The organism is Microcoleus sp. EPA2, from assembly GCA_020882975.1.
GTDB lineage: Bacteria > Cyanobacteriota > Cyanobacteriia > Cyanobacteriales > Microcoleaceae > Microcoleus.
Window position 1 is genome coordinate 1 of record JAHRFD010000026.1, and the last position, 57,671, is coordinate 57,671.

The 57,671-nt window shown below is 44.6% G+C and carries 51 protein-coding genes and 1 tRNA gene (1 of these 52 running past the window's edge); 29 read left to right on the top strand and 23 right to left on the bottom strand.

Annotated elements, in window-relative coordinates; translation table 11 throughout:
• Window positions 1-416: 416 nt before the first annotated feature.
• The 3 genes from AAFP14_RS20195 to AAFP14_RS20205 are packed head-to-tail and all read right to left on the bottom strand — an operon-like array spanning window position 417 to window position 1,301.
• Window positions 417-806: a type II toxin-antitoxin system VapC family toxin gene (locus AAFP14_RS20195; RefSeq protein ID WP_341733998.1), complete on the bottom strand. Its 390-nt coding sequence runs from the start codon at window positions 804-806 to the stop codon at window positions 417-419.
• The gene (locus AAFP14_RS20200; protein ID WP_096831538.1) at window positions 803-1,033 is read right to left on the bottom strand and encodes a prevent-host-death family protein; all 231 of its coding nucleotides are present in this window, start codon (window positions 1,031-1,033) and stop codon (window positions 803-805) included. Before AAFP14_RS20200 ends, AAFP14_RS20195 begins: the two co-directional genes overlap by 4 nt.
• Before the next feature lie 19 nt (window positions 1,034-1,052).
• Window positions 1,053-1,301 carry a hypothetical protein gene (locus AAFP14_RS20205; RefSeq protein WP_341733999.1) on the bottom strand — a complete coding sequence of 83 codons (249 nt, stop codon included), beginning with the start codon at window positions 1,299-1,301 and terminating at the stop codon, window positions 1,053-1,055.
• A 48-nt stretch (window positions 1,302-1,349) separates the two neighbouring features.
• Here AAFP14_RS20205 and vapB point away from each other — a divergent pair, with 48 nt between their 5' ends.
• Genes vapB through AAFP14_RS20220 form a run of 3 tightly spaced genes read left to right on the top strand, consistent with a single transcriptional unit; the run spans window position 1,350 to window position 2,089 of the window.
• Window positions 1,350-1,571: a type II toxin-antitoxin system VapB family antitoxin gene (vapB, locus tag AAFP14_RS20210; RefSeq protein ID WP_341734000.1), complete on the top strand. Its 222-nt coding sequence runs from the start codon at window positions 1,350-1,352 to the stop codon at window positions 1,569-1,571.
• A 1-nt stretch (window position 1,572) separates the two neighbouring features.
• Window positions 1,573-1,953, top strand: coding sequence for a type II toxin-antitoxin system VapC family toxin (locus AAFP14_RS20215; protein WP_341734001.1), 381 nt, complete (start codon window positions 1,573-1,575; stop codon window positions 1,951-1,953).
• The gene (locus AAFP14_RS20220; RefSeq protein ID WP_341734002.1) at window positions 1,925-2,089 is read left to right on the top strand and encodes a hypothetical protein; all 165 of its coding nucleotides are present in this window, start codon (window positions 1,925-1,927) and stop codon (window positions 2,087-2,089) included. Before AAFP14_RS20215 ends, AAFP14_RS20220 begins: the two co-directional genes overlap by 29 nt.
• 2 nt (window positions 2,090-2,091) lie before the next feature.
• Here AAFP14_RS20220 and AAFP14_RS20225 read toward each other — a convergent pair whose 3' ends face one another.
• On the bottom strand, window positions 2,092-2,427 hold the full coding sequence (locus AAFP14_RS20225) for a XisI protein (RefSeq protein WP_333369320.1): 336 nt from the start codon (window positions 2,425-2,427) through the stop codon (window positions 2,092-2,094).
• Between the two features lie 47 nt (window positions 2,428-2,474).
• Complete coding sequence (locus tag AAFP14_RS20230) at window positions 2,475-2,831, bottom strand: XisH family protein (protein ID WP_341734003.1); 357 nt, start codon at window positions 2,829-2,831, stop codon at window positions 2,475-2,477.
• Window positions 2,832-2,967: 136 nt separating this feature from the next.
• On the opposite strand from AAFP14_RS20230, the gene AAFP14_RS20235 reads away from it, so the two are divergent.
• From AAFP14_RS20235 to AAFP14_RS20250, 4 genes are all read left to right on the top strand, one after another.
• On the top strand, window positions 2,968-3,123 hold the full coding sequence (locus AAFP14_RS20235; RefSeq protein WP_341734004.1) for a hypothetical protein: 156 nt from the start codon (window positions 2,968-2,970) through the stop codon (window positions 3,121-3,123).
• Between the two features lie 70 nt (window positions 3,124-3,193).
• Complete coding sequence (locus AAFP14_RS20240; RefSeq protein ID WP_341734005.1) at window positions 3,194-3,454, top strand: hypothetical protein; 261 nt, start codon at window positions 3,194-3,196, stop codon at window positions 3,452-3,454.
• Complete coding sequence (locus AAFP14_RS20245; RefSeq protein WP_341734006.1) at window positions 3,447-3,866, top strand: pepsin/retropepsin-like aspartic protease family protein; 420 nt, start codon at window positions 3,447-3,449, stop codon at window positions 3,864-3,866. Before AAFP14_RS20240 ends, AAFP14_RS20245 begins: the two co-directional genes overlap by 8 nt.
• Window positions 3,863-4,033: a hypothetical protein gene (locus AAFP14_RS20250; RefSeq protein ID WP_341734007.1), complete on the top strand. Its 171-nt coding sequence runs from the start codon at window positions 3,863-3,865 to the stop codon at window positions 4,031-4,033. The genes AAFP14_RS20245 and AAFP14_RS20250 overlap by 4 nt, the downstream gene beginning before the upstream one ends.
• Before the next feature lie 14 nt (window positions 4,034-4,047).
• Here the strand turns inward: AAFP14_RS20250 and AAFP14_RS20255 are convergent, their stop codons facing one another.
• From AAFP14_RS20255 to AAFP14_RS20270, 4 genes are all read right to left on the bottom strand, one after another.
• On the bottom strand, window positions 4,048-4,341 hold the full coding sequence (locus tag AAFP14_RS20255; protein WP_341734008.1) for a TIGR03792 family protein: 294 nt from the start codon (window positions 4,339-4,341) through the stop codon (window positions 4,048-4,050).
• A 26-nt stretch (window positions 4,342-4,367) separates the two neighbouring features.
• Window positions 4,368-6,578 (bottom strand): PAS domain-containing sensor histidine kinase, encoded by a 2,211-nt coding sequence (locus tag AAFP14_RS20260; RefSeq protein WP_341734009.1) that lies wholly within the window; start codon window positions 6,576-6,578, stop codon window positions 4,368-4,370.
• Between the two features lie 404 nt (window positions 6,579-6,982).
• On the bottom strand, window positions 6,983-8,176 hold the full coding sequence (locus tag AAFP14_RS20265; protein ID WP_341734010.1) for an AAA family ATPase: 1,194 nt from the start codon (window positions 8,174-8,176) through the stop codon (window positions 6,983-6,985).
• Between the two features lie 89 nt (window positions 8,177-8,265).
• Window positions 8,266-8,814 carry an RNA 2'-phosphotransferase gene (locus AAFP14_RS20270; protein ID WP_341734011.1) on the bottom strand — a complete coding sequence of 183 codons (549 nt, stop codon included), beginning with the start codon at window positions 8,812-8,814 and terminating at the stop codon, window positions 8,266-8,268.
• A gap of 622 nt (window positions 8,815-9,436) precedes the next feature.
• Here AAFP14_RS20270 and AAFP14_RS20275 point away from each other — a divergent pair.
• Window positions 9,437-12,157 carry a diguanylate cyclase gene (locus AAFP14_RS20275; RefSeq protein WP_341734012.1) on the top strand — a complete coding sequence of 907 codons (2,721 nt, stop codon included), beginning with the start codon at window positions 9,437-9,439 and terminating at the stop codon, window positions 12,155-12,157.
• Between the two features lie 508 nt (window positions 12,158-12,665).
• On the top strand, window positions 12,666-14,147 hold the full coding sequence (locus tag AAFP14_RS20280) for a tetratricopeptide repeat-containing S1 family peptidase (protein WP_341734013.1): 1,482 nt from the start codon (window positions 12,666-12,668) through the stop codon (window positions 14,145-14,147).
• Between the two features lie 120 nt (window positions 14,148-14,267).
• Here the strand turns inward: AAFP14_RS20280 and AAFP14_RS20285 are convergent, their stop codons facing one another.
• The 8 genes from AAFP14_RS20285 to AAFP14_RS20320 form a co-directional block, all read right to left on the bottom strand.
• Window positions 14,268-15,998, bottom strand: coding sequence for a chemotaxis protein CheB (locus AAFP14_RS20285; RefSeq protein WP_341734014.1), 1,731 nt, complete (start codon window positions 15,996-15,998; stop codon window positions 14,268-14,270).
• A 331-nt stretch (window positions 15,999-16,329) separates the two neighbouring features.
• Entirely contained in the window at window positions 16,330-17,550 is a 1,221-nt protein-coding gene (locus AAFP14_RS20290) for an ABC transporter permease (RefSeq protein ID WP_341734015.1), read from the bottom strand.
• A 115-nt stretch (window positions 17,551-17,665) separates the two neighbouring features.
• Window positions 17,666-18,883 (bottom strand): ABC transporter permease, encoded by a 1,218-nt coding sequence (locus tag AAFP14_RS20295; protein WP_341734016.1) that lies wholly within the window; start codon window positions 18,881-18,883, stop codon window positions 17,666-17,668.
• 465 nt (window positions 18,884-19,348) lie between these two features.
• Complete coding sequence (locus tag AAFP14_RS20300) at window positions 19,349-21,202, bottom strand: efflux RND transporter periplasmic adaptor subunit (RefSeq protein ID WP_341734017.1); 1,854 nt, start codon at window positions 21,200-21,202, stop codon at window positions 19,349-19,351.
• Between the two features lie 311 nt (window positions 21,203-21,513).
• Window positions 21,514-22,593, bottom strand: coding sequence for a class II fructose-bisphosphate aldolase (gene fba / locus AAFP14_RS20305; RefSeq protein ID WP_341734018.1), 1,080 nt, complete (start codon window positions 22,591-22,593; stop codon window positions 21,514-21,516).
• Between the two features lie 194 nt (window positions 22,594-22,787).
• Window positions 22,788-22,859 (bottom strand) — tRNA-Lys (locus AAFP14_RS20310).
• Window positions 22,860-22,926: 67 nt separating this feature from the next.
• Window positions 22,927-23,796: an aldose epimerase family protein gene (locus AAFP14_RS20315; RefSeq protein ID WP_472851072.1), complete on the bottom strand. Its 870-nt coding sequence runs from the start codon at window positions 23,794-23,796 to the stop codon at window positions 22,927-22,929.
• A gap of 123 nt (window positions 23,797-23,919) precedes the next feature.
• The gene (locus tag AAFP14_RS20320) at window positions 23,920-25,998 is read right to left on the bottom strand and encodes a CapA family protein (RefSeq protein ID WP_341734020.1); all 2,079 of its coding nucleotides are present in this window, start codon (window positions 25,996-25,998) and stop codon (window positions 23,920-23,922) included.
• 639 nt (window positions 25,999-26,637) lie between these two features.
• Between AAFP14_RS20320 and AAFP14_RS20325 the strand changes: the two genes are divergently transcribed.
• On the top strand, window positions 26,638-26,949 hold the full coding sequence (locus tag AAFP14_RS20325; protein WP_340522346.1) for a DUF6679 family protein: 312 nt from the start codon (window positions 26,638-26,640) through the stop codon (window positions 26,947-26,949).
• Window positions 26,950-27,048: 99 nt separating this feature from the next.
• On the opposite strand, the gene AAFP14_RS20330 is transcribed toward AAFP14_RS20325, so the two are convergent.
• A complete protein-coding gene (locus tag AAFP14_RS20330; protein WP_341734084.1) occupies window positions 27,049-28,689 on the bottom strand; it encodes an MBL fold metallo-hydrolase in 1,641 nt (546 codons plus the stop codon).
• Between the two features lie 306 nt (window positions 28,690-28,995).
• Here AAFP14_RS20330 and AAFP14_RS20335 point away from each other — a divergent pair, with 306 nt between their 5' ends.
• From AAFP14_RS20335 to AAFP14_RS20355, 5 genes are all read left to right on the top strand, one after another.
• The gene (locus AAFP14_RS20335; protein ID WP_341734021.1) at window positions 28,996-30,189 is read left to right on the top strand and encodes a glycosyltransferase family 2 protein; all 1,194 of its coding nucleotides are present in this window, start codon (window positions 28,996-28,998) and stop codon (window positions 30,187-30,189) included.
• 80 nt (window positions 30,190-30,269) lie between these two features.
• A complete protein-coding gene (locus AAFP14_RS20340; RefSeq protein WP_341734022.1) occupies window positions 30,270-31,616 on the top strand; it encodes a glycosyltransferase family 2 protein in 1,347 nt (448 codons plus the stop codon).
• A gap of 280 nt (window positions 31,617-31,896) precedes the next feature.
• Window positions 31,897-32,688, top strand: coding sequence for an ABC transporter permease (locus tag AAFP14_RS20345; protein WP_341734023.1), 792 nt, complete (start codon window positions 31,897-31,899; stop codon window positions 32,686-32,688).
• Window positions 32,689-34,758: an ATP-binding cassette domain-containing protein gene (locus tag AAFP14_RS20350; protein WP_341734024.1), complete on the top strand. Its 2,070-nt coding sequence runs from the start codon at window positions 32,689-32,691 to the stop codon at window positions 34,756-34,758.
• 155 nt (window positions 34,759-34,913) lie between these two features.
• Window positions 34,914-37,325, top strand: a complete 2,412-nt coding sequence (locus AAFP14_RS20355; protein WP_341734025.1) for a sulfotransferase — start codon at window positions 34,914-34,916, stop codon at window positions 37,323-37,325.
• 27 nt (window positions 37,326-37,352) lie between these two features.
• Here the strand turns inward: AAFP14_RS20355 and AAFP14_RS20360 are convergent, their stop codons facing one another.
• Window positions 37,353-38,573, bottom strand: coding sequence for an NAD(P)/FAD-dependent oxidoreductase (locus AAFP14_RS20360; protein WP_341734026.1), 1,221 nt, complete (start codon window positions 38,571-38,573; stop codon window positions 37,353-37,355).
• A 223-nt stretch (window positions 38,574-38,796) separates the two neighbouring features.
• Between AAFP14_RS20360 and AAFP14_RS20365 the strand changes: the two genes are divergently transcribed.
• The gene (locus AAFP14_RS20365; protein ID WP_341734027.1) at window positions 38,797-39,564 is read left to right on the top strand and encodes a calcium-binding protein; all 768 of its coding nucleotides are present in this window, start codon (window positions 38,797-38,799) and stop codon (window positions 39,562-39,564) included.
• Between the two features lie 360 nt (window positions 39,565-39,924).
• On the opposite strand, the gene dxs is transcribed toward AAFP14_RS20365, so the two are convergent.
• The 3 genes from dxs to cynS all read right to left on the bottom strand — a co-directional run bounded on the left by dxs (window position 39,925) and on the right by cynS (window position 44,271).
• Window positions 39,925-41,832: a 1-deoxy-D-xylulose-5-phosphate synthase gene (gene dxs, locus AAFP14_RS20370; protein WP_341734028.1), complete on the bottom strand. Its 1,908-nt coding sequence runs from the start codon at window positions 41,830-41,832 to the stop codon at window positions 39,925-39,927.
• Window positions 41,833-42,176: 344 nt separating this feature from the next.
• Window positions 42,177-43,559 carry an ATP-dependent protease ATP-binding subunit ClpX gene (clpX, locus tag AAFP14_RS20375; RefSeq protein WP_341734029.1) on the bottom strand — a complete coding sequence of 461 codons (1,383 nt, stop codon included), beginning with the start codon at window positions 43,557-43,559 and terminating at the stop codon, window positions 42,177-42,179.
• Window positions 43,560-43,827: 268 nt separating this feature from the next.
• Window positions 43,828-44,271, bottom strand: a complete 444-nt coding sequence (gene cynS / locus AAFP14_RS20380) for a cyanase (protein WP_341734030.1) — start codon at window positions 44,269-44,271, stop codon at window positions 43,828-43,830.
• On the opposite strand from cynS, the gene AAFP14_RS20385 reads away from it, so the two are divergent.
• From AAFP14_RS20385 to AAFP14_RS20420, 8 genes are all read left to right on the top strand, one after another.
• A complete protein-coding gene (locus tag AAFP14_RS20385) occupies window positions 44,265-44,474 on the top strand; it encodes a hypothetical protein (RefSeq protein ID WP_341734031.1) in 210 nt (69 codons plus the stop codon). The genes cynS and AAFP14_RS20385 overlap by 7 nt on opposite strands.
• A gap of 110 nt (window positions 44,475-44,584) precedes the next feature.
• Window positions 44,585-44,929: a slr1659 superfamily regulator gene (locus AAFP14_RS20390; RefSeq protein WP_341734032.1), complete on the top strand. Its 345-nt coding sequence runs from the start codon at window positions 44,585-44,587 to the stop codon at window positions 44,927-44,929.
• Between the two features lie 152 nt (window positions 44,930-45,081).
• A complete protein-coding gene (locus AAFP14_RS20395; RefSeq protein WP_341734033.1) occupies window positions 45,082-47,214 on the top strand; it encodes a PAS domain-containing sensor histidine kinase in 2,133 nt (710 codons plus the stop codon).
• 192 nt (window positions 47,215-47,406) lie between these two features.
• Complete coding sequence (locus tag AAFP14_RS20400) at window positions 47,407-47,685, top strand: hypothetical protein (RefSeq protein WP_341734034.1); 279 nt, start codon at window positions 47,407-47,409, stop codon at window positions 47,683-47,685.
• A 206-nt stretch (window positions 47,686-47,891) separates the two neighbouring features.
• Entirely contained in the window at window positions 47,892-50,465 is a 2,574-nt protein-coding gene (locus AAFP14_RS20405) for a PAS domain S-box protein (protein WP_341734035.1), read from the top strand.
• Window positions 50,466-51,042: 577 nt separating this feature from the next.
• The gene (locus AAFP14_RS20410) at window positions 51,043-51,864 is read left to right on the top strand and encodes a M15 family metallopeptidase (protein ID WP_341734036.1); all 822 of its coding nucleotides are present in this window, start codon (window positions 51,043-51,045) and stop codon (window positions 51,862-51,864) included.
• Between the two features lie 71 nt (window positions 51,865-51,935).
• A complete protein-coding gene (coaD, locus tag AAFP14_RS20415) occupies window positions 51,936-52,514 on the top strand; it encodes a pantetheine-phosphate adenylyltransferase (RefSeq protein ID WP_341734037.1) in 579 nt (192 codons plus the stop codon).
• A complete protein-coding gene (locus AAFP14_RS20420; RefSeq protein WP_341734038.1) occupies window positions 52,397-53,062 on the top strand; it encodes an ATP synthase subunit B family protein in 666 nt (221 codons plus the stop codon). Before coaD ends, AAFP14_RS20420 begins: the two co-directional genes overlap by 118 nt.
• A gap of 82 nt (window positions 53,063-53,144) precedes the next feature.
• Here the strand turns inward: AAFP14_RS20420 and AAFP14_RS20425 are convergent, their stop codons facing one another.
• Window positions 53,145-53,876, bottom strand: a complete 732-nt coding sequence (locus AAFP14_RS20425) for a TIGR04283 family arsenosugar biosynthesis glycosyltransferase (protein ID WP_341734039.1) — start codon at window positions 53,874-53,876, stop codon at window positions 53,145-53,147.
• 76 nt (window positions 53,877-53,952) lie between these two features.
• Here AAFP14_RS20425 and ubiG point away from each other — a divergent pair, with 76 nt between their 5' ends.
• The 5 genes from ubiG to AAFP14_RS20450 all read left to right on the top strand — a co-directional run.
• A complete protein-coding gene (ubiG, locus tag AAFP14_RS20430; RefSeq protein ID WP_341734040.1) occupies window positions 53,953-54,801 on the top strand; it encodes a bifunctional 2-polyprenyl-6-hydroxyphenol methylase/3-demethylubiquinol 3-O-methyltransferase UbiG in 849 nt (282 codons plus the stop codon).
• A gap of 526 nt (window positions 54,802-55,327) precedes the next feature.
• Window positions 55,328-55,660 (top strand): cupin domain-containing protein, encoded by a 333-nt coding sequence (locus AAFP14_RS20435; RefSeq protein WP_341734041.1) that lies wholly within the window; start codon window positions 55,328-55,330, stop codon window positions 55,658-55,660.
• 162 nt (window positions 55,661-55,822) lie between these two features.
• Window positions 55,823-56,335, top strand: a complete 513-nt coding sequence (gene fldA, locus AAFP14_RS20440; RefSeq protein WP_341734042.1) for a flavodoxin FldA — start codon at window positions 55,823-55,825, stop codon at window positions 56,333-56,335.
• A 156-nt stretch (window positions 56,336-56,491) separates the two neighbouring features.
• Entirely contained in the window at window positions 56,492-57,229 is a 738-nt protein-coding gene (locus tag AAFP14_RS20445) for an alpha/beta fold hydrolase (protein ID WP_341734043.1), read from the top strand.
• A gap of 199 nt (window positions 57,230-57,428) precedes the next feature.
• Window positions 57,429-57,671, top strand: the 5' end (the start) of a protein-coding gene (locus AAFP14_RS20450) for a sensor histidine kinase (protein WP_341734044.1). It continues 1,752 nt past the right edge of the window; the window shows 243 of its 1,995 coding nt (coding positions 1-243); its start codon is at window positions 57,429-57,431; the stop codon falls past the right edge of the window.

Consider the following 57,671-nt stretch of genomic DNA (forward strand, 5'->3'; position numbering starts at 1 on the left):
TTGGTATCTTGCTTTCATTTTTACTGGCTGTTTACTTGCTCTATTATACCATGACTGACTGATAGAATAAGGACAATTAAAGCCGTCCTATAAGGACGGGGCTTTAGACCCATTTCTTTGGTAAAGGAAGAACCCATCGGATTCTGTTTGTGGTGGAGTAGGATACCGTCGCGATATTACACATTCGTCACCGCCACCCGTGCTCCTTTAGGTACTGAACCACCAGAGTAATCGCATCAAATAGTCAATAAAGAGCGATCGCCCTTCACACCAAATACCAAACACTGCGATGATTGTACGGAGTGCGATCGCCCTTCACGCATCAAGAGAGAGCGCCTACAACAATATAGAATATCCATCTCGCTGAGGGTCGTTATACCCGAAAGCAAAGTTGTATGGCTTCATTACGCTATTGCCTAACTGAGTGTTTGTAGTGCCGAATTGCCTGTAAGGTTGGCATCAACTGTGGCTAATGTTAAGCCATAGTAAATAGCTGTGGCACTAATGAATCGGTCTGCGGGGTCTTGATGAGGTAGTGCAATTTCGCGACTTAAAATCGCAATTGAATGGTTCATTTGGGCTTCACGAGTTTCCAAAGTTTTTAAAGCTAAGTTAACCCATGTAACCGGATCTGGCTGTAAAGATATCCGTCCTTTTTCTGCAAGGATGAGTGTTTCCCAAATGCTAATTGGACTCAACCAAAGTTCGGTGTTAGGATCGGCGATCGCCGTTTGAAGCGATCGCGATAGGCGCAGGTCGCCGAGTAAATACCACAGCCAAATGTGGGTATCTAGTAAAAGTTTCATTCTAAAACCTCCCACGGTTCGGCGACAGGAGCAATTAAATCTCCTAATATTTCACCGCTCCCTTTCATTGCGCCAAAGCTGGGACGTAGAGTTTGGGTAGTGGCAGGATAAATAATTACTAATGCTTTTCCTTCATGGATGACGGTTAGAGGGGTTTTGGTACGTTCGACCTCTATCAATAGAGTCTGGAGGGTTTGGGGTAATTCAGTCGTGGTAATTTGTGCCATTTATTGACCGCTCACAATCTTATTCTATTTCCACCATTCTAATGCGATGATTGCACGGATTGCGATCGCCCTTCCTTTTTTCTGATAACCGATCGCCTAAAATAAAAGAGCGATCGCCCTTTCTTGTTTCTGATGATCGATCGCCTAAAATGAAAGAGCGATCGCCCACCACACATAAAGAGCGATCACCCCTCGCACCAAATACCAAACAGTGCGATGATTGTACGGGTAGCGATCGCCCTTCATACCAAATACCTTCTGACTGCAATTACAGTATAATGAGTAAGCATGATATCGTAAAAATTGCACAAAAATCATGACTATCGATCTACAGATTTTTCAAACTGTCCTCAAGATGCCAGAATCTCTAAAACAAGAGATCTTGCATTATGCAAAATATCTACTTGAAAAACACGCCAAAACTGAATCATCTCCAGAACAACTTGAACAACCTCATGGTTATGGTAGTTGGGCCGGTCAAATCGTTATATCTGATGATTTCGATGAACCGCTGGAAGATTTAAAGGAATATATGTAACATGGAATCCCTTTTAGATACTTATGCCTTTCTGTGGTACTTGCTTGGCGATTCCAATCTAGGTAGTAAAGCAAAAGAAGCGATCGATACTAAAACAGGTTTATATTTTAGTATTGCCAGCCTTTGGGAAATCTCCATTAAAATTAATGTCGGTAAGCTTCAACTGAATCGCCAATTTGAAGACCTGCCAAAAGAATTGGAATACATTAACGTTCAAATTCTACCAATTACATTTGAAGACACTGAGATTTATACAAGTCTTCCTCTGCATCATCGAGATCCGTTCGATCGCATTTTGGTAGCACAGACGATGAATCACTCGCTGGTTTTGATTAGTCGCGATGAAGCTTTTGATGCTTATCAAATTCAGCGGGTGTGGTGATGAAGGAGGCAAAAAGTTTATACTCGCGATCGCCCTTGACACCAAACACCAAACAGTGCGATCGTTGTACGGAGTGCGATCGCCCATCACGCATCAAGAGCGATCGATATCTAGAACCAAAAGCATCAACTATTAATTCTAGCTCACTGCAAATTCTGTGAACTGACGCATATAAGGTGGATGAAACCCAACCACAATATCCGACTTCGGCACACCTATATTAACCAGCTCTTGTCCTAAATCGATTTCTGTTCCATTCTGCTGAATCCAGATTTTGCCATCCTTAATATCCAGATGTATAGGACAACCGTAAACTCGCTGTTTGTTATCCCAACCGACTCGAACAACTTGATAATGATTGTGTTCTGTGTCAAAAACAACTTGCATCTCCACTTCTCCATAGGAAGGCTTGTATGCAGCATATTTTGTCAGAACTTGTTTGATACAATCCCGATATTTTTCTACTTTTTCCATAAAGCTATTACCTCTTCTTCTACGTCATAGACCAATAATTTAAACTGCTAATCATCCACAACAGCGATTGCCAATTCACGCTTGAAGAAATCGTTATACGCCGTCAAAGGAATTGCCAAAAATAGCTGACGTTGGGGGTCTTTTAATTTTAGTGCTGTACGGTAATTGATAAATTGTCCAACCGCTAAATGAAAATCAGTTATGGCTGAAGTATTCAAAAAGCTCTTGATTTCTACAGCAATTTTCTCGCCCTGGCGTTCGGCTGCGAGCAGACGTTCCGCCCCCAGATCGATTAACATATCAACTCCACCCACACTGATGGAAAGTGGGTCATCTGTAATCTGCCAACCATCCTTTTCCAAGGCAATCTTCACAACATCATGAAATTTATCCTTTGCTGACATAAAGCCTTGGTGACAAACAACTATAATTATACTGCCATTAATTGAGATTTGTGAGTGTAATTCAGGTTGCTGACTCACCAACTCAAGCCTCGTGTCCGATCGCGCTTTCGTAAGACTTGTTCAAAGGAGTGCGCCCTTGGCACCAAATACCAAACACTGCGATCGTTGTACTCAAGAGCGATCGCCCTTTGTTATTTCTGATGACCGATCGCCTAAAATGAAAGAGCGATCACCCTTCACGCCAAATACCAAACACTACGATCGTTGTACGGAGTGCGACCGCTTGAGTTAAAAAAGAGCGATCGCCATTCAAACGCTAGCTTAAAGGCTAAAATAAATGTATATAATCTTAAATAAGCGATATGCCACTCAGCGAGCTTTTACCCACCGTCGATCAATTATCTCATCAAGATAAACTGCGACTAATTCACTTTCTCCTACTTGCAGTTGCCAAGGAAGAAGGATGCAGCCTAGAACCTGCTGAAGATACTAATTCAGAAAATTTACTTCTGAATCAACTAGCATCAACGAGTGCAGTTGTATGGTCTCCACAGGCCGATCGAGAATCAGTTCAAGCATTATCAGAACTTCTACTTGCCGCCCAAGCATCAGCTCATGCTTAATAGTCAGCGATTTCCATTTATAGAGCGAATTGATAGCCTTGGGCGATCGAGTATCATGCCATATTTGCCCATCACTCTCTCCAACGGCAGCAACTCCGTAGAAGTGATGGCATTGTTGGATACAGGTGCAAGTGTCAACGTTTTGCCTTATCAGATTGGTCTACAACTAGGGGCAACATGGGAACAGCAAACTGTTCCTATTCAATTGAGCGGGAATTTGGCTCACAGTGAGGCGCGGGGATTAGTGCTTTCGGGTACAGTTGGTCAGTTTTCGCCACTTTTGCTTGCATTCGCTTGGACTCGTTCGACAGATGCACCTGTAATCCTTGGACACCTTAACTTTTTCTCGGAGTTTAATGTCTGTTTTTTTCGTCACGAGTTAGCTTTTGAGGTTTACCCAAGGGAAAAATGAATTGTTTAAGCAATATGCGATCGCCCATCACACATAAAGCGCGATCGCCCTTTGTTGTTTCTGATGACCGATCGCCTAAAACATTGTTTCCATATCAGACTCCAGAAACTTCGAGCAATTCTAGTTTAATTCAAAGCTGTTCACCTTTGCCAGTATCTCGTGACTGATGACGAATGACTAACTAATGCAAGAACTTGCGGACTTGATATTCGCGACTTTCGGCGATCGGCATTTGCAGATCCCCCATTTTCGCATCCAACTCATCGATTAGACTTGGCGACACCGACTTCCACAACTCTTTACTTTCCCAGCGAATCAACATCACCACCTCATTCTCCACCGGATCTACCCAAGTTTCCTTACCCAAAAAACCGGGTAAACTTCTTAATCCAGCAGTCCAAACTTCTTCATCTCGCTGCATAAATGCTTCCCACTTTTCGTGAGGCACTTTAAATCTCAGCCACTCGATAACCATAAAAATTGCCCTGTGTAAATAGCTAATCAACCATTGCCGATCGCAATTTTAACAATTACCTCAGTTCCCCGTCCCGGCTCAGAAATATATTCCAATTTACCACCATGTTTTTCTACTACCAAATGTCGGGATATTGACAAACCCAAACCGGTGTTAGTCCCTGGGGGTTTAGTGGTAAACAAAGGGTCAAAGATACAACCGAGGACTTCTTCTGTCATACCTGGCCCGTTGTCGCTAATCACGATCGCCACTTCACTTTCCCCTACCATTTCCGTCCGAATCCGAATTTCGGGATTTGGCATTTTACCTGGGGAGTAGTGAGCGGATAAATCAGCATGGTTTTTGATTGTACCAGATTTTTCGGCATTTTTTACTCCCGTTTCCACGGCATCGATCGCATTGGTTAACAAGTGCATGAACACTTGGTTGAGATGCCCTGGATAGCAATGGACGCGCGGTAAATTACCGTATTCTTTAATCAGAGAAATGCCAGTGCGTCCGCCTTTAGCTTGGAGGCGATTTTGCAAAATCAGCAGAGTGCTATCCAAGCCCTCATGGATATCTGCGGACTTCATTTCGGCTTCGTCGGTACGGGAAAATAGGCGGAGCGATCGCACGACATCGCGAATTCTTTCGGAACCTACCTGCATAGAGTTTAGCAGTTTCACCAAATCTTTTTTGAGAAAATCTAAGTCTAATTCTTCGATGTAATTTTGAATTTCTGGCACTACACTGGGATAATATGTTTGGTAAAGTTCCACCAATTGCAACAGTTCTTCAATGTAGCCTCTAGCGTGGCTGACATTGCCGGAAATAAAACTAACTGGATTGTTAATTTCGTGGGCGACTCCAGCCACTAATTGTCCCAGAGATGACATTTTTTCCGTTTGAATCAATTGAGTTTGAGTGCGCTGCAACACCAACAGCATTTGTTCCAATTTTGCTGCTTGCTGTCGCAGACGTTCCTCCGATTCCTGCAAAGCTGAGAGAGCTTGTTTCCTGTCTGTAATGTCCAATCCTACAAACACACCCATGGTATTTTTTTGGTATTTTTGAGCAACAATTAAATAGGTTTTGTTTTCTCCTTTAACGCTGGCTGTTACTTCTTCTGATGTGGTTTTATCATCGCTGGCAAAAAACTTGTATACTAAATCGTTAAACTTGGAACTTGTTTCTAAAAAACCTACTTTTTGACCGACAAATATTTCAGCAGGCATTTGGTAAGCAGCAGCTAAATGGCGGTTAACTCCCAAGTACCGCAAATCGGAACTTACCCAAGAAACTAATCCGGGTACGGCATCCAAGACGGCTTGCAGTTGCTCTTTAGCTTCTAAAAGTGCTAGTTGTGCTACTTTGCGATCGGAGATGTCGCGGGCGATCGCGCAGTAGTATTCTTGACCGTCTGATTCAAAATAATTGACTTTTACTTCTACGGGCAAGCTTTTGCCTTCTTTGCTTTGACACAGGGCTTCAAAAGTCAGACTATTTTGTGCCTTAATTTGACTACAGTGAGTCTGCCAATCTACTAGGGATAAGTGGGGATTTATGTCGGTAACTTTGAGTTGTTGCAGTTCTGACTCAGAGTAGCCGAGATTGCGACAAATAGCTTCGTTGGCGTAGCATATTTGACCTTCTGAGGTAGCGAACAGGACTAGATCGGCGCAGGTATCGATCGCCAGTTTAGTGATGTGTGCTGCTGTTTCTAAGCGATCGGTTTGGAGCTCCGATGGCAAAGGGCGATCGCCATGATGTGAGGAGATGCGATCGGCTAGAGATGAAGTAGATAGAATCAAACCTCCGATCGCCCCGTCGCTATTTTTCCAAGGTTTAAACGCCCATTTGATGGCTGCGCCAGCAGTGCCGGGCCCGGTTTTGTTGGCGATCGATAATGTCGATCGCGCTTCGACAAACTCGGTATATTCTAAAACACCAGCCAACATAGCGCGGATAGTTTGCTGCCAATATTCCGCCAGATGAGGGAACAGTTCCCAATGAGACTTGCCGATGACATCTGGGGCACTTAAGTTACAAGCTGTTTCCCAGGGACGAGAAACAGACAGGTAGCGCATTTCACAGTCTACCATTGCTACGGCGTCAGGGGAATGCTCCACAAACCGCTGAAATTGCTCTTTACTCTCAGACACGGCTGCCTCTGTCAGTTTGTGGGTAACGAAGGTTGGACGATCGGCATACCTTTCCAGTACCTGACTTTTTTGCTTAACTGGCCTAGTTTGCACGGTTGGGGAAGTCCTCCTGATCTGTCTTGTTGGCAAAAAATCAACGCAGAAACCTGGTTTTTCGAGCAAAATACGGCGTTAAGACCTTTAATTTTGTCAAAAAACCCCGGTTTATTTAGTCAGGAGTGGGTAAATCCTGAAAAATTCTTTTTAATACAAAAAATGCTTTTTCCCTGATGAACTCGATCGGGTAATACCCTAGAGGGGTCTTACCCATCAGTGATATCATTTTTGATCGGGAGATGTCTATAGGCCAGCGGAAAATTTCGCTTTAAATTATCAGATTCAAGTCTTAACAGCCTATTTGGGAGATGTCTAAGGGTCAGCATTCTAAGTATTATTGCGGATGACCAGAGGGAAAATTTATGGGCTCGTGCAGATTTATAGAGACTCGGAAATTTAAGTCAGACAAATTTGTAAGTAAATTCACAGGTAAAGTCCACTCTTCCTTTCCGTAATATTGCGGGGTCTAGTCTTTCTGTCGTATTACACGTCATCAAAACTACGAGTTTTTGCTGAAATTGAATACCATGTTCATCTATGACACTTTGATACAAAGTTCCATCCAGCAAACTCAGAATATGTTCAGTTTTATTACTGCGTTGGGCTGAAACAGTCGATCGATCCTGTGCCAAATTATCAGCTTCGTTGATAATAATACAAATCCGCTCTAAATAACTAGGTGGCACAAAATTTTCCACAGCATCGTGGTCTAAGATAAAAATCACATAACCAAGGGGGACTAAAATTTCCTTAGCCACGGCTTGAGTCCAGGCAGTTTTGCCAGTCCCTGGTGCGCCGCTGATCAGAACAGCCAACTGATTTTGGTCAAGAATTGCCTGCTGAACACTATCTGTAAAACTTTGAACATCGGCGGGAAAAGTCCGAATTTGATACTGACTATTCACCTGTCCAACGCGGCTTTTGTATCCACTCAGAATCACTGCTAAATTGTAAGTTGCTTTCCTGACCATCGGCGCAATGTTTTGGCAAATTAGAGTGTAGCGCCGCTTTCCCCTATCGTAGCTGTCTATTTGTAACCAGCAGGATGCGTCTGCCCAATAAGCATAAACACTACCCAAAACTTCCAAGCGTTCCCAGCTCGTAAATCGTTCCGGGGGAAAGGAAAAATTTTTGTCCATAAATACCTGGGTAATGGCATCGGGCTTCCCCAGCAAATCCAGAATTTTGAAAACAGTAATTTCTTGGAATTTGTTGAGAACATATTCGATGGGAATGCTGGCGCGACTGACTAATTGTACCACTGGTGTTTCGGTGGTTAATACATCTTGGAAGCGATAATTTGGGTAAACTTGCTGGGGAGTAATGTAATCCCAAAATTCGTCAATTTCGTAACGAGTATTTTCGGAAAACACATTTAAGATATTGGCCCACCAACTATATTGATGTCGTCCCATTGCATCGGCAATATCGCTGGCTATATCTAAGGTTTTTTGAGTTAATTCCTTGGGGTCTGTCGCGACTAAGTGCAGGAAGTGTTCCCAGTCAAATTGTCGATATAGAGGTTGCCACCCCGCTCCTAGTAGGCCTCGGTTTTGAGGAGTTTTTTGAGTGTAATTGTTGTCAAAATCGTTCATATATATTGAGCTTGTGATTGTTAATGATGTTTTTTGGAGGTTTTCTAATTTAATTTTTTGTCTCCTCAAATCTCGGAATTAACTGCTGCTTAACTGTTGATTACTAGATATTTTTGGGGGACAAACTCAACTAGCCAGACTCCATTGTTTGAACAGTAAAATCTGTAGCTATCTCTGTGCATTGCTGAGGTATCTACAATTAAAACTGCTGGTATGCCGTGTCTTGCACCGACTCGGCGCGCCGTTTCAATTGCCGTTGATAAATGAACGTGATGGCGAGACATTTTTCTAATTCCTTCCTTGAGAATAGACTCAACTGCACTGGTAGTAGTTCCGTGATACAAAGTATCGGGAGGAATGGCTGGTTCTAATTCTAAATCAATCTCTATACTGTGTCCTTGATTGGCACGAATCATCGTCCCTGTGTGGTCAAAGGAAAAGCGTTGTTTGTCGTTTTGCTTTACTACTTCTTGCAGTTGATTAAGCTGAATGGGAAAGTTATGTTTTTGGCAAGCATTGAGGAGTTCGCTCACAGGAACCCAGCCACCGGAACCGAGTTGAATGCCGATGCGTTCGGGTGTGTGTCGCAGGTGTCTGCTGAGATATTTGCTGATTTTAACTAGCCGTGAATTGTTCATTTAGTTGTTTGTATTTTTAGGCTCGGTTTAGGGTTGGAAGGAAACTGGTCGAGTTCAGGTAGAGTGACATGATTAGATCTGTTAGTATTTTGAAGGTCATTGTATATTTTTATTAACTTATCCTGCTGATTGACTTTTTTATTTAGGCTTCGTTTGTGTATCTAAATTCACAGATATTTTTTCTCAATATGTTAATCTTCTAGTTCCTCAATAGTTTGTTACCTAAACCTCAAAAGCGTGTATTATTTTTATAATACAACGAAAATACACATCTGTCAAGATGTAGAAAAAAAATGATGAAAATTGCTACCGATAGGAAGATGCGCCATGGATTAGTCGAGCAGCATAAATTATTTATCAACAATCAATACCTCTGTATTGAGTGCGGTAATTATACAAAAAACACCAAAAATCTAAGCAGGCGCTGAGATTGCACAGGGAATAATAACACTAGGCAGCGATGGAGGAGATAGTTATATAATTGATGTGACTCCAGACTAGGGAGTCCATTTGAAAATCAAAATCTAGCAAGTATTGCACTCCCAGGCGCGGTAAAAAAAACAGGGGTAATGTCTGTGGGTGTGAGTAAATAAGGTGTTAGCTATCAGGGGAAAAAACAGCAATGAATATCAAAAAGCAGATTCAGGCTCAAACAGAATTCACAAAACAGGAGCGAGTCGATCGCGATGGCATTAGTATTGCCAAAGGCATAGACTCATCTATTCAAGAATGTTTAGATTTGAAAGTAGCGATCGACCGCTCGGCATTGGCGGTAAGAACAGATGGGAACGGAATTATCAATTACGTGAGCGATCGAGTTTGCTCGATTTCTCAATATCTGCGAAGCGAACTAATCGGTTGTCACTTTGGTATCCTCCATTCGGAAGATCAATCTTCGGTATTAATGAGAAATTTGCGGTCAACGGTGACAAAAAATGAAGTTTGGCAAGGGGAAATTAAAAATCAAACCAAAGATGGCACTGATTATTGGGTACATGGAGTAATAGTTCCGTTCCTGGATTTTCAAGGAAGACCCTATCAGTATTTAGCGATCGGATTCGACATCACAAACCACAAAACGGAGGAAGCAGCACTAGCCCAACTCAACCGCGCCAAAGATGAATTTTTGGGAATCGCTTCCCACGAACTACGATCGCCCCTCAGCGCCATTTTGGGATGGGTGCAACTAGCGCGATCGCGGAAATTAAACGAAGCCACTACCAGTAGGGCTTTGGAAATCATCGAGCGCAACGCCAAGATACAAAACCAGCAAATAGACAATCTCCTAGATCTGTCGCGGCTGCTGCGAGGTCAAGTACGGCTCAATATTGTTCGAGTCCACCTCCCATCAGCGATCGAATCGGCGATCGACATTCTCCATCCCGCAGCAGATGCCAAAAACATCCAAATAGAAAAATCTTTCGATCCCACTATCGACTATATTTTGGGAGATGCAGAACGCTTGCAGCAAATAATCTGGAACCTGCTTTCCAACGCGATCAAATTTACCCCGAAATCGGCGGCGGGGGTAGTTCAAATCACGATGGAGTCTGTCCCGTCGGGGGTGCTAATTCAAGTCAGGGATAGGGGTTGCGGGATCGATGCCAAATTGTTGCCCCACATTTTTGACTACTTCCGCCCCGGAGATAACTGGAATAGCAAGGAACAAAACCGTCTGGGTTTGGGGCTGTCGATTGTACGCCAGTTGGTGGAACTCCACGGAGGAACTGTGTGGGCTTCGAGTCCTGGTATTGGTGAGGGGGCGACCTTTGGGGTGCAGCTACCCATGGTCAATCACCAGAATGTACCAGACGATCGCCTTGGTGCGATCGGTAGCAGGAAAAATCTAGACTCATCAGTTCCCCAAGCCTTAGCCGGAAAGCAAGTGCTGCTGGTGAAGGATAGCGCCGAGAGCGGGGAATATTTGATTTCTGCCTTGGAAGCATTGGGAGCAAAGGTAACAGCAGTCCGTAGCGTCCCCGAAGTAATGGCAGAGTTAGCAAAATCATGGCCTGACGTGTTGGTGAGCGATTTGGGGATACCGGAAGCAGAGGGCTGGGATTTGATTCGTCGCGTCAGAGCGATGGAAATTTCTGAGCGGAGGGAATTGCTGCCGGCGGTGGCGTTGACTGCTGGTGTGGCGGAAGATGATGCAACATGGGCTCAGAAAGCGGGTTTTCAGAAACATTTGTCCAAGCCCGTGGAGCTAAATCAGTTGGTGGGTGCCATCGTTCAACTGGCGGGACTCAAGGGATTTGGGAACTCCCCCTGGAGTCGGGAAAATGTCACAGCGATCGCCCCGGAATGCGTTCTAGCTGGAACCCACTGTTCCCAGTCGCCAAAAAACGCAGCCGAATATGTCGATGACTGCCGAGAGTTACCGCTGTTACTCTTAGTAGAAGACAACTATTTTTTGCTGGCTTACTTGCAAACTTTACTCACTCCTCATTACCGAGTCGCTGTGGCGCGGGATGGAGTAGAAGGTTTAGAAACTGCCAAAACATTGCGACCCAATTTAATTATCAGCGACCAAATAATGCCCCGACAAGACGGGTTGCATTTACTGAAAGAAATTCGGAATACAGCAGAATTGAGTTCAACTCCGGTCATTTTTTTGACAGCTCGCACGGGGATGGAAGCTCGGATTGAAAGTTTGGATGCTGGTGCGGATGATTATATTTCTAAGCCTTTTGATGAAAGAGAATTACTGGCGAGGGTGAGAAATTTGTTGCGATCGCACGCGGCGGAACAGCAGTTGGTAGCGCTCAACCGTCAGTTGCTGGAGCAAAAACAGCAGTTAGAAACGGTGAATGAAGCCTTGCATTATTTAGCAACCTATGACAGTTTAACTCAGGTAAAAAATCGTCGGTGTTTTAATGAATATCTCGATACTGAATGGCGGCGTTTGGCGAGGGAAGAAGCTACGCTGTCTTTGATTATGTGCGATATCGATTATTTCAAGCTGTACAACGATACCTACGGCCACCAAGCGGGGGATGAATGTTTGCGACGAGTGGCTACTGTGCTTCAGTGTTCGGTAAAACGTTCTGCTGATTTAGTGGCGCGTTACGGTGGCGAAGAATTTGTAGTAGTTTTGCCGAATACGGATATTCAAGGTGCTGCTTGCGTGGCGGAATTTATCCGTGAAGAAGTGCGGAATTTGCAGATAGTTCACGCTAAGTCTGCTGTTAGCGAATATGTGACGCTGAGTTTGGGTGTTGCTTGCTGTATTCCCGCACCGATGTCGCAGTCTGGGACGCTGATTGCGATCGCAGATGAGGCACTTTATCGAGCTAAAAAAGCTGGGCGCGATCGGGTATCAGTTGCCTCTTTTCCAGAATAGTCTCTGGTTTTTTGTTAGTTGGGAAACCTGGGCGTAAAAAAGGTGTTTTTACCTATTGATTTTTGGTGTTTTTTGAGTTATATTTTAGATAATGGGAGTGGTGACAAAAATAATTATTTTTGTCACCACTCCCATTATTAGATGATACCTAATTAACGAGGAATTGTCAACCTTTTAACCTTCAAAAAAAGGGCGATTTTTTTAATTTGTATCAAAAAAATATCTTGAAGTGAGTTAAGTAGAAATAGAAACAAAAGAAGAGGCGATGGATAGTCAAAGCTAGAGTTGTGGCGAAGCAGAGCCAACTTGAGTGAAGGCGCAAATTAGGTGGCAACCACATAATAAATTATCACGAATTTGTCCTCTAATGTACGAAATGTAAGGAATGTACGGAATGTCAGAAAAAGGGCGATCGCCTGAAAAATTTCGAGTAGATTGATTTTTCCGACAAGGGATTTTCATCTATACTATTTGGAGTATAAAAAATCTTAGTCTTCAGCAATCATCTATGAATAGGGGTTATTCGCGGTTTGATTCCCTCGCCAGCATCCTAGCAGGAACAGTAACGGTAGCAGGAATAGTCGTCTTTCCAGCAGCACCAGTTTTCGCAAAAACTCCCCAAGAAATTGCGAAACTAGCTGAATCTGTCACTGTTCAGATTAATGGAACAGATAGTCGTAGCGGGACTGGATTTATTATTGCCAAACAAGGGACGACTTACACGGTTTTGACAGCTAAACACGTTGTTCCAAATAGTCAAGTTACCTATAAAATTCGCACTTATACGGGAAAAGAACATCAAGTAACTCGTGTGATGCCATTACAAAAAACCGATCGGGAACTGGATTTAGCCGTCGTAACATTTAACAGCACAGAAACTTATCGAGTTGTAACTTTAGGCGATTCTGTACAAGCCGAGAGCGGTACACAAATTTTTGTGATTGGCTATCCAAATAATAGATCGAGAAATCAGCAGAATCCTGAGTTTACACAGGGTTTTGTTACCAGTCGTTCTCCGAGTCACAAGCGCGGTTATACCTTGCGTTATACTGCAATAACTCAAAAAGGAATGAGTGGAGGGCCTGTATTTGATGGGGAAGGGCGTGTAGTTGGGATTCATGGAGAAGGGGAACTAGATTTTTCTACAAATGATACAGGAACATCTGTAGATTCAATCTCCAAAACAGGATTTAATTCTGCAATTCCTATTAGCACTTTTCTAGCTAAATTATCGGAAGCAGGTTTAAATCGATCGGCTCTTTTGATAAATACTTCTCCAACTGCTAATGCACCTCTAAAACTGAACAATCCGCAAGATGCTAAGACTTATTACGTTCGCGGTTTAACTCGGTTTGACAAGGGAGATTTGTCAGGTGCTGTTGCCGATTTCAACCAAGCAATTCAAACTCAATCCGATTATTCAGAAGCTTATTTTTATCGGGCACTGGCTTATTTTGATTTGAGACAAATGCCCAAAAGTATCGCTGATTATAGCAAGGCGATCGCCCTTAATGCCAGTTATGTTGACGCTTACTACAATCGGGGGCTGGTGTTGTCGGCGATGGGAGATAAACCAGGGGCGATCGCCGATTATACTCAAGTCATCCGCTTGGATCGAAACTTTGCCGCAGCTTACAACAATCGAGGATTAGCGCTTTCAGAATTAGGCGATCAAAAAGGGGCGATCGACGATTTCAATCAAGCGCTCCAAATTAATCCCGGTCGTGCTAACACCTATTTTAACAGGGGATTGGCGCTATTTCGCATCAATAACGATCGCTCGGCCTTAGCTGATTACACCCAAGCAATTCAACTAAATCCCAACTATGCCAAGGCTTTTGCTAACCGAGGAATTACCTTGTTGAGAATGGGAGACAGACAAGGGGCGATCGCAGATTTGCAGCAAGCGGCTCGTTTATTTAAGGTTCAAGGAATGAATGCAGATGCTCAAAAAGCATTAGAGTTGATTAGTCAAATGCAAAGACAATAAACTGTATGATATCATCGACCATAATATTGCCATTAATCCTGTAGGGGCGGGTTCCACCAACAATAATTGCCCAAAACACACAATATCGCAAACCCGCCCCCACCCCACAAAAAACCTTTCCTAAGCCTTTAAGAAATTTTGAACAACATAGTTGCCAACATTTCTGCCAGAACTTAAACCATCCACGTTAGCAGTCATGAAATGGATGCCTCCGTAAAGGCGACTTATACCCGATTCATCAGCAGCTTGAGCAAAGTTGTCAAAAGTTCGCAAACTGTTAACAGTTTTATCTCCTTTATCCGCAAACCCAAAATCCGAACCAAATACAGAGTTCATAACAGGCTCTGCCGCACCGCTAAAGGTACTGTGACCCGACGTGTACTCAGGGAAGGGCGGAGTTACCAGCAGCGGAGTCCACTGGGGGTCGGCTATGGTGTTAGGATTATTGTCTTTGTCAGCTTCGCGGATGGCCGTGACCGGCCGCCACAGCTTGTACTGGTACTTGGCATCCCACGAACTAATAGCTGCATCAGCTTGGGCAATATTTAGCAGGGCGAACAAGCGGGCGGCATCTTCCAGGGACTTACCCGTCAGGGCAGATGCGTCTTGGGCGATTTGGTTCCAGTGGCCCGGAGGCGTAAAAGTACCTGCACCGTTAGCCCAAAATTTGGCAATCGCTGTTTGGTCTGGGGTCCGCGTGAGACTGTCAATTTTGCCGATTTCTTTGACGTAGTTCAGTTCCTCTCCGTACTTGGCACTGTCGAGGGCGGGAGGGCCGGCAGGACGGAATTGGGAACCGCTAGTCATCGCAAAGGGAGTCACATCTGGCCACTGTGGCAGCAAGGCGGAAGCCAAAGCGGGGGGAGTCGGAACCCAAGTTCCGAGCTCATTGGTGGGTGTGTATGCCACTACTTTGGTGGCACCGTCTGTACTCCGCCAACTAATCATGTCGTCGGCCACCTTTTCTCCCAGGGCGATGCCGTCGTCTTTGGATTTGCCGTCGGCAATTTTGGCTAGAGACGATGCGTAGGCTTCATTGAATTTGACTGCTTGGGCTGGGTAAAGGCTGACTAACACGCGGTGGGCGGCCGTGGCGGTGGCGGCTTCTTCTGATGCACCCTCTGGTGCATCTATTTGCACGCGGTAAGGGCTATATTTTTTACTGATGGAGTTAACAGCGTCGTAAATGGCTCCGTGAACCATTGCCATGTTCCGGGAGGCCAAGGGAGGTGCTGTGCTGGCTGTCCGCACGGCATCGAGGGTGGTGGCATTCCAGTCTGTGACAGCGTTTCCTGAGATGTGAGTTGTGAAGTTGTTGGGGTTGATGCTGCTACTGTTGACTCCTGGCAATACTGCTAAATACTCTCCCGTAAGTTTGTCTTGAATTATGGTGCTGTTGCTGTTAGCATCGGAGCCTTGCTGGATGTTTAAATCTTCAAAGGTGAGGCCGTTTAGCAAGCGAATTTTGTCATTGCCGTTACCGAAATCGCTGATGTAATCTGCTGTGGCTAAGGTTGTGCCTCCACTACCTTTGGCAATGGCAAATATATCATCGCCTTCCCCACCGGTGATGGTATCGCTGTCTACACCACCGTAAATGATATCGTTGCCGGAGTTACCAACAATTAGGTCGCGACCTTTGCCTCCCCAGAGGATATCGTCGTCTGCACCGCCAAAAATGCTATCGTTTCCTTGGTCGCCACAGATTTTGTCTTTGCCTCCATCCCCTTGGAGAAAGTCATCTCCACTATTGGCATAAATTATGTCGTTGCCATCGAGGGCACTAATTGTATCTGATGCGGATGTTCCTTCCAGATAGTCAAATTTGGGATTTCCAGTAAGAGATGCCATATCTATTTATTGGATATTTTGATTCCATCGCCAAGATAGTTATTGTCTTTAGTAGATGCCCAGGTTGGTTTGTTGCTGGTTTCAGCTTACGATATTTTATCGAATATAAGTAGCACAGCAATGAGAACTTTATGGAATCTTTACTATTTAAGGGATTTTTTATGAAGTTTTGAGGCATGACGGAGCGTAGTAATACTGTCTTCAAAAGTTCCTCAATTTCTGCTATTTTTATTCAATTTTTACAATTAAACACTTATTTTAATATTTAGATATAAATATTTTGGGGAAGCATCAAAGTAGTCAATTATATCACTAAGTAATTAAATACTTATTAAGCGCTTCTCAAGGCGGCGATCGCGTCTAGTTTGGCAGCTTGGCGGGCTGGGACAACGCCGAAGAAGAGGCCGACAGCACCGGAGACGCTGACTGCAAGGGCGATCGCCACGGGGGATATTCCAGCTTGTAGGGGTGTGAAATTAGCGATGAGTAAAATGCCGCTGACACCAACCAAAGTGCCGACTAGGCCTCCGGCGGCAGATAAAATTACAGCTTCGATAATAAATTGAAATAAGATATCTTGTTGGGATGCTCCGATCGCCTTTCTGAGTCCAATTTCCTGAGTACGTTCGCTCACCGACACCAGCATAATGTTCATAATCCCAATTCCACCAACTAACAAAGAAATGCTAGCAACGGCAGTTAACATAATTGTCAACGCCCCAGAAATTGCCCCCATTCTTGCCATTAAATCTTTCTGATTTCTGACAGTAAAATCATCTTCTATGGTAGTTTTATGTCGCAATCTCAGCAGGTTTTCTACCTGAAATTGAGCCGCGTCCATTTTCGATTCATCTTTAATAGAAATATATATAGATGTCACAGCTAAACCGTAGGGAGATTTTCGCCCGACAATGCGGTTTGCCATTGTGGCGATCGGTACTACGGCTGAATTGTCATAATTAGTACCAAAAGATGTGCCTTTTGGTGCTAATACTCCAATTATTTTCATACTGACATTTTTAATCCGCACTTGTTGGTCCAGAGGATTAGTATTACCAAAGAGTTTCTCTGCTAATTCTGAACCAAGAACCACAACTTGGTTGTTTTCTTTGACATCAATATCTGTTAAAAACCGCCCCTTTGCCATTTCAAAGTTTCGGACTTGCAAAAATTCGGGAATTGTGCCAAAAATCAAAGACGAAACATTTTTGTTGCTGTAGCGAACGATTTCGGAACTGTTAAGTTCTGCGGAAACGCCTTGAACCGAGGGGACTTGAGAGGCGATCGCATGAGCATCTTCTACTATCAGCGTCTGAGGTGCATTGCTAATTGCATTACGCCTAGCATTGGGTACTCCCGGCCTCACAATTAATACGTTAGTACCGAGGGATTGAACTTGTCCTGCGACATATTTTTGAGCTCCTTCTCCCACTCCAATCATCGCAATTACTGAGGCGTTACCCACAATCATCCCAATCATGGTTAAACTGCTGCGGGTTTTATTCGCTACTAGAGTTTGACCGGCCATCTTGACGCTTTCAATAAAATTCATAATTTGGGAATGGGGAATTGGGCATCGGGTATCGGGAATTGGGAATTGAAACCAACAAATGACTAATAACTAATGACTAATAACTAATGACTAATAACTAATGACTAATGACTTCTTAAGCACTTCTGAGTGCAACAATTGGGTCTAGTTTGGCAGCTTGTTTTGCGGGTACGATGCCGAAAAATAAACCAATGCTACCGGAAACACCGACTGCAAGGGCGATCGCCATTGGAGAAACACTAGCTTGCAAAGGAGTAAAAGCAGATACCAAAAGCACGCCACCAATACCAAATCCAGTGCCGATCGCCCCACCTGCCGCCGATAAAATCACCGATTCAATCATAAACTGAATTAAGATATCTTGCTCCGATGCTCCGATCGCCTTTCTGAGTCCAATTTCCTTAGTCCGCTCAGTCACAGAAACCAGCATAATATTCATAATCCCGATCCCACCGACCAACAGCGAAATGGCCGCCACAAAAGCCAACATCAAAGTTAAAGCCGCTGTAATACTACCCAAAGTATTCATCAAATCTTTCTGATTTCTGACAGTAAAATCATCCTCCTTAGTAATTTTGTGACGCAATCTCAGCAGGTTTTCTATTTGAAATTGCGCCGCTTGCATCATACTTTCATCTTTGATAGAAACCGAAATAAATGTTACTTTTGTACCGTAGGGAGATGAGCGGCCTACGATCCGATTTGCCATTGTTGTCAGCGGCAAATAAACATTCATATCTTGATTATCACCAAAGCTAGAACCCTTAGCCTGCATCACTCCAATCACTTGAAAAGTCGAATTTTTGATGCGAATATATTGACCAATTGGCGGTGTATTACCAAACAATTGTTCGGCGGCTTCTGAACCTAAAGCTACTACATTTTCTTGTCTGGCTAAATCTAGTTTATTTAAAAAACGACCTTGGGCAACATCAAAGCTTCTAACTGTCAGAAACTCTGGAGTAGTTCCTACCACAGAAGACGAAACATTTTTGTTACGATAGGTAACAAGTTGACTATCATTGAGAGTTGGTGCAACTTCTTCGACAGAAGGAACTTGAGAGGCGATCGCCTCTGAATCTTCCAACACCAAAGTCTGAGGTGGAATCACGGGGCGACTTTGTGCTTCGGGACTTCCGGGAATAATAAATAGCAAGTTGGAACCCAGAGAGTTAACTTGTCCCTCGATAAAGGTTTGAGCTCCTTCGCCAATGCCAATCATAGAAATTACGGAAGCATTACCGATGATAATTCCTAACATCGTCAAGCTACTGCGAAGTTTGTTTGCCATCAAAGTTGTGACAGCCATTTTGACGCTTTCAACAATATCCATAGTTTTTAGTCATTAGTCATTAGTTATTAGTCATTAGTCATTAGTTATTGGTCATTAGTCATTAGTTATTAGTTATTGGTCATTAGTCATTAGTTATTGGTCATTAGTCATTAGTTATTGGTTATTAGTCATTAGTCATTAGTCATTAGTCATTAGTTATTGGTTATTAGTCATTAGTTATTGGTCATTAGTCATTAGTTATTGGTCATTAGTTATTGGTCATTAGTCATTAGTTATTGGTCATTAGTCATTAGTTATTGGTCATTAGTCATTAGTTATTGGTCATTAGTCATTAGTTATTGGTCATTAGTCATTAGTTATTGGTTATTAGTCATTAGTTATTGGTTATTAGTTATATCATGTCCGCGTCAATTTAAAGCCGTCCTAGAAGGACGGGGCTTTAGACCCAGTTTTTTGGTAAACCCGCCCTGCCACAGCTAATGACTAATGACTAATGACTAATGACTATTTCTGATTCTTGATAATATCCTCCAACTTCTTACCTTGAGGCAGTTCTGTGAACACCCGATCGCCAGCCTTCGCACCCTCCAAAATCTGAATCTTATTACCGATGGTTGAACCGATGGTAACTGGGTGAAACTTAGGCTGCTGTTTTTCATCTGGAATCAACACACCTGTTTGACCTTTATTCGTCACAATTGCCACCGTCGGCACAACTAAAGCATTGCTCAACTTTTGACCCACAAATCTCAAATCTACATTCATCCCCGACTGCAACAAATCTTTGCCCGTATCTATGGCTACTCGGACTTGAAATAACGTCACATCCCGTTCTTTGACAGCTTCTGGGGCAATTAATTTAACGCCGCCTTTAAACACTTTATCTGGATAAGCATCTGCCACTATTTCCACTACTTGACCCGGTTTAATTTGACTAATATCGGCTTCCGGGACTTTCGCCAAGACTTCCACATCTCTTGCTAAAGCCACAATCGATGTCGAAGTTGCTGAAGTAGCTTCAGATGCCGAAGTTGCCGGAGTCACAAAAGCTCCTTGGATGGCGTACCTTTGGGTAATTATTCCTGGAAAGGGAGCGCGAACTTTGGTATCTTCTAACTGCACTTCTTGATAACGGACTTGAGCTTGAGCTTCTGCTAAGTCAGCTTTAGCTTGTGCTATTTCTTCCGGGCGAGAGCCGTTTACTTGTACTGCTAATTGGCTTTTTGCTTCGGCAACTGCTGCTTGGGCTTTGGCTATTTCTTCTGGACGATTGCCGTTTTCTAACTGTGTTAATTTGCTTTTGGCTTCAGCAACTTCTGCTTCGGCTTTGGCTATGGCTTCCGATCGCGTCCCGTTTTTCAATTGGTTTAATCCTTGCTGCTCGACTTCAACAGCAGCTTGCAGTTGCTGGATTTGGGACAGCCGATTTTCTTGCAGTTGTTGCAGCCGTCTTTGGGATTCTGTTACTTTAGCTTGGGCAGTCCGATTTTCTTTAATTAATTCATCCAATTTATCTTGAGCCAGAGCACCTTCTTTGACTAATGACCTATTGCGTTCGACACGTTGAGCTGTTAGTTCGGCTTGGGCTTTACTGGATTCAATTTGGGTTTGTGCTTGGGCAATTTCTTGTTTTAAACTACCAGTTTGAGCGTCGGCTAAACGAGCTTGAGCTTGGGCTAATCTCGCTCGCCCTTGGCTGACTTCTTCGACTCGATTACCGGCTCGTAGTTGCTGCAAGCCGGCTTGACTTTGTTGCAAGCGGGCTCTGGCTCCTGCGACTTCTTCCACCCGACTGCCGGCTTGGAGTTGAGCGAGACTGGCTTCGGCTTGAGCTAGGCGGGCTTCGGCACTGGCGATGTCTTCCGAGCGATTCCCGGCCTCGATTTTGGCAAGTTTGGCTCGAATGCTAGTTTCCCTGGCTTTGGCTTGTTGGAGTTGGGCTTCGATGTCGCGACTTTCCATGCGGGCAATAATTTGTCCTGCTTCGACGGAATCGCCCTGTTCGACAAATAATTCTGCAATCCGCCCGGAGCCTTTCGGGCTGAGATTCACGCGCTGTACAGGCTGCACCGTGCCACTAGATGTGATCCGCACGGTGAGGTTTTGCGATTCCACAGGCACTGTCAGGGTGGCGATCGCATCTACTTTGGGCTGGGATTTACTCTTTACTATATAGATGGTGGTCGGTACAGCTATCAACCCTGCGGCCAGCAGCCCGATCGCCCACCGTTTCGATTTGGGCGCGGGTTTTTTGGGGGACTGCTTTTGAGCGGTTTTGGTATCTGCAATCTGGGTATCTGCCGTCTTGGTGTCTTCCACTTGGACTTGAGCAGTTTCCTTTTTAGGGCTAACGATCATACCGAGTCACCTAATTTAATCTCAGGATTACCTTTAAGGTAAAGTTTTTGTTAATGTTTGGCATCGTCTTTGAGACTCATCCGATCGGGTGATTTCAAAAAAGTTCCCGAATCAACATCTATTAAGAATTATATAGCCTATTTGACGTTTTTGAACCCAGCGAGGTAAAATTATCTACCCTGAACCCTACCTAGGGGCAAAATAAGTTATTCAAAAAATCAAGACACAAACAAAAACCGGGTAACTCCAAAGCTACCCGGAAATACCAAATTTAGGATTCAGACAAATCTAAAATCTAAACCTTAAAATTCTTAAACAGTTACAGCTTTCTTAGCAGTAGAGCTCAATTCGCCCTTAGCATATTTAGCTGCAAAATCATCCAAAGATACTTGCTTGATGTTTGTACCGTGGCCAGCACAGCCAAAAGATTGATAGCGATCGCTACAAACTTTTTGCATATACTTGATCGATGGCTTCAGGAAGTGACGGGGGTCGAACTCATCGGGCTTGGCAAACAAAGCTTCGCGCACCGCCGCGGTAATCGCCAAACGGTTGTCAGTATCGATATTGATCTTGCGAACGCCGCACTTAATGCCCTTTTGGATTTCTTCGACGGGTACGCCGTAGGTTTCGCGGATTTTGCCACCGTTGTTGTTGATAATTTCCAGCAATTCTTGGGGCACAGAAGAAGAACCGTGCATTACCAAGTGAGTATTTGGTAAGCGGCGGTGAATTTCTTCAATGCGGCTGATTGCCAAAATTTCGCCAGTGGGCTTGCGAGTAAACTTGTAAGCGCCGTGAGAAGTGCCGATCGCCACTGCTAAAGCATCAACGCCGGTTTGCTCAACGAAATCAACTGCTTGTTCAGGATCTGTCAACAATTGATCGTGAGACAGAGCGCCTTCAAAGCCGTGGCCGTCTTCTGCTTCGCCCATCCCGGTTTCCAGAGAGCCCAAGCAACCCAGTTCACCTTCGACGCTAACGCCGATGGAATGAGCAACATTGACAACATCGCGAGTAACTTGAACGTTGTACTCGTAGCTAGCAGGAGTTTTAGCATCTGCTTCCAAAGAACCGTCCATCATCACGCTGGTGAAACCTTGGCGCATGGCAGAATAGCAAGTACCGGGGGCATTGCCGTGGTCTTGGTGCATGGAAATGGGGATGTGAGGATAGGTTTCAACTGCGGCCAAAATCAAGTGGCGCAGGAAGTTTTCCCCAGCGTAGGAGCGAGCGCCGCGAGAAGCTTGCAGGATCACGGGGCTGTTGGTTTCGTCAGCAGCACGCATGATGGCTTGGATTTGCTCCATGTTATTGACGTTGTAAGCCGGTAGGCCGTAACCATTTTCAGCCGCGTGGTCGAGCAGCAGTCGCATAGGTACTAGCGCCATAGATATTCCTCCTAATTATTTGTGGTTTCTGGCCAGTGAATTTGGGACAAGTTCAATTCTTAGGACAATCTTAAGACAATTTGCTACCGATCGCGCAGGATGTTTCCAGATTCCATTGAAAATTCTACCTACTAAAACATTGAGTTCTGAGTGTTATACTCAGAACTCAATATTTCTTGTTTGATGTTGACTTATGGGTCGCCCGGGATTTGAACCCGAGACCAATCGGTTAAAAGCCGAATGCTCTACCGCTGAGCTAGCGACCCGCGTAACCATTGTTACCGCGCACATTTACTAATAGTAGCACCCATCATTTTAAATAGCAAGTCTTTTTTACAAAAAAGTTGCCGTCATCCGCACCAACATCTCGCAAGTCGCGCCGGGGGGCAAATACATCAAGTGTTCGCCTGTGTTTAGGGCATTCCGAGGAGCAGTCCAAGGTTCCAAACAGTAAAAATCCTTGCCTTTGAGCATCCAGAACACCAACTTGCCATAGCTAGAGCTGTAACTAAGGGTGAGGCGCAAATCGCGAGCCGAGTCAGTGACAGTAGCAGCTAGGCCAGTGAGTTCATCAAAGGAAACATCTATTTCATCCAGGTTGGGGTCAAAAACTCCGGTGAAATAACCCTTGGAGTGAGTGTTCTGATCTCTGTACTGCATCCCCGGAATTTCAAAGCGGAGCTGGGATTTGTCCTCTGCTAAAAAGTAAGGGTGTAAGCCGCTAGAAAAGGGCATCGGTTCCTCTGACAGATTGGTGTATCGCTGAAAAATTTCCAAAGCATTGCCTTTAATCTGATAAGTAAAGGCTAGTTGGAAATCAAAGGGATAAACAGCCAGAGTCTTGTCGCTACTTTCGAGCATCAGGGTAACAGCGGCGCAACCCTCCGTCACCATTTCCTCTACCGTCCAAGGTAAATCGCGAGCAAAGCCGTGCTGTTTGAGTTGCCACTGCACTCCCTTGTGTGTGTAGGTATTGTCTGGGAGATTGCCACAGATGGGAAACAGAATCGGCACTCCGCCTCGGACAGTCAAATCGGGATTAGTGAAGCGTTCGGTGTCTAAGTATAAGATTTCTTTGCCTTCAACCAGCCAGCTAGTGGCAATACCGCCTCGTTCCGGCACAACTTCGAGAGTGGAGTTAGCGGTTTCGTCAGAGAGGACGTAGGTTTTGTACTGCTTTTGCTTGAGCGCGATCGCAAACACATTTGTCATCGGTAGTAGGTCATGGATCATTGGTTGTCAGTCAATTTGTGGTTAGTAGTTAGTCGCCCATTTGTTGCTACCCCTTGGACTCTGATTTCTTCCCCTGGTAGTCCTCCCTGCTGGTTAACCGATCTTTGGAGATAGGGGAGGCAAGGCGATCGGCTTGTAGTCGCTGGAGGTTTTTTTAGCTGGGAGCAGGGCTGTGGGAGTCGGTGGTTTGACCGCGAGTTTGAAGGATACAGACTGAGTTGGCGGAAGATAACTTTGGGGACTGCTTCCGGTTGGCGAACTTGGAGATGGCGGGGAAATGAACGGTTCTTTGATGAATGGCTCTTTGGTAAATGGATCTGATTCCCCACTAGGTTTTTGACGTTCACCTCGGTAGATGCGGGGTGGCAAATCTTTACTCGGAGGCGGACTTGACTCCACAGCCGGAAAATTTCCGTTGTCAAAAAATGACGAATTTTCCTGCTGTTTGGGTGCCACGGGCAAAGTGGGCAAACTACGATTTGGTTTGATTTGTCCTGGCTGGGGTTGGCTACTTTCACCTCCTAGGGAAGGGGCATCTGGCTGGGATTTTTGTGTACGGTTCTTAATCACTCCTGGTAATTGAGAATTCGGATTTTTTTGGTCTGGTACTCCCGAAAATGGGGCTTCTAGAACTACTTGCGATCGCATCGGTCGATCGAAAATACTCGAAATCTGCTCGACGTGCTTGAGGATGCGATCGCCCGCTGCTCCTGTAACCACCTTCGGCTGAAACTTTTTTACCTCCACAGGCAGAAACTCTACTTTCATGTTTCTGTCTTTGAGCGATACTTTCAGCACTGCTGTGTCGTAATCGCTACGAGCATTGCCCCCAAAGATAAAATTTCCCAGGGAGTAAACTATCGGTCTGCCTTTGTAAACTTCCGCACCTTGCAGAACATGGGGGTGGTGTCCTACCACCAAATCAGCTCCTTGGTCGATGGTGAACCGAGCCAAATCTATCTGCCAATCCCCTGGATAATCTGCCAATTCTACTCCCCAGTGATAATTCACAATAATCCAGTCTACCTGACCCCTGAGAGCTCGAATATCCTCCGCCACACGGTTATTGCGGCGTGGGTTAGTTCCGGCTTTCCCCAAGTCGGCAGCATGGAGGTCAGAATCGTAGTAACCAAGGTAAGCTATCCGCTGACCCTTAACTTCAATAATATCTGGACGCCTTGCTTCTTTAATATTTTTGCCTGCTCCCAGATGCTGAATTCCCGCATTATTTAGAGTATTTATAGTTTCCACCAGTCCAGGTTCTTGGTAGTCCATAGCGTGGTTATTTGCTAGATTGACGATATCCACTCCGCCTGCTGTTAATACTTTGACCAGTTCTGGATCGGCTTGAAAATTTAATTGTTTTTTATTTTTACCCAAGCTAGAGCGAGTCAGGGGATTTTCTAGGTTCACCATCGCCACATCTGCTTTGCGATATTCTTCCATATTTGCGAAGGCCCAATCGTAGCCTCGGTCTGCCACTTTGGAAAAGGCATCTAATAGATTTACATTCCCGCCGAACATCAGGGTAACAGTAGGGTCATAAGGATTGGCAACTCGATCGAGCTTTACTACTGGTAATGTTTCTAAGGCTCCTTGCACGGTGTTCCCGCGCTTGGGAGGAGGACCGGACATTACAGCCATTTTTTGGTATGCAGAGGTGGGCGGGTCTAACCGCATCACCAGAGCTTCTTGGTATGTCACCCAACAACCTAATATAAATGAAGCCAGTGATGAACCGACTAGCAGTAGAGAACGATAGCTTTTAAATTTAACCCAATCGACTACCAATAGGGAACGGAAACGTCGCCGTCGCCGATTTGCTGGAGTGACTATGCGTACTGATTGTTTCCAGAGAATTTCTGGTTCTCCTGCTAAACGCGCGTGAATTCTCACGCCTTCTACTGCTGGCGAGTTAAGTCTCCACAGTTGGTGACAAATGAATTTGACTAAACCTTCTCGCAAAGTGCTCCCCAGTAGTGTGGCATCTGAAGCAAAGTCGCGCTGAAATTCTACCAAGATTTGCACGCATCCGGCCTGAGCCTCTTCGACGCGGGCATAAATCCCTTCAGGTCGCAGCAAACTGTCTATCCAATAATTAAGCGCTTGAAAGTTTCCCGATCGCGCTAGCTCCAGAATAGACGGCTGCGACCAATTTTCTGCATATACCATCAATTAGCCTCCTTAACACGCTTCACTCGCGCTGACTTCAATTTTGTTTTAACGGAACCGCAATTTTCTTAGCTTAACCGCCACAGGTTCCGCTGCCCGCTTTGAAGCTAGTTATTGGCCGCCACCATTTTCTACATTTAGTTACCCACTGCTGTCAGTGACTTCCATCACAATTGGCTAATTTTAATCATCACCAAAGGTCATGAGTGGTACAATTTGCGGAAAAATGGATAGGCGATCGAAATTTTTTTTGCAGAGTCTGTTTTTATTATCCTTGTTTGAGTGCCGTTTTGGCCCTCAATCTGGACATACTTAGACCCAACAGTCAGTTGGCCAGTGCCAGCAAACCGGGCTACTCCAACGGGGTTTGCTGGCAAGGGCGAGAGGATGTTTGGCAGTAACAGGGTGGTTCGATCGCTCGCCCTCATACAGCCACAGCATAAACTGCGACAATATAAATGGCGTAGTAGGTAGATTTAGTGGTATGATTTAATTTGGTAATTCCCATCGGTTTCAAAGTTTTGGAAAACGTGAAACTGGCTAGTCTATCGGGCTGTGCCTTCCGATGTAAAGCTCAAAGTACGTTAATGTAAACAGGCAATCTTTTAAGCAAGTTACACTGCGCAGGAGAACTGACAAATGCTACAGCGCAAAATCTATCAACTCTGTTGTGATGGTCGTGAGGTTTCTATTTTTCTTCGAGATCAGCAACGTTGGATAGAGCGCGCTCGTATCCTAGATATTGAAGGGGATCTAGTCACGCTGCGCTACGAAACCGACGAAGAAGACGAACTCAGCTCTTGGGAAGAAATGGTGCGTCTAGAGAGTATTGGCTCGGTGTCCCAAAAATTGGCTTCGGTGTCGAGAATTAACTGCGAGCCCCTAGTTTCTGACGATTGTCCAGAAGCAGAACAAATTCGCAATCACTACCCAGACTCTAGTTTGGAATAGTTTTCAGATTCTGTCTAGGGAGCAAATCACACTGGGGAGATTAGAAAATAACTTTTCTCCCTTTTTTGCGCTGTGTTTCGGTTGTACTTGAATATCAAACTAGGGGCTGTCGGTTTCCTCCGAGGGGGAGAGTTCAGACTCTGGTATCGATTTAAACACGGGACAGTAGCCATCGGGAGTGACTTTGAATCCAAACAAAGGAGATAATTGACTCCAACAGCGCTGGCCGCGGTAGTGCTGGCAGTTGGCACAGCATTCGATGTTGATGATGCGAGTTCGATCGGTCCCTTGAAACAACAGTTCCCGTTGAGAAATCCCTCGCAGCACAAGTTCCTCCCCTTGCCATCGGGCTTCTACCAAACCGGTATCGGCAAAATTGACCCAGCGGGGATCGTCTGCAATCTGGTGTGGCAAATTAATCGCTACTTCCGTCCCCAAGTCACTGAGTTCTCCCTCATAATTAGTTTCCGGGATGGCCGGTTGCAAAAACATTTCGCCCAGGGGCAGATCTACAATAGTTCCCGTGGCTGGAGTGTGCAACTGGTAGCGGTTTCGCAACTCGTCCAAATTAGCCAAATCCGCCAAATAGGCGGGGGAACCGTGGATCAAAATTACGTGCTGCGGGCGTAAGTTGTGAATTAGCTGGGTAGTTCCGGGTCCGTCACAGTGTTCGGCTAACAAGTAAGTTTCGATCAGTCTGACTCCTGATTCCTGTCTGTCACCAACAGATTCTCTGATAGGATATCCGGGTTTTTGAGGTAGAAGTACAATCCAAGGATGGGTGCGATCGGCAACGTACAAATTCCAATCAGCAGTTTCATCAGTAATCACAATACAGGGGCCTTGGCCCAAAAATGGCTGCTGTTTGGGATCTCGTCGGCGCACGCGGGGTTTGACCCTTTCATCCCAAAATAAAGGTTGATGCAGAGCAAAATTTTGGACTGCTGTGGGAAATTGAGGTAGTAATTCCAAATAAGCGTCGCAGCCGTCAGCCACAGCGCCATCTACCCAGATATCTAAGTCGCGACCGGTAAAATAGTGGTGGCTGCGGAGTAGCATGAGTAGTTCTTGGCCCAAACCCAGTGCTGGGGTGGGCAACAGTACGGAATAGCCGTCGGCGATCGCGCGATGAATCCGTTCTGCTAACTGATTTTCTAGTTGTCGGCGGTGAGGGTGACGGGCAGTACCATAACTGCCTTCCAAAATTAGCACATCGGGTTTGAGTCCCCGGAGTTCTCCCAGGGGCAACCCTTCCACCAAACGAGAATTGGACAGAAAAAAATCACCGGTGTAAACGAGGGTGTAGGTGCGGTGGGGGGCAGCATAGGTGAGGATGGCAGTGGCCGCTCCGGGCAAATGGCCCGATGGGAATAACTGGACGGTGAGTCCCCGGCGCAGTTCCACGGGGGACTGCCAAGGCAGTGGCTGACAGAACTGCAAATCTGATGACTGGGCCTGTTGTAACCAGTTCAGGGGTAGCAGTTGGGTTGTGACTTCGCTGGCATAGATGGGTAACTGGGGGAAAGATTGGTGAAGTGCTAGTAAACCTCTGGCGTGGTCGGCATGGGCATGGGTACATATCACTAAATCGGCGGGATCTGGCCGATCGAGTTCTGCTGACAGCAGTGGGATATTTTCGACACCACAGTCGAGTAAAATCCGGTGCGGTCCCATTCGCACTAACAGACAGACGCCTTCATTAGCATGACCTGCGCCGTAAGGTAAACAATCGAGTTCCATCATTGCGGTGAGCTCCCTGCTTTGCGCGCAATTTGCCGTATCACCACATTTAAACTCTTGTTACGACTCCATTGAGCGATCGAGTGGAAATGTTTGCGATACAAATTCTGCCCTTAAGATTTGATGCTATCAAGGAAAGGGATCTTGCGAGTGATACATAATTGGTAGTTAATCAGGATTTATCAGAAAACTGGGTTGAAAACCCAGTCACTTCGGCGAAGCTGAACTCTTAACCGCAGTTTTGCATCTGGCTCGAATACACTGATGTTCGTTAGCATTTCTTAGCAAAAATCTATCGGATAACTCATGGCAACAGCTATTCTCGACCTTGAAATTTCTCAACTGCCGCCAGAAATAGTGTTTGAGAAACCCTACAGCCAAGCGCTGGTGTTAATTCGATCGCACGGAAATCCGATCGGCCAAGCAACTTTGCCAGTAGTCGGAGGTCGCATTGGCGGCGATGAATTACGGGAAACACTGACGCAGGCTGTGGGGAAAAACCTTGGAAAAAACTGGCTTTGGGATGCCTTAGCATGGGACGAACGGGGGCCTGTGCAGCCTGTGCCGATCGCCACCGTAGCGGTTTGCACGCGCGATCGCCCGGAAGATTTGCAGCGCACTCTTGAAGCATTGATGGGACTGCCCGATGATGGTCAGGAATACTTGGTAATTGACAACTGTCCCGCCACGGATAGTACCAGGGAACTGGTCAAAAATTACCCAAAAGTCCGCTATGTGCGGGAGGATGTACCGGGTTCCAGCGCGGCCCGCAATCGAGCTTTACGGGAAGCTAAACACGAATTCGTGGCGTTTACAGATGACGATGCGACTCCCGATCGGCACTGGTTGCGATCGCTCTTGCAAAATTTCAGTGACCCCAGAGTGATGTGCGTCACGGGCCTAGTGATGCCACTGGAACTGGAAACAGAAGCCCAAGAATGGTTTGAGCGCTACAGCCCCCACGGGCGGGGATTTGAGCGCCTAGTGTTTGATGGGGCCCACAGCAATCCTCTGGTTGTGCATCTGGTGGGGGTTTCAGCGAGTATGGCTGTGCGTTCAAGTTCGATGGAGTTTATCGGGCTGTTTGACGAAGCTTTGGGGGCCGGAACGCCGGCGGCTAGCGGGGAAGACTGCGAATTTTTTACCCGCATTTTGCGATCGGGCTACTGCATTGTCTACGAGCCCAGGGCCTTGAGTTGGCATCGCCATCGGCGCACTTGGGAAGAACTGCGGAATACTCTTGAAGGCTATGGAGTGGGAGTCTATGCTTTTTGGACGCAGATGATTTTGGTGCATCGAGAATTCGGCGTGATGCTGTTAGGCTTGTCATGGTTGTGCTACAAACAAATTCCTGAACTAATTGCTTCATTGCGAAAGCAACCGGATGCTGTTCCTAGTGATTTGCTGTTGGCTCAATTACGGGGCTGCATGAGGGGGCCGATGGCTTATTTTGCTTCTAGGAAGTGGTTGCAAAAAATCAAGGAAGAAATTATTAGTTAGTTATTTGTTAGTTGTTAGTTGTTGATTATAATAACCGATGCCCGATTCCCAATTCCCAATTCCCAATTCCCAATGTAAATATGGAAAACATAACATTTAGTATAGTTCTAATAACTCACAACCGCAGTTATTCGCTGCGCCGGGCTTTGGATGCTTTGCAATTACAGACTTATCCCTTAGAACTCATCGAAGTTAGGGTGGTTGCAGATAGCTGCATTGACGATACTTTAGCAATGTTAGAAGAGTACAAAGCTCCTTTTAAACTGCAAATAATTGAGGCAAATTGCCGCAGTGTGGGTATGTCTCGTAATGTGGGAGCAGCGGAGGCTACTGGACAAATGTTGCTGTTTCTCGATGATGATATAGAACCAACTCCCTGTTTAGTAGAAAACCATTTGCGAGTTCATCAAGAACATCCGGGCTGCGCTGCGATCGGTCCTTATCCACCAAAGTTACGCTCCAGGACTAAGTTTTTTGAGATAGAAGTGCGGACTTGGTGGGAGGAAAAATTTTACCAGATGAGCAAGCCCGATCACCGCTATAGTTATCAAGATTTGCTCTGTGGCAATCTTTCTATTGAGACTAAACTGTTTGCTAGCACCGCAGGTTTTGATTCTGCTTTCGGTCCTGGTACTGCTTATGAAGATTATGAATTCGCCTTGCGTCTGCTCAAGGCAAAAGTGCCTTTTGTGGCGGCACCGGATGCTGTTGGCTATCATTATGAACATGAAACTAATAATCTCGATCGCTCTTTTGGTCGTGCTCGTGCGGAAGGGCGATCGGATGTTTTGATCGGTGAGCGACACCCAGAAATCAAACCCTTTCTACACATCAAGGACTATGACACTCCTGATGCGTTGGTAGATAAAATTTTGGTGGCGATGGTGTTTCTATGGCCAGCCGGCTTAGATTTGTTGACTATCGGACTCAGAAAATCCCTTGACTGGCTGGAATACCTGGGGATGCGGGGTAGTTGGCGGTGGCTGCGGACGAGACTATTGGCTTACTCCTATTTGCGGGGGGTGATGGATAGTTTGCCAACGCGATCGGCTGTGGCGAGTTTTATGCAATCTGGAACGGCTAGCGCGGCTGTCAGGGCACAGGAAATTGAAATTGACTTGCAGGAAGGTTGGTTGGAGGCAGAGCGAATCATTGACGAAAAACGACCGGATGGGGTTCACCTGCGTTACGGTGAAATTCCGGTGGGTCACATCGCCCCGAAAGTTGGTATGGAACCACTACGAGGGGTTCACTTGCGTCCAATTTTGGCAAATACGATGGGGGAGGAATTGCTAGGGGCGATCGCCCTTAAGGGTATGCCGAAAAGTGCTACCCAGAATGAGTCTAGTTTAGTTGACAACCGCCTACTTCAACATCTACAGTTATCTATAGTATTGGACCCAAAAATCAGCGATCGTCCTTCCTAGAAAGCAGCTACAGGGAGAAACCTGGTTTGTGACGACAATATTATATTTAAATCTTTAATAATGGCAAAAACCAGATTGATTGCTTCCTCCTGCTTAATTCTTATGATTTTAACCAAGATGAATGGGTCGTTAAATAATTAGGAATCAACCATGGTAATTAGGGCACTAAAACTGATGGGAGTCGATTTTTTACAATCAAGGGCTGAGCCAGGAACTCAGGTGCAGCTTGAATGGGTGGAGACTACACAACCAGAACTTGAAATAATGGATGGGGTATGCTGTGAAAAATAGGGTAAATGTGGGGTACATTCGCAAAATCATTCATTTCTTTGATTTGCTGCGGGTGTTGGTCGATCGAGATATGAAATTACTTTACAAGCGATCGTCTTTAGGTATTGCTTGGACTTTAATCAGTCCGCTGTTACAGTTAGCTGTATTTTCCTTTGTGTTTCGCTCCGTAATACCGATTAATGTTTCTAAGTTCTCTTCGTTTGCGTTCAGCGGTTTGTTAATATGGACTTGGAGTCAGACAGCGCTATTCAAATCGACGGCACTCATTACCAACAACCGCGCTTTAATTAGACAGCCAAATTTTCCCACAGAAATTTTACCATTGGTGACAACAACCACGGGGTTAATTCACTTTTTGCTGGCGCTACCAGTGCTAATTATTTTTCTGGCTGTGGATGGCGTGCGGCCTAGTTATGTACTGCTGATTTTACCGCTATTGATGTTGATTCAGTTTATTTTGACCGTGAGTTTTGCTTATCCACTAGCTGCGTTGAATGTCACTTTTCGTGATACTCAACACACTTTGGGTGTGCTGTTACAGATGTTTTTTTACCTGACTCCGATTTTTTACGACCTCAGCAGCGTCCCGGAATCCTATCGGGGATTGTATCAGTTAAATCCCATGGTACCTCTGATGCAAGCTTACCGCGATGTACTGTTGAGAGGTATTCAGCCGGATTGGCTAGCACTGTTTATTGTCAGCGCTGTTGTGGCTGCTCTTTTTCCGATCGGGTTGGGGATTTTTCGACGCCAAAGCAATCGTTTTGTGGAGGAATTGTAAATGCGTCCAGCTATTGTTGTTAAGGGTTTGGGGAAACGTTTTAACCGCTACAGTGCCGATCGACCTTTTACTATTATGGAGGCCGCTTTGTGGGGATGGTGGCGGATGAAACCCCAGGCTCATTTTTGGGCGCTGCGTGATGTGAGTTTTACGGTTTCTCCTGGGGAAATGCTGGGAATTATTGGCAAAAATGGGGCCGGAAAATCGACCCTATTACAACTTGTGGGCGGTATTGGCTGCGCTGAGGAAGGGACTATTGAGGTTAATGGCAGAATTGGTGGTTTGTTGGATTTGGGTGCGGGTTTTCATTTGGATTTAACTGGTAGAGAAAATGTGTTTGTGGGGGCGGTGGTGGCTGGTTTGACTCACAGAGAAGCGGGGCGTCGGTTTGATGATATTGTTGAATTTGCGGAGTTGGAAAAGTTTATTGATAGCCCCATGCGGACTTACAGTACGGGGATGCAAATGCGGCTGGCTTTTTCGGTGGCGGTTCACACCGATCCAGAAGTGCTTTTAGTAGATGAACATTTGTCGGTTGGGGATGTGGCTTTTCAAACTAAATGTTTGAATAAGATTAATGATTTTAAGAGTCAAGGTTGTGCAATTGTTTTGATTTCTCACATGGCTGAGCAAATTCAGAAAATGTGCGATCGCGCTTTGTGGTTGCGATCGGGTACAATCATGGCTTACGGGCAGACTGAAGCCGTAATCAGTCAGTATTTGGGGGAAATGGGTTCGGAAACTGAAATACTTAATCCTCTGATTGTTCCTCAAGTAACAACGGTTGGTACACAGCAAGTTAGTCAAAATCGCTTTGGTTATTTAGGTATCAAAATTACTGAGGTAAAAGTGTTACCGGATGGCGAAATTGAGAGTGGAAATCCTGTAACTATTGAGATTGATTATGCGGTGGAAAAGTCAATTTCTGGTGTGATATTTGGGGTGACAATTAGCCGGAAAGACGGTCAAGTTTGTTTCGATATTAAGACAAATAAAATCGGTCAATTGCTACCGCTGGCTCCTGGTAGTGGTAAAATTAGGCTGTATTTAGATAGATTAGATTTGGGGAATGGTCAATATTATGTAAATGTTGGGGTTTATGAAAAAACCTTGGCTTATATTTATGATTATCGCCATCATGTTACTCCGTTGTATGTGCGATCGCCTTTACGTCAAAACACGATTCTTTGTCCTCCTTACCGCTGGGAGTTGGATGGTCAAATCGAGAGTGCCCAATTACCAAATCAAGTTGACAAAACTCACCCGATTAATAAAAACAATCCCAATTATGCGACAATTTTGACTCAGGTGAAACAGCAGAGTAGGCCTAATTTTTTACTGGTGGGTTCTCAACAATGCGGTATTGAGGGTTTGTATCGATATCTGGAAAATTCCTTGCAAATTATTCAAGCAGGTGCTAGAAAAGTTCACTTTTTTGACTTAAATTACGATCGCGGTGTCGAGTGGTATAGCCAGCAGTTGACTCTGGGTGTGGCGGGAGATACAGTGCTGCGCTGGGAGATGACTCCTGAGTATATGGATCATCCTTTGGTAGCCCAACGGGTTTATAAGTGTTTCCCCGATGTGAAATTAATTATGATGCTCAGAAATCCAGTGCAAAGAGCATGGATGCACTATAATTTGGAAGTGGCGATGGGTTGTGAAGAGTTCGATGTTACCAAGGCGATCGCTTCTGAGTGCGATCGGCTAGCAGGTGAAATTGAAAAAATGCGCTCTACTCCAAATTACCACAGTTTTAATCACCAGCACTACTCCTATTTGTCGCGGGGTATTTATGTGGAACAAATCAAGAATTGGCTCGACTATTTCCCACGGGAACAATTGTTGATTTTGAAAACCGAAGATTTTCAAGCAAATTCCGATCGCGTGTTGTCTGAAGTGGGTAATTTCTTGGATTTTAGCGCTAGTGCTGGGGAGGAATTTGAGATTAATAGTGTTGAGAATGATAGTAAAATGCCAGAAGCGATCGAGCAAAAGTTAATCGCTTATTTTGAACCTTATAATCGGCAACTTTCTGATTTATTGAAGGAGGATTTTAGTTGGAGTTAGGGAAAGATTTTTTTACCACAGAGAGCGCAGAGAGCGCAGAGAGTGCTGAAAAAAATATGAATTATACCTCTTTCTTTTCTTCCTCTGTGCCCTCTGCGCTCTAGTAAGGTGAATTCAAAAAAATCTTATTCAGCAACAATTTATCAAGTATCAACATGAAACGGATATTTTTAGTGGGTGCTCCCCGAAGCGGTACGACACTGCTTCAGAGTTTGTTAGCTGCTCATCCTGAAATTATTTCTTTTCCCGAATCTAAGTTTTTTCAGTATTTACTGTATAATAAGTTTGTTAAAAAGTTTCCCGCTAGACTCTCAGCTTTTTTTAAGGATGAAATTAATCGTCCTGAGTTTTTACAGGATTTTGATAACAGCCAATCTACGGATGTTAAAGTGAGTTGGTTTGTCGGTGTTTTAGATGGTTTGGCTGCGGAAAAGCAGAAAAGTATTTGGTTGGAAAAAACACCGGAACATCTATATTTTATTAAAGATATAGAACGCTTTTTACCTGATGCTAAGTTTATCTATATCTGGCGCAATCCTATGGATACCATAGCTTCTCTTTATGAAGTTACTAGGATTTCCCCGGAATTGTGGGGCGATGGCTGGGATTTAGACCATTGTATTAAACGTTGGCAAGAGGGGGTGTTAACTAGCTACAGTCATGTTCACAAGTCTAATCATAAACTGGTGAAATATGAGAATTTGTTAGAGGATAAAACTAAATTTTTAGCGGAGATATGTGATTTTCTTGAAATTGATTATGATAGTAAAATGCTGGTAAATTATAAAGCCAAAGCTGCTAATTTAAGTTTGAATTTACCTTGGCATACGGGACTTGCAAGAGATATTGAAAGCAGTAAAGTTTATAAATATCATAGTTGTTTTAAAAGCCGGGAAATTCAATATATTTTAGATAAAATCAAGGGTGTAAATTCGGAAATTGCCGCGCGGGTTAAGGTGGAGGTGACTGAACCTATTTCAGATATTGAGATTCCGCACATATTCGATCGCCTTTACTGCACTGTCCAACTAGAAGGTGTTAAACTTGGAGTTGTTGAATTGCCAGTATGTGACGGGATGGTGGCTGGCGCGGTTTTGGCAGATGCGATCGCAGCTAAGTTTGCTTGGCCAATTCTGCAACGCTTTTTTCAATATAGAACCTGGGAAAGTATACGTCATTTATCGGAAAGTTCTCTGAGTAAATTGCATCGAAAAATTGAAGGGAAGGATTTTTTACAGGAAATATGGGATGGTTGTGATGATGATTCTAATCCTCAGTTAAGGAGAAATGAATTATCAATTATTAGTCATAGTCAAGACTTGATTGTGGTGGAAATTAGCGAAGAATTGCCCAATATTCAAGTTGATTTTTCGGAAATTGATGTGTTGGTGAAAGTCGGCGGTGTTCCGATTGGGATTGTCACAGTTGCGGTTGAAGATAATTTGGTTTCTGCGGAAAAAGTGCGATCGGCAATTATTCAAAATACCAATTTTGAATTGTGTGTGGCTGCGGTGCGGGAGGCTTTGTTGGGAAGACCGCTAGACGGTAAGATGTCGCTACGATCGCATTTAGCCTTGTCTGCTCAAAAAATGGCGAATGCCTCCAACAGCTTGAATGCAGGGGTTTCTGGCGGTATTTACCCACGGGATGCGGTGATATTTGGCAGGCATCAGGGGGCGATCGGAACCAGTGTTAGTCGTCGGGCTACACTACCAGTGGCGGCGCTGCGGGAATTAGCAGAAGTGGCGGAAATTTCCGGGGAAAAGATAATTCCCATATTTCTAGCAAACGACTTTCCCAAACAAATAATTTACGCACCGGAAATCCTCGATCAAAATCCCGGCGATGGAGAAGTTTCTAAATCAGTTAAATCTCAATTTTTTAACAATAAGACTGTTACTCAACAACTGCCAATTTTTGCATACCGCCAGATTTCTCCCGACGGTTTCAATGCAGTGACTCCCCAGGGTTTTGCACAACAGTTGCAGAGGCTTAAAAAGCAAGGCTATTATAGTGTGAGTTGGGAAAATTGGCAAAGTGCAAAACTCACTAAAACTGCTTTACCTGGTAAACCTATGTTGCTGACTTTTGACGGTGGTTATCTCGACTTTTTGGAATATGCTTTCCCTCTGCTACAACAGTTTGACTTTACTGCAACGGTGTTTGTAGTAGCAGAGTCCATCGGTAAGACAAATAGTTGGGAAAAAGCAGATTCGCCAGCAGTCCAATTAATGGGATGGCCGGAAATTAGACAACTGCGGGATGCTGGGATAGAGATTGGTTCCATGTCTGCTACTTATCAACCTCTGACTGGTTTGTCGCCCACAGAAATTGTGCGGGAAGCGGCAAAATCTCGTGCTATTTTGGAAGGCGGATTGGGGAAATATGTTAAATGTTTTGCTTATCCCTACGGGAGTGTGGATCAAATTGTAGAGCATTTAATAGGAGCTATAGGCTATACTTTTGGTGTAGGTTACGGCTCAAGATTTAGTAGTTTTGCCGATTCTTTATTGTCGCTTCCTCGGATGCAAGTTACCGCCGCTAATTGGGGAAAATTAGGTGGCTAACACAAATTCCTAATCTTAATCGGGGTTTCAACCGCCGAGACGCTGAATAAAACCCTTTATTTTCCTTTTTAAATAACCAGCCAGTCCTCTAGAAATTATCTCAAATTTATAATCAAAGATAATGTTCATCACTTCTTCAGTTTTCATGTACTTCAAATAAGAAATTATTTTGTCAGTTAGTACATCATTCACATCATCGATATACTTTCTGACAGCCAATCTTTCCGAAATATGCCATTTTTTATCAAACTTGCGGTGCATTTCTCTTTCATAATCCCGAAAACTTGAAATTTGGCCGTCCAAATATTTTGCCATATATTTAGCTGCTATTTCTGCACCATCCATCCCGTGTCTAATTCCTTCGCCGCCGAGAAAGTTAACCGTAGAAACAGCATCGCCGATCGCAATTATATTATCCTGATAATAAATATCCTTCAAACCCTGACTGTATTTCAGTGTGGAACCATGTTTGTCAATAATTTGATAATTTTTCGACTTCAGATACTCATCAATCAGTAAATCTATATATTTTTTCAGCGGTGACAAATGCTTAACTGTTTTGGGATCTAAAAAAATCCTAGCAGTACCAACTTTCAGCCGATTTGGTTCCATGGGAAAAATCCAAGCATAACCTTTGGGCATCCATTTATCGCCCAAAAAAAAGATTAAATTCCCATCGTATTTATTGTAAATTTCTGGTTCTACTTCAATTAGATATTCGATGCCGGTTCCAGATAAAAAATCGGGTTTATTATTCTCTTTTTCATACATAATCGCCCTAGCAAAACCCGTCGCATCAACCAAGACTTTAGTGCTAACTTGGATGAGTTTACCATCGGATAGCTGTTTAAATTCGACGATGGTTTCGCCGTTGGCTTGTGAGTGTTTGATGTAGCGATAACCAAGCCAAACTTCACTTCCATGTTGCTGAACTTCGGTGGCGAGAAACTCTCTAAATTTAGCAAAGTTTAACACTACTCCCAAGCTTTTAGGAGATTCCCAAGTTTGACTGACTTTGCTAGTTTGAATCGTAATTTTTTGCCAAAAACTGCCGATTACCGATTCGGGTAAATCAAATTTTGAGAGGGTTTCTAGAGGCGTAGCGGCGCTAGAAAAGTCATTTTTATTAAAATTCTCGTTTTGCTCTACAAGTAAGACTGGGCGACCGGATTTGGCGAGAATTCTAGCACAGTGGCCGCCTGCGGGGCCTGCTCCTACTATTACGATGTCAAAGCTTTTTAAATTCATCTTGCTTTCAATTAGCTTCCAATGTCAAAACACCAACCCACACGATCGCTAAATTATCCTTGAATCATGTTGAGTTGAGATAAGTCATTCCGTGGTTGTGAAATCTTTTGTCAATCCAATCATACCACAAAGTGTGGCTGGCACGTTCTCAGGCAACTCTTGACGCTGCTTCGTGTCATATGTTAGCGTATCTTTCGTAAATTGCATTTTTTCGATATCGATCGTGGCAAACACTTTTAACTTAACTAACAATGCTGATAATTTTACAATCGCTCCTGGTTTGATGGCTCAGTTTCCTGGAGGTGTTTTAGGATTAGGAAGCAATGATACCATTGTGGGTTCGATTGAGAATGATATCGCCAATGGCAATGATGGTGGAGATATTTTATTCGGGAAAGATGGGAATGACAACTTGCAAGGCGGTAAAGGCGATGATGATTTATACGGTGAAGGTGGCAGAGACATTTTGACTGGTGGTTCTGATGATGATTATATCGTAGGTGGTGACGGAGATGATGTCTTGAATGGCGGCCGAGGTGATGATTTATTAGAGGGAGGTGCGGGTAACGATACTCTCAGTGGCGATCGGGGTTACACTTATTACAGAGGCGGAACGGGTAGCGATGTGTTTGTGCTGAGAACGGATGTTGTGGCAGAAGATCCAAGGCGTAACTCTAACCGTAGTTTTAGTGGTTCGGCATGGGATGCTATTCTAGACTTTGAAAGGTCGGTCGATCGCATTGGTTTGACTGGCGGTTTAACTGAGGCAAATATTACACTTATTCCCTTTTCTTTCGCGCTATCGAGTGTTATTTTCGTTTCAGGGAGGTTTCCTCGAGAAGGCAAAATTTCAGCCGCCGATACAGATGTAGATAAAAATGGCCGTTATGACGGTACTACGATTCAAATTGCTGCCACAGGTCAAATTTTAGGTAGAGTGCTGAATGTGATACCATCTGACTTGCGGGGTCGTTTTATTACACTCTCGTAACCTGAAAGCGATAGTCTTTCTTGTTTGTATCAAAGTCTAGATCCCCCCCTAGCCCCCAGGGCTGTTTCATTCTCTTGTAGGGGCAGCCCCCCGTGGCTGCCCCAATCTCTGAAATGACGGAAAATGGTTGGTGGGGGGGGTAGGCACGCACCATCCACTACCCCTACAAACCCCTCGTTTTTTGGAGAATGAAACAGCCCTGCCCTAGCCCCCCTTCTTAAGGGGGGGACAAGATTCTTCTCAAAGTCCCCCTTATTAAGGGGGATGCGCGGGGGATCTAGACTAGACTAAAAGCGAGATTTATTATGCGCTTCAGTCTTAAGTTGTCGCTAATGGGCAGAGCCTGGTAACGAGTAAGAATTAGACGCTAACAGGTGACTGTTTGCGGCTGTATGTTGCCAAGATACGATCGCACATTTGCGATGGAGTTAAACCCAAAGTTGCAAAGGATTGTTCCGGCGTTGCGTGATCTACCAATGTATCAGGTACGCCCAAGCGCATTACTGGCACAACCACGTTATTATCTAGCAAAGCTTCGGCCACTGCTGAACCGAAACCGCCCATCAAACAGCCTTCTTCCATGGTGACAACTTTGCCAATTCGCTGGGCTAAAGGCAAGATTAATTCGGTGTCTAAAGGCTTGACAAAACGCGCATTAATCACAGTTGCTTCGATGCCGTGTTCGCTCAACATCTCGGCGGTTTGCATTGCTGGATACACCATGGAACCGTAACCTAATATCAGCACGTCGTCCCCGTTGCGCAGGATTTCCGCTTTGCCGATCGGCAATTCTTCCCAACCTTCTTCCATCAATGGTACGCCGTAACCGTTGCCGCGCGGGTAACGCATGGCGATCGGACCGCTGGTATGGTTGACTCCCGTGACTACCATCCGCTGCAATTCTGCCTCGTCTTTTGGCGCCATAATTGTCATATTCGGCAGACACCGCAAGAAGGAAATGTCGTACATTCCTTGGTGAGTCGGGCCGTCTGCACCGACGATTCCGGCTCGATCTAAGCAGAAGAAAACAGGCAAATTTTGGATGCAAACATCGTGAACGATTTGGTCGTATCCACGCTGTAAAAATGTCGAATAAATTGCCACTACCGGGCGCATTTTTTCGCACGCTAAACCAGCCGCTAAAGTGACGGCGTGCTGTTCGGCAATGCCGACATCAATGTACTGTTTAGGCAGTTTTTCCTGAAGTTTATCTAAGCCAGTTCCCGTTGCCATGGCGGCGGTAATGCCAACAACTTTGGGATTATTTTCTGCTAGTTTAACTAGACAGTGGGCAAAAACTTTTGAGTAAGCTGGAGGCTTGGGTTTGGTGGAAGGAATGCCTTTACCTGTGGCTAAGTTAAAGGGATTTTGGGCGTGATATCCTACTTGGTCTTTTTCGGCGATCGCATATCCTTTGCCCTTCACCGTTACAACATGAACTAACACCGGCCCTTGGATGGTATGACCTTGTTTGAAAGTGGCAATTAACTCTTCCAAATTGTGTCCGTCTACTGGCCCCATGTAGGTAAAGCCTAATTCTTCAATGACGGCTCCAACTTTAGACACGGCTAACCGTTTCATCCCTTCTTTGAGGCGTTCCATTTCAGGAGTAAATGTTTCGCCCACAAACGGAATTTGTTTGAATTGTTCCTCTAAGTTATCTTTGAGAAATTGCACCGGCTGGGAGAGTCGCATCTTGTTCAAATAGCGAGTAATGGCGCCGACATTGGGGGAGATTGACATCTCGTTGTCGTTGAGCACTACCATCACATTAGTTTTCGGCATATGACCTGCGTGGTTAATCGCTTCGAGTGCCATACCCCCTGTCAGGGCTCCGTCGCCGATGACTGCTACTGTTTTAAAGTTTTCACCTTTGAGATCCCGCGCCATTGCCATTCCCAGAGCTGCGGAAATGCTTGTAGAAGCGTGGCCGGCACCAAAATGGTCAAATTTGCTCTCGCAACGCTTGAGATAGCCTGCAACGCCGTCTTTTTGGCGCAGGGTATGGAATTGGTTGTAGCGGCCGGTGATTAGTTTGTGTGGGTAAGCTTGGTGGCCGACATCCCAGGTTACTTTGTCGCGATCGAGGTCTAGTGTCTGGTAGAGTGCTAAAGTCAGTTCGACTACGCCCAATCCGGGGCCGAGGTGCCCGCCACTGGCTGCTACAGTTTCTAAATGCTTTTCTCGAATTTGTCTGGCAATTTGTTCGAGTTGATGAATGGACAAGCCATGTAATTGGTTTGGGTGAGTCAGTTCGCTCAGATGCATATTTTAAAATCTTGCTCCTGTGAATCAGGACGAATCCTTAACAGCTATAGGTTGAGCCTGCGACGCTTGGGACGTGCAGGTTAGAATAGTTTAACGGTTATTTGCAAAAAACAGTGAAGTGTAACAATTTTATTGTTTCTTAATTGGGAATTGTAGTAAATAAATATTAAATAATTGACAATATAGCCTTTTTCCGAAACATGAGGTAGGAGTGAGAATTGGTAATTGGTAATAGGTAATTGGTAATTGGTAATAGGTAATTAGTAATGGGTAATTGGTAATTGGTAAAGCGATTTCAATCCCCCACTATTAAAAAACAAGGTGGGCATTGCCCACCTCATAAATTAAGCAGTTTCGTGCTGTTGGTGCCAAGCAGGATGCCACAGCAACTCCGCAGTCGATCGCTTCTCGACCATTTCCTTAGTAATCGTACAGTTAGCTACATCCTTGCGAGAAGGCAACTCATACATCACATCGAGCATTAATTCCTCTAAAATGCTGCGCAGGGCTCTAGCACCAGTTTTGCGGCGACAGGCTTCCTGGGCGATCGCCCGCAGCGCCTCTGGTTCAAATTCCAACTGCACACTATCCATATTTAACAACTTTTGATACTGCTTGACTAGGGCATTGCGAGGTTCAGTCAATATCTGTATCAAAGCTGCTTCATCCAGGGGTGAAATTACTGTCACCACCGGTATCCGCCCGACAAATTCAGGAATTAAACCAAACTTCACTAAATCATCAGCTTGTACCTGTTGTAAAATATCGGCAGCCCGCTTATCTTTTGGTAGCAAAGTCGAGTTGCTCTCACTTTCGACTGGCTGAATAAACCCTAAAGATTTTTTACCCAAACGCTGTTCAACTATTTTTTCCAAACCGACAAAAGCACCGCCACAAATAAATAAAATTTTGCTCGTGTCAATTTGAATAAAATCTTGGTAAGGATGTTTGCGGCCGCCTTGGGGTGGCACGTTAACCACCGTTCCTTCCAACATTTTCAGTAGCGCTTGCTGCACTCCTTCTCCTGATACATCTCGCGTGATTGAAGTGTTTTCACTTTTGCGAGCAATCTTGTCAATTTCATCAATATAAATAATGCCGCGCTGGGCCGCTTCGACATCAAAATCTGCCATTTGCAACAGTCGCAACAAGATATTTTCTACATCATCACCAACATAGCCTGCTTCCGTCAGCGTTGTGGCATCGGCTACTGCAAAGGGGACTTCTAGCATTTGTGCCAAACTTTGGGCTAGGAGAGTTTTGCCACAACCTGTTGGCCCGACTAGCATGATGTTAGACTTTTGTAGTTCCACATCGCTGTCTTGGGCAGGTTTGCTACTATCTTTGGCTTGGTCAACGCTTAACCTTTTGTAGTGGTTATAAACTGCTACTGACAGAACTTTTTTGGCTGAGTGTTGGCCGATGACGTGGCCGTCTAAATGTTGCTTAATGTCTGTTGGTTTGGGAATTTTAGCTAAAGTAATTTTCGATTTGTTCGATCGACCCTGGCGTCGTGTTTTTTGTCCTTGAGGCTCTTGAATTTCTGACTGGGCTGCTTGTTGAGCCACTAATTTGCCAGAGTCAAAGAATTCCTCTTCTAGAATTTCATTGCATAGCTCCACACATTCATCGCAAATGTAGACGCCGGGCCCAGCTATTAACTTGCGGACGTACTCCTGGGACTTGCCACAAAAGGAGCATCTGAGATGGGAGTCATATTTTGACATTATTTTCCTCTTAATTTACAGTTGCGTTTGGCTGTGGGGATTTAGGGAGTTTTTTCCCGATCGAACATGGTGCTGTTCTCAGCAAGGGAAGGGCGATCGCATACCCAAGCCACTCCAGCTTCGCGCTCTCTGTCTCTAAGTTAACACTTTTGAGGCCTCAGTCATTAGTCATTATTCATCAGTCACACATCAAAATACAAATTTCTGATACAGACATTCATGAAAATATACGCTCACAAAATTTTACCTGCTACCTTCAAAAACTGACTTACCATTTTTTGTATTCCAGAAATTTTCCTGACATGATTATTTTCACCCGATCGCCTTTGGGGTCTGCTTCTTTCTCCACATCCAAAGTAAAGTCGATCGCGCTCATAATTCCATCACCGAATTTTTCGTGAATCACTGCTTTAAGAGGCATTCCATAGACCTGCATAATTTCATAAAACCGATAAATCAGCGGGTCTACCGGAACTGTGGCATCTAAGGAACCTTTGAGAGTCGGTTCTGATAAAAACTGAGCCATCTCGCCATCGAGTCCCAAAGCAGACACAATTTTTTGTGCTTCCTCTGCCGATGCACTTGCTTGACGGTAAATCACCGCAGCAATCCAAACTTCATCGCGACCCAGCAATTTTTCTAAATCTGCAAAACTAATTCCCTGAGCTTTTTTGGCCGCCAAAAGTTTTTCGGTAATATTTGAAATTGGCATTAAATTTTCTCCTGTTCGCTGCGGTGGAAGATGTGAAATGTATCTCATATTTTTCATCTCTTGTCAATGGCAAATCCCGGAAATATGATAAATTGATAACTCGTCGCGACAGCAATAGCCAATCTCGTCATCCTCGACAACTGGCGATTGAGAGATCGGCGATCGCTTCCCTACAAAAATGGTACAGTTACCAGTACGTGTAATCAAAATTACATAGTCTCTGCTGCGCGATCGCCAGTACCCAGGGTGGGTCTGGTACCCGGTCGCACCGGCAAAACCCCTTTACCGCTAACAAGTGACCACTGAAAAAAATATGGAGATTAACACCCAAGATTACAGCATCCTGTACGATAGCGCTACTGATACAGTGACCTGCTGTGGCTCTTTCCGGCTCAGCCAAATGGAAGAATACGCCCCGATCGTACAGTTGCTCAATGATGTGGCTGACGGCGAGCAGAAGACCATTACTCTCGATTTGCGAAAACTAGAATTTTTAAATAGTTCAGGGATTAATATTATATCAAAATTTGTGATCAAAGTCCGACAGCAAAAAAGTATTCAGATCGCAGTCAAAGGCTCCAAGGAAATACCGTGGCAGGGAAAGTCCCTCAAAAACTTGCAGCGACTGATGCCTTCCTTGCGATTGGAATTGGAATAGTTAATCCTTTAAGGTAAACTTGAGCTCAAAGCTAAGTCGGGGAAGCATAACTAGGGATTTGTAATACAGGAAAATAAGTCATAGTTAAGTTAGCAGCCAACGCTCAAACACTGCGGAACTGACTACCTACAAGTTACCAATTTTCAATTGCTATGCAGGAAGAACCATCGAAAGAACAGCTAATTTTGGAAGTTCAGGCTCTGCGTGCAGAACTGGAAAACTTGAAACGCGAAAAAGCCGATCTAGAAATTTTGCTGGAGACGACAACGGAACACTCCGATACCATAGAAGCTGACTTGCTATCAAAAGCTGAGTTGGCCGTGCGCTCCAGCGAAGAGCAGTTTCGGGCGATCGCCTCAGCAACTCCCGTTCCTGTACTGGTTTCTCGCCTCTGTGACGGTTTAATTCTGTATGCAAACGCTCAAATGGCTGCTCTCCTGGATACACCCTTAGCAGAATTGATCGGATGCTATACCCCAGACTTTTACTTCGATCCCGCAGAACGCTCAAAGGTACTCGAAATCCTGGCCAAAGATGGACACATCAAAAATTACGAACTGCACTGCAAAAAGGCAGATGGTAGCAGTTTCTGGGCCATCATTTCCGTTCAGTCCCTGTTGTTCAATGGTCAGCCCACAGCGTTGTGTGCGTTGTACGACCTTACCCAGCGCAAGGAAGCAGAACAAGCACTCCAAGAGAGCGAACAACGACTGCGCCGCCAAAGTCTAGCCCTGTTGCAGCTAGGTAGGCAGAGGACGATCAACAACGGGGCGCTGAATTTGGGAGTTCGAGAAATTACCGAGGCGGCAGCGCGCACTTTGGATGTGGAAAAAGTGAGCGTTTGGCTCTACAATCATGTCAGATTTGGAACTCGCTACGCCACAGATACTCAGGCAAATTTGGCTGCTAGAGCGATCGCCCACAACCAAAGTCTGGTCATCAATCGAGAGGCGATCGAGCTTCCAGCAGAGCATCAGGTCTATCATTCTAAGTTGACAACCCAAAACCTCAAATTAGTTTGTCTCGATTTGTACGATCGGACCAGTAAAAGCCATTTGAATCGTACAAAAAACCATATAAAAGTTTTAAAATTAGATGGAGAAGGCGATGTGGGCAGCGAAAACAGTCCATCCTCCCCTCCTTTAAACTCGCCATTGACAACTCAAAATCCTGTAACAACAGATCTATACAAGTTATCTTTAGAAACAGAACATACCCCACTCCTTGGCCAGGAAAGCGCTCCAAATTCATCCATCTTAAATGTAGCCATTAGGCTCGGCGGCCAGATCGTCGGCATCCTGTCTCTCGAACATCTCGGAGCACCCCGCCAATGGGCCTTGGAAGAACGAACCTTCGCCGATTCTTTGGCAAATTTAGTCGCACTGGCGATCGAAGGATTTGAACGCCAGCGAGCCCAAGAAGCACTCTCCAAAGCCAAGTCGGAACTAGAAATCACTGTCGAGCAACGCACTGCTCAACTCACCGCCTCCAATAAACTCCTCCGCATCGAAATTGCCGAGCGCAAAAGAGCCGAAATAGCTTTACAAGAAGCATTACACAAAGCCGAAGCAGCTTCCAGAGCTAAAAGCACTTTTTTAGCTAACATGAGCCACGAACTGCGGACACCCCTCAACGCCATTATCGGTTACAGCGAAATCCTAGAAGAAGAAGCACTAGAAGCAGGGTTCGAGGACTTAATTCCCGACACTCAAAAAATTCAGACCGCAGGCAAACATTTACTCACTTTAATTAATGATATTCTTGACCTTTCTAAGATAGAAGCTGGCAGAATGGAGCTTTATTTAGAAGATTTTCATCTAGGTAATTTAGTAGAAGAAGTCGTAGCAACTTTGTACCCTTTGGTTGAAAAGAATCGCAATCAATTACAAGTTTGTTGCTCTCCTGATTTCGGAGTAATGTATGCTGACTTGACTAAAGTGCGGCAAATTTTGTTAAATTTACTCTCCAATGCCCTCAAGTTTACCCAAGAGGGAACCGTAGTCATCAGTGCAACTCGCGAATTAACAGACGGGACTGAATGGATTTATTTGCGGGTAGCAGATACCGGCATTGGAATGTCTCCTCAACAACAGGAGGGTTTATTTGAACCTTTTATTCAAGGAGATGCTTCTACCACTCGTAAGTATGGAGGAACTGGTTTAGGATTGGCAATTAGCCGTCTGTTTTGCCAGATGATGGGAGGTGATATCACCATTGAAAGTGAGTTAGGTGTAGGCTCAACTTTTACTGTGCAATTGAAAGCAAAGGTTGAGGCTAGTTGTTAGTTATTGGTTATTGGTTATTGGTTGTTGGTTATTGGTTATTTGTGATTCAGATCGCAATTAACCATGTCATAGATCACAAAGTAGTGTGTTTCACCAGCCTAGAATGCTTTTATTATCAGGCAATTACGGTACGTTAATATCAATCAAGCTTCAAGCTGCGTGAAAATCGTGATTATTTAGGAGTGCATCAAGATGATTACACCTTCCAATCAACCTCTAAAAACTAACCCTTTTAACACTTATCGCGATCCAGTTACAGGTAAGTGGACTGTAGTGCAAACTGTTGAAAATCACACCCAAACAGACTCAAATTTTCCACCAAAAGTGGTGGGTAAAAATGAAATCAAACTAGAAAGGATTCCCAGTGCTTCCCCATCGGCATTGCTGACCCCAAAAAACTTTTCTTTCCCCTTGTCTGTCGTCCAACACCAACGCAAAAGATCTGCTCATCTTAAATCATTATCCCATTGAATAATCAATAAAAATCCAAGTTTATCGGCATAAGTACCTGTTTTCTTAACCAAAAAACCGTTGACTTATTGCCGATAGAAACGGATTTTATATACCTAGCTCAAAAGCATTTGCTTCAGAGCAAAAATCAAAAAATAGCAGAAGTTGTCAAAAAGTGATATAATTCAACACATATTCTTTAGCCCCCGCTGTCTTGATAACTATTCATGAAGGATTCGTTAAATCGCTTCTTACAAGTTGTATGGAAAGGCCGACCCATTCGCCAGCGGGGAACAGTCATCGTAGCTATCCCCGTAATTTGTCTGTTTGCTTCGCTGATAGTCATAGCAGGACTGCGAAACAGAGCGATACAAACAAGAAAGGAACTAGATAGCAATAAGGAAATGCTTCAGCAAACAAACCGTTTGTTAAAAACAGTGGTGGATGCGGAAACTGGTCTTCGAGGTTATGGGCTAACCAAGCGGCGGGTCTTTTTAGCACCATATTTTGAAGCAAAGAAAAATTTGTCAGAACAACTTTCTCAACTCAAGACTCTTACTAAAAAAAATCAGATTCAAAGTCGGCAAGTTGCCGAAATTAAAAAAATTACGGAAGAGCAAATAATCTTTTTGGAACAGACTCTAAAAAAGATTGACAATTCAGACATAAAAATCCAGTCACCCCAAATCACTCAGGCATTCACTGAAGGCAAATTCAAGATGGATAGGCTGCGGGACAAAATTGATGCCTTTACAGACGCAGGTGAAGCCTACAAGAACGTTCTAGAGCCACAAATGCAGCAGTGGGTGAGTCTAACTAATTACGTCCAATTTACGGCTTTAGTGGTGGGCTGTTTGGGTGCCGCAGCTTCTTGGTATTTATTTGATAGTTTAGAGAAAGAATTGAACCAGCGGGAAGTGAGTTTGCAAGAGAGTAAAACTCGCATTCAAGCTGTAGTCGATCATGCAGCGGACGGCATTATTACTTTGGACGAATTCGGCACTATTGAGTCTTTTAATGCTGCTGCTGAACGGATTTTTGGCTGGAGTGCCGATCGCATAATTGGCTCAAATCTCCGAAAACTGCTTGCCAAACCTCTACCAAACAAAAGCGTTGGCGATTATTCCATTGAATATTTTTTGCTAAATCCTGGTACTAAACTAAATGTTTATCAGCAAGAAACAACCGGAATTCGCCTGGATGGAAAAATTTTTCCAATGGAAGTGGCAATCAGCGAAATGCCTTTGAAAAATCAACGTTTGTTTATTGCAATTTGTCGCGATTTTGGACAACGAAAACAAGCTGAAGAAACTCTACGCAAGCAAGCACAAATGCTTGATTTAGCCAACGATACGATCGCCTTATTGGACTTGAACGGCAAAATCTCTTATTGGAACTATGGGGCGAAGCGACTCTACGGGTGGCCCAATTCCGAAGCAACGGGAAAAAATATTCATGAACTTTTGCAAACAGAATGGACTCAGCCCTTTGAGGCAATTCAAGAGGAGTTTTTATCTACAGGAGATTGGCAAGGTGAACTGGTGCGTAGTAAGCGAGATGGCACAAAAATCACCGTAGCAAGTCGCTGGACTTTGCAACGGGACGAAGAAGGCGAACCCCAGGCTATTTTAGAAATTAGCAACGATATTAGCGATCGCAAATTGTCCGAAATTGCCGCTTCCGAAAGTGCCGAACGGTTTCGCGCCACCTTCGAGCAAGCCGCCGTTGGGATGGCCCAAGCAAATCTCGAAGGCAAATTGCTGTTAGTCAATCAAAAACTCTGCGAAATTTTGGGTTACAGTCGAGCCGAACTGATCGAGAAAAAATTTCAAGAAATTACTTTCCCCGAAGATTTGGAACCAGAACTGCATCATTTGCAACGGTTATTAGCAGGAGAAATTGAAACTTACTCTATGGAAAAGCGCTATATCCGCAAAAATGGAGATTTGATCTGGGCAAACTTGAGTGTTTCCCTGCTGCAAGAACAAAATGGCAATAAATATTTAATGGGTGCTGTAGAAAATATTATGGCACGCAAACAAGCTGAGGAATTTTCGCGCTTACAAAAACAAGAATTGAGGTGGATGGCCGACAGCCTAGCTAAACTCAGCCATAATTTAAGAAAGCAGAATGAAGAACTAGAGCAGTTTGCCTATGTAGTTTCTCACGATTTGAAAGCGCCACTGCGGGCGATCGCCAATCTCAGCAGTTGGATAGAAGAAGACCTCAGCGAGTCCATGACAGAGGATACTCTACACCAAATGAACCTACTGCGCGGCAGAGTCCACAGAATGGAAGGTTTGATTGAAGGACTGCTGCAATATTCCCGCGTCGGACGGATGCAAGTGGCTTCCGAAACAGTAAAAGTAGATAAGTTATTAGCAGAAATAATTGATTCCCTAGCACCCCCACCGCAATTTGTGGTGGAAGTCCAACCAGGAATGCCAACTTTTGTAGCAGAAAGACTGCTCTTACAACAAGTTTTTTCTAATTTAATTAGCAACGCCATCAAACATCACAGAAGTCCCACCGGTCACATCACCATCTCTGTGGAAGACATCGGTGATTTTTATAAATTTGCTGTAGCAGATGACGGGCCGGGAATTGCTGCTCAGTATCACGAGAAAGTTTTTGTAATTTTTCAAACTTTGGAAGCTCGCGATCGAGTAGAAAATACTGGTATTGGTCTGTCCCTGGTTAAGAAAATTGTGGAAAATCAAGGTGGAATTATTTTTTTAGAATCCGCAGAAGGTGAAGGGGCAACCTTTCGCTTTACTTGGCCAAAGCAGCCTATTAAGTAGAAGAAAGAAGTCATATCAAATCCGTTCCTATCATCCTATATTTATAGCTCTCATCCCAAATCCTAGTTGAAAACTCTCATCTCAAGAGAGGGGGAGAGGCAGGGCTGTTTCATTCTCACCAAAAAAAGGGTTTTGTAGGGGTAGCGCCCCCGTGCCTACCCCCCCACCGACCATTTTCCGTCATTTCAGAGATTGGGGCAGCCACGGGGGGCAGCCCCTACAAGAGAATGAAACCGCCCTGGGGAGAGTGGGGGTTGTCTAGTATTTGTATAGCAGATAGTTTCTTTAATTCATAACGGGTGTACAGCGTCCGTGGGATGCTCTCAAGAGGACTAATGAGTTGAAAAGTGTTTTTCTCAGTCCTCAGAGCGAGGACTTTCGCTTGGAGACAGGGAATTCATTCCCTGTCGGACTATTGGTTTGACGTTAAGTTGACACCAATGTGCTTGCCCATGCCCCATGCCCCATGCCCAATCCCCAATTCTCAATTCCCCATCCCCAATTCCCATGACTTTGGGCAATATCAGTCTACAATTTGTAACGTTGAGCCTTATTGAAGTGCAGGAGCGAAGCTGGCTTGGATAACGCGAGTCTATCGAGAAAAACCCCGCAAGCATCAGAGCTTGGGATTGACGAAATTCCAGAAGCAGTACGAGACCATCCATATATTGAAGTCAAGCCTAGTCAGTCCAGAAAAAAAGGGCTGATTTGGAAACTGCTAGGGTTGGGCGTAGTCGCCTTTGGGGTCAGCATTTGGCTGCACCTCAACTTTAATTTTTTCCCAGACACCAGTAGGGTAGAACAAAGTCAAAAAATCCCAGTATCGGCAAGTTCCCCCTCACCCACAAGTCCCGTTGCTAACTCAAAAAGCAGTACGGCCACACCGGACAAACTACTGGGACATTTACCTTATCAAGAAGCACCAGCCTCTGACTTGGTAGCCGTCACCGGAGACGGTGGGATCAAACTCCGCAAAGCCGCAGCCGCCAAATATCAAGAAATGGCAAACGCGGCGGCGGCCCAAGGCATATATTTTGCTCCGATATCCGGTTTTCGTTCCCTGGAAGACCAACAACACGTATTTTTTGACGTAAAAGCTGAACGCAAGCAAGATGTTAGCAAGCGGGCGGAAGTTAGCGCTCCTCCAGGATATAGCGAACATCATACCGGTTACGCGATCGACCTAGGAGACGGCAGTGTCCCCTCAGCAAACCTCAGTACCAGCTTTGAAGATACCCCAGCATTCAAGTGGCTAGAAGCTAACGCTACTTCCTTCAGCTTTGAAATGTCCTTCCCCAAAAACAATCGCCAAAAAGTCAGTTACGAACCTTGGCACTGGCGGTTTGTCGGGGACAAGCAAAGCCTCGAAACTTTCTACAAGGCTCATTCGCTTCCTTGACAACTCCAGAGTTTTCCGAGAAACTGGTATTTTTCCTTTAGTCATGTTAATTACCGCATCGGGCCCAATTTGTGATTGCAATTTATCCAGGCAGCTTTGACCCGATTACTTTGGGTCACGTAGATATCATCGAGCGAGGCTGTAAACTGTTCGATCGAGTAATCGTGACCATAGTCCGAAATCCCAGCAAAGTCCCTCTATTCACCGTAGAAGAACGGATAGAACAGATTCGGCGCTCTACCCAACACTTGCCAAACGTAGAAGTAGATAGTTTTGAGGGTTTGACAGTAAACTATGCTAAAATCCGACAAGCCAAAGTGCTGCTACGGGGGCTGCGAGTATTAACAGACTTTGAAATGGAACTCCAGATGGCCCACACCAATAAAACCCTGTTGGGTGAAATTGAAACAGTCTTTTTGGCCACTTCTAATGCCTACAGCTTTTTAAGTAGTAGTGTAGTGAAAGAAATAGCCAAGTTTGGTGGCTCCGTAGATCATCTTGTTCCGAAACACGTCGCCCTAGATATTTACCAATGTTACGCCAGCAGGAACCAACTCGTATCGAACCCAACAGCACCGGACGCACCACTGAGAACGAACCACCTCAGCACCCAGCCGCCTTCGGAGACGACAGCAGAACCGCAGGAGTAGACATCCAGCGGGAATTGAATCGGCTTGAGGAAATTGTTCTCGACAGTCCGCGTATCCCCATGACCAGACGTACTCTGGTGGATGAAGAACAGTTACTTGACCAGCTAGATTTGGTGAGGCTCAATTTGCCCATCGCCTTTCAGGAAGCCGAGTTGATTATCCGCCACAAGGATGACTTGCTGCAAGAGGCTGAACTCTATGCTCAAGAAGTTATAGAAGCGGCAGAACAGCGAGCGGCAGAGCTTTTAAACGATATGGGCCTGATCCAGCAGGCGAAGGTGGAAGCGGATCAGTTGCGACAACAGGTATTGCTTGACTGTGAAGCAATTCAGCAAGCAACCCTGGCGGAAGTTGAACAAATTCGCTATCAAGCTCAAGAAGAATTGGCAGAAATGAGAGCGAGGGTGATGGCAGAATGCGAGGAAATTCAAAACGGAGCCGACGACTACGCGGATCAAGTTCTCGATGATATTGAGCGTAAGCTCAGCGATGCGCTGCGTGTGGTTCGCAATGGCCGCCAGCAGTTGGATAATGTTTCTGGCTCTTGAATTTATAATCCCAAGGAATGTAATTCTTGGTGGAACAGGCTTTCCTGCCTGTTCTTGATGATAAGTAAGGGCAGTTTGTTGGTTAGCGAACCTCTTCATAAAATTGTTTTAAATACTTCCCAGAAACTCCAAAACCCCACAAAAAACCAATCGCAAGATAGATAAAAATTGCTTTAAATTCCCCCCAAGATTCAACTCGGCGATCGCTACTTTCGACTATCCTATTTACTAACTTAATTTTACCTAGTCTGACTAATTTTAAACACAAATCTGCTTCCTCCATAATTGGTAGTTCTGCATCAAAACCATCGCATTCTAAAAAATCTGTACGACGGCAAAAAATAACTTGATCCCCAAAGATTAACCGCAATCCTTTGATAAATAAATGAGGGCGAAATAATAACGGGGCATAGTAAGTTTTCAGGTAATTATGTAGCGAAAAACCCCATCTTGTTTGTTGGGAACCCGACATCAGAGAGATAAATCCGCCACCGACTATTTGACTGTCAAACAGGGTTTTCTGGATGACGGCTACCATGTCATCGGGTACTAAAGTATCAGCGTGGAGAAAGCACAGAATGTCACCAGTGGCGGTTTGTGCACCTAGGTTCATTTGGACGGAACGTCGGGGTATATTGCTAGAAATAACCTGGGTTTGGCAGGAAAGGGCGATCGCCACTGTTTCATCTTGACTACCACCATCTACCACCAACACCTCCCAAGCAGCAGGATTGAGAATGCTGAGTTGACCCAGGGTACGTTCCAGACAAGTCGCTTCATTCAGAGTGGGGATAATAATAGAAACGCGATTCATCGGGTTGAAATTCATGGGAAAACTATTATAATCATAAATTGTGGCGATGTAAACTCTTCTAAGTAGGAAACAACCAGTGGTAAAAACTGAAGTCAAAAATGATTTAGAATTTTATGATGAAAACGCCGATAATTGGTGGGACGAAAAATCTAAAATCTACGCTCTTTACCATCTCAACAAACCCAGATTTGAGTTTTTCGATAGACACGCGACAAATTGGCAGGGACTAAAAACCTTAGATGTCGGTTGTGGTGGCGGTTTTTCCTGCGAGTTTATGGCAGAGAGAGGCGCTATCGTTTCGGGAATAGACCAATCTGAGAAATGCGTTCAAGCCGCCAAAAATCATGCAGTGATTAGCGGTTTCGAGATTGACTACAGACAAGGTTTTGCCGAAAATATGCCCTACGATGATAATACCTTTGATGTGGTAATTTGTGTTGATGTTCTAGAACACGTTGCCGATTATAAACAAGTTGTCTCCGAAGTTCACAGAATTCTGAAGCCTGGGGGATTGTTCTTTTTTGATACGATTAATCGAACTTTTTCGTCACAAGTTGTAATGATTGGGCTGATGGAAAATATCTTGGGTGAAATTAGGAAGGGCGTTCACGATTGGGACAAGTTTATTACGCCGGAAGAACTGTCTGTGGTGATGGGTAATACTGGTTTTGGCAATATCGAAATTAAAGGTTTTGATATGTTTGGCAAAATTGGTGCTCTTTTAGCTGAGATGAATGGTTTTTGGGGAAATTTGATGGGCGGAAAGCAGCTATTTCCAGATTCTGGTGTGATGAAACAAGCATCTCAAACATTAATGTCTAATTTCGGTAATTATGTTGATTACAAAAAGTCTGGGTTGTTTAAAATCCAAATTAATGAGGATACTTCGATTATGTATGTTGGGGTGGGGATGAAGAATAATTAGTCATTAGTCATTAGTCATTAGTCATTTGCGGTTCCCTGAGCGGAGTCGAAGGGTTATTTGCGGTTCCCTGAGCGGAGTCGAAGGGTTATTTGCGGTTCCCTGAGCGGAGTCGAAGGGTTATTTGCGGTGCCCTGAGCGGAGTCGAAGGGTTATTTGCGGTTCCCTGAACCCTTCGACCCTTCGACTCCGCTCAGGGCACCGCTCCGCTCAGGGAGCAATAACCAAAGCGCCTTGGCGACTGCTATAACTGAAAATTATTAGCAAGTATTCTGCGGTGGGTGCGATCGCGCCCATCGCACTTTTTCTGCCCAAAATTACCACCCACCAACACTATACACGGTCACTGAGCGTAGTCGAAGTGTCCAGATAGGCTTGGCTTGGCGACTACTTGTAAAACCAGATACTTAGCTTATTGTAACAAAACTTAATGTTATGCTTTTGACAATTTATCGAGATTATATGGTAGCTTATTGATTATAAATCGCAATAACTACCGGAAGTTAATAGTACCTGGAGGTCAATCATCGTGACAGCAACAGCAGCAATGGTGTCCTTGTTTGCCGATCGCACCTGCGACACACAAGCCCCGTACAGCCAAAAACTGATGAATTTGTACCCAAATTCAGAAATACCCGACCTCGATAATTCTCAAGATGTCAGCATCGCCGTCTTAGAAGGGCTGGGAAATCTCATGGTGGGCGATCGGACAGTTACTTTACAACCGGGAGTATTTGTGTTTGTACCCGCCGGCATTCCGCGCACCTTAAAAGTAGCAACGACGCTGAATTTGTTACTAATTAACTGCGAAGCAGACCCCGATCTGAGCGAGTCGGCTTGGTTAATGAATTTTCAACTTTAAGCAGATGAAAAAACAGTGTCCTTGCTGTCTTGATTCCCTGATTTCTCAGGTTCACCGCAATCGCATCTACTGTTTTTGTCTCAATTGCAGGCAGGAAATGCCAAATCCTGATGCAAAAAAAATAAATCTTAAACTCAGGCAACTTTCACCTTCGGAGTAACAATGTCGAAATCAATTGGTCTTTTTTACGGAACCACAACTGGTAAAACTGAGTCTGTCGCTGACATGATTCGGGATGAATTTGGCGGTAGTATCGTGACTTTGCACGATATCGGCAATACTGACAGCGATGATTTTGCTGAATACGAATGTTTGATTATCGCTTGTCCTACCTGGAACATCGGCGAACTCCAAAGCGACTGGGAAGGATTTTTGCCAGAAATCGAAAATATTGATTTTAGTGGCAAGAAAGTAGCTTATTTGGGAACTGGCGACCAAGAGGGCTACCCGGATAATTTTATGGATGCAATGGGGATTTTGGCTGAGAAAATCACGGAACAGGGTGGCGAAACTGTTGGCTATTGGCCGGTAGACGGCTATGATTTTAATGAATCTAAGGCCGTGGTTGATGGCAAATTTTTCGGTTTGGCGATCGATGAAGACAACCAATCTGAGATGACGGAAGCGCGGGTTAAATCTTGGGTATCTCAACTCAAGAAAGAATTTGGGATCTAGCTAGCATTTTACTTGTTCCCAGGCTGTGCCTGGTAACGCAGATCCGGAGGCTCTGCCTCCAATTTTACTCCGCGAGGCAGAGCCTCTAGATATCGGTTCCTAGGCAGAGCCTGGGAACCAGTTATTCTGAATAACTTTATTTCCAGCTTAAAATTGATGAGATTTACTTCAGATGATGTGCTGTGGCTAAGTGCCAGTCCAAGTTTGCAATTATTCGATCGCTCTCTGCTTAACTACTTAAATCAGTCAGTACCAATCCAAATATGGGAATACGAACAAACTGAAGATGAAGGTTGTTCTTTAGATGTCGCTGTTGAGCTACTACATCACTATTTAAAATCGCGCGATCGCCCAATTCATCTAATCGGTCACAGTACGAGTGGACTAATTGGTTTAATGTATGCGCGCCGCTATCCTCACAAAGTAAGCTCTTTGGGACTCTTAGCTGTCGGCTTACCATCTAATATTAATTGGCAAGCTCACTACTATACACATCTTTCGGCTTTTACCTGGAGCAGCGAACAAGTTTTAACGCAAATGGTAAAGGATATGTTGGGAGAACAGAATCAGTATATCAATCAAAGATTTGTATCGTATTTTGAAGAAGATTTAGCACTTTCGCCTTGTCCTCACTCCTTATTCACGATGAGTAATTTCCGTGATGAGGGTGTAGAAGTACCTTTGTTGTTATGCAGTAGCAAGACAGATTTTGTCGTATCTCCCATGCTCATGCGCCGCTGGTCGAAATTTCTTAAAAAAAGCGATCGGCTTTGGGAATGTAAAGACGGTAGGCATTTTTTCCATCACTTCTATCCAGAACAAGTCGGGGAAGAAATACTTAATTTTTGGCTATCTATACACAGCCGCCAACCGATTTTAGATTTGAAGTTCTAAATTTGCGATCGCCACTATTGACATCTATAACTAACAAATTTTGGCTACTAAAAGCAGTCTACTCGCCAGGCTGCCCAAATTAATTACAGCGTAAATTCTTTATATATCAAAGATTTGTAGGACTAGCAGCTCGTCGGAATGAAAATTTACGGTTAATGTATTATGATATCTTAATGAGTTTTATTTTTAATAATGATTTATGAACAATCTAAAAAGTGTGATGGCTAGGCCCCGGCTTGCGCCTACGAAGGTAACAACAGCTCAATCAAGATTCCGCCGTTTTCGAGTACCGCTGAGCCTCAAAATTATCGTGCCGTTTCTAAGTGTATCGGTCACTCTATTGTTATTAGTGATACATACAGTCAAAATTGGATTTGCCAACACTCTCGAAAAAGGAGTGCGCGATCAAGTTGAAAACCAAGCAGCTTTAGCCGTGCGAGAC

What these genes read in the sequence shown, in the direction of transcription:
- fba (WP_341734018.1), bottom strand. Translation starts at nt 22,593, where the DNA reads ATGGCGCTAGTACCTATGCGACTGCTGCTCGACCACGCGGCTGAAAAT.
- AAFP14_RS20250 (WP_341734007.1), top strand. Translation starts at nt 3,863, where the DNA reads ATGAATTGTTTAAGCAATATGCGATCGCCCATCACACATAAAGCGCGA.
- clpX (WP_341734029.1), bottom strand. Translation starts at nt 43,559, where the DNA reads ATGTCAAAATATGACTCCCATCTCAGATGCTCCTTTTGTGGCAAGTCC.
- fldA (WP_341734042.1), top strand. Translation starts at nt 55,823, where the DNA reads ATGTCGAAATCAATTGGTCTTTTTTACGGAACCACAACTGGTAAAACT.
- AAFP14_RS20425 (WP_341734039.1), bottom strand. Translation starts at nt 53,876, where the DNA reads ATGAATCGCGTTTCTATTATTATCCCCACTCTGAATGAAGCGACTTGT.
- AAFP14_RS20335 (WP_341734021.1), top strand. Translation starts at nt 28,996, where the DNA reads ATGGCAACAGCTATTCTCGACCTTGAAATTTCTCAACTGCCGCCAGAA.
- AAFP14_RS20360 (WP_341734026.1), bottom strand. Translation starts at nt 38,573, where the DNA reads ATGAATTTAAAAAGCTTTGACATCGTAATAGTAGGAGCAGGCCCCGCA.
- AAFP14_RS20270 (WP_341734011.1), bottom strand. Translation starts at nt 8,814, where the DNA reads ATGAACAATTCACGGCTAGTTAAAATCAGCAAATATCTCAGCAGACAC.
- AAFP14_RS20445 (WP_341734043.1), top strand. Translation starts at nt 56,492, where the DNA reads ATGAGATTTACTTCAGATGATGTGCTGTGGCTAAGTGCCAGTCCAAGT.
- AAFP14_RS20420 (WP_341734038.1), top strand. Translation starts at nt 52,397, where the DNA reads ATGTTACGCCAGCAGGAACCAACTCGTATCGAACCCAACAGCACCGGA.
- AAFP14_RS20295 (WP_341734016.1), bottom strand. Translation starts at nt 18,883, where the DNA reads ATGGATATTGTTGAAAGCGTCAAAATGGCTGTCACAACTTTGATGGCA.
- AAFP14_RS20350 (WP_341734024.1), top strand. Translation starts at nt 32,689, where the DNA reads ATGCGTCCAGCTATTGTTGTTAAGGGTTTGGGGAAACGTTTTAACCGC.
- AAFP14_RS20215 (WP_341734001.1), top strand. Translation starts at nt 1,573, where the DNA reads ATGGAATCCCTTTTAGATACTTATGCCTTTCTGTGGTACTTGCTTGGC.
- AAFP14_RS20325 (WP_340522346.1), top strand. Translation starts at nt 26,638, where the DNA reads ATGCTACAGCGCAAAATCTATCAACTCTGTTGTGATGGTCGTGAGGTT.
- AAFP14_RS20395 (WP_341734033.1), top strand. Translation starts at nt 45,082, where the DNA reads ATGCAGGAAGAACCATCGAAAGAACAGCTAATTTTGGAAGTTCAGGCT.
- AAFP14_RS20355 (WP_341734025.1), top strand. Translation starts at nt 34,914, where the DNA reads ATGAAACGGATATTTTTAGTGGGTGCTCCCCGAAGCGGTACGACACTG.
- AAFP14_RS20225 (WP_333369320.1), bottom strand. Translation starts at nt 2,427, where the DNA reads ATGGAAAAAGTAGAAAAATATCGGGATTGTATCAAACAAGTTCTGACA.
- AAFP14_RS20265 (WP_341734010.1), bottom strand. Translation starts at nt 8,176, where the DNA reads ATGAACGATTTTGACAACAATTACACTCAAAAAACTCCTCAAAACCGA.
- AAFP14_RS20255 (WP_341734008.1), bottom strand. Translation starts at nt 4,341, where the DNA reads ATGGTTATCGAGTGGCTGAGATTTAAAGTGCCTCACGAAAAGTGGGAA.
- AAFP14_RS20400 (WP_341734034.1), top strand. Translation starts at nt 47,407, where the DNA reads ATGATTACACCTTCCAATCAACCTCTAAAAACTAACCCTTTTAACACT.
- AAFP14_RS20390 (WP_341734032.1), top strand. Translation starts at nt 44,585, where the DNA reads ATGGAGATTAACACCCAAGATTACAGCATCCTGTACGATAGCGCTACT.
- vapB (WP_341734000.1), top strand. Translation starts at nt 1,350, where the DNA reads ATGACTATCGATCTACAGATTTTTCAAACTGTCCTCAAGATGCCAGAA.
- AAFP14_RS20275 (WP_341734012.1), top strand. Translation starts at nt 9,437, where the DNA reads ATGAATATCAAAAAGCAGATTCAGGCTCAAACAGAATTCACAAAACAG.
- AAFP14_RS20285 (WP_341734014.1), bottom strand. Translation starts at nt 15,998, where the DNA reads ATGGCATCTCTTACTGGAAATCCCAAATTTGACTATCTGGAAGGAACA.
- AAFP14_RS20280 (WP_341734013.1), top strand. Translation starts at nt 12,666, where the DNA reads ATGAATAGGGGTTATTCGCGGTTTGATTCCCTCGCCAGCATCCTAGCA.
- AAFP14_RS20330 (WP_341734084.1), bottom strand. Translation starts at nt 28,689, where the DNA reads ATGGAACTCGATTGTTTACCTTACGGCGCAGGTCATGCTAATGAAGGC.
- AAFP14_RS20340 (WP_341734022.1), top strand. Translation starts at nt 30,270, where the DNA reads ATGGAAAACATAACATTTAGTATAGTTCTAATAACTCACAACCGCAGT.
- dxs (WP_341734028.1), bottom strand. Translation starts at nt 41,832, where the DNA reads ATGCATCTGAGCGAACTGACTCACCCAAACCAATTACATGGCTTGTCC.
- AAFP14_RS20290 (WP_341734015.1), bottom strand. Translation starts at nt 17,550, where the DNA reads ATGAATTTTATTGAAAGCGTCAAGATGGCCGGTCAAACTCTAGTAGCG.
- AAFP14_RS20230 (WP_341734003.1), bottom strand. Translation starts at nt 2,831, where the DNA reads ATGTCAGCAAAGGATAAATTTCATGATGTTGTGAAGATTGCCTTGGAA.
- AAFP14_RS20300 (WP_341734017.1), bottom strand. Translation starts at nt 21,202, where the DNA reads ATGATCGTTAGCCCTAAAAAGGAAACTGCTCAAGTCCAAGTGGAAGAC.
- AAFP14_RS20195 (WP_341733998.1), bottom strand. Translation starts at nt 806, where the DNA reads ATGAAACTTTTACTAGATACCCACATTTGGCTGTGGTATTTACTCGGC.
- AAFP14_RS20200 (WP_096831538.1), bottom strand. Translation starts at nt 1,033, where the DNA reads ATGGCACAAATTACCACGACTGAATTACCCCAAACCCTCCAGACTCTA.
- AAFP14_RS20220 (WP_341734002.1), top strand. Translation starts at nt 1,925, where the DNA reads ATGCTTATCAAATTCAGCGGGTGTGGTGATGAAGGAGGCAAAAAGTTT.
- AAFP14_RS20240 (WP_341734005.1), top strand. Translation starts at nt 3,194, where the DNA reads ATGCCACTCAGCGAGCTTTTACCCACCGTCGATCAATTATCTCATCAA.
- AAFP14_RS20405 (WP_341734035.1), top strand. Translation starts at nt 47,892, where the DNA reads ATGAAGGATTCGTTAAATCGCTTCTTACAAGTTGTATGGAAAGGCCGA.
- cynS (WP_341734030.1), bottom strand. Translation starts at nt 44,271, where the DNA reads ATGCCAATTTCAAATATTACCGAAAAACTTTTGGCGGCCAAAAAAGCT.
- AAFP14_RS20245 (WP_341734006.1), top strand. Translation starts at nt 3,447, where the DNA reads ATGCTTAATAGTCAGCGATTTCCATTTATAGAGCGAATTGATAGCCTT.
- AAFP14_RS20320 (WP_341734020.1), bottom strand. Translation starts at nt 25,998, where the DNA reads ATGGTATATGCAGAAAATTGGTCGCAGCCGTCTATTCTGGAGCTAGCG.